Genomic DNA, 57,671 nt, shown 5'->3' with positions numbered 1-57,671 from the left:
TAATCAAGAGGAGAAACCTATTCTATACGACGTAGCAGCTTATTCTTTCAATTTTCACCGTTCAATCTGGCAACCCCCAAAAAGCTGTTAATATTTCCTTTTTGCAGGACATATCGATTTCGTCTTGAACTAACGGCATTACTGTACTATACGCTAGCGTAATCTTATTTAAGGGTACCCGGATGTTTCTTATGGTTCCGTAGTTAATTTCTTACACTGATGTCCTGCTGTGCGTAAAGTTTTATTGTTAACGAGTTTCAGAAAAATTTATGTTGAACAGAATAATTGAGTTTTCCGTGAGGAATAAGCTCGTGGTAGGGTTAATGGTACTAGCCCTGATCGTCGTAGGGGTTTATCAAACTACCCGACTACCGATCGACGCTGTCCCTGATATCACGAATAATCAGGTTCAGGTCATCACTATCGCCCCTTCATTTGGAGCCACAGATATTGAAAGACTGGTGACTTTTCCTATTGAGCAGGCGACCAGTAATATCTCCGGTCTTAAGGAGATCCGTAGCTTTTCACGTTTCGGACTTTCGCTGGTAACTATTGTATTTGATGATGGTATAGATATATATTGGGCAAGACAACAAGTAGCGGAGCGACTGCAACAGGTACAGGGAGAAATTCCAAAAGGAATAGGTACCCCGGTATTGGGCCCTATCTCAACGGGACTAGGCGAAATATATCAATATGTGGTACGTCCGGAAAAAGGCTTTGAAAAAAAATATGACATCACCGAATTGCGTACCATTCAGGACTGGATCGTACGACGCCAACTGTTGGGCGTGAAGGGCGTCGCTGAAGTAAGCAGTTTCGGTGGCAAATTGAAACAATATGAAATAGCGGTAAATGCCGATAAACTGCATGCGCAGGGCATCAGCATCAAAGATGTCTTTAACTCCCTGGAGGCCAACAATCAGAACACTGGAGGTGCTTATATCGAGAAAGGCCCTACAGTTCTGTACATCCGAAGTGAAGGGCTCATCGGCACTATCGAAGATATCCAGAACATTGCCATCATCAACAAGCCGGACCAACCTCCCCTTTTTCTGCGCGATGTCGCGGATGTGAAAATGGGATTTGCCACCCGATATGGCGCAGTCTGCTACAATGATGAAGGTGAAGTAGCTGGTGCTGTAGTCATGATGCTAAAAGGTGAAAACAGCAGTCAGGTTATAAAAAATGTAAAAGAGCGTATCGCGCAGATACAGAAAACCTTGCCAGAGGGGGTGGTAATCGAGCCGTTCCTCGACCGCACGAAGATGGTAAACAATGCGATCGGAACCGTAGAGAAAAACCTTTTGGAGGGTGCACTTATTGTCGTATTTGTCCTGGTCATATTTCTGGGCAATATACGGGCAGGTCTGTTAGTGGCTTCGGTTATTCCGCTAGCTATGCTGTTCGCTATTTGTATGATGAACTTATTCGGGGTAAGCGGCAATCTGATGAGTCTGGGGGCACTGGATTTTGGGCTGATCATAGACGGTGCAGTAATCATTGTAGAAGCTGTGATGCACCAAATGATGCATAATAGACAGTTCAGACAACTCAACGGCATCTCTAAGGAACAAATGAATGGAACTGTCACGACTGCGGCTGGCAAAATGATGAATAGCGCAGTTTTCGGACAGATCATCATCCTGATCGTGTATCTACCTATTCTGTCTCTCCAAGGTGTAGAGGGCAAGATGTTCAAGCCCATGGCACAAACCGTTGCTTTCGCTCTACTAGGCGCCTTTTTATTGTCACTTACCTATATTCCGATGATGAGTGCGTGGATATTGAACAGAAAAGGTAGCACAAAAAGGAATTATTCGGACCAGATGATGGCGGTCCTGGAAGCCGTTTATCAAAAAACGTTGATACGCGCATTGCGGTGGCCAAAACTTATCCTATCATCGGTTGTAGTACTTTTCGTTATAGCAATTTTTACGCTTTCTCGTCTTGGTGGTGAATTTATCCCGTCTCTGGAAGAAGGGGATTTTGCAGTCGATACTCGTGTGCTTACCGGAAGTAACCTGAACACAACCATCGAACATACACAGAAAGCAGCACACCTTTTGAAAACAAGATTTCCAGAGGTCATCAAGGTGGTTACCAAAATCGGTAGTGGCGAAGTACCTACCGATCCTATGCCCATGGAGGCCAGCGATATGATGGTCATTCTTAAAGACAAAAAGGAATGGATATCCGCAAAGACATTTCCCGAACTAGCGGAAAAAATGAGTTTGGCTTTGCAAGAGATTCCCGGTATTACTGCAGGTTTTCAATACCCCGTACAAATGCGGTTTAATGAACTGATGACGGGCGCCAGACAGGATGTGGTCTTGAAAATATATGGCGAAAACCTTGATACTCTGGCGAAGACAGCAACACTGGTAGGGAAAGTGGTAAATACGGTGCAGGGAGCAGAAAACCTCTACATTGAACCCACTACAGGTATGCCGCAGGTGGTCATAACGTATAATAGGCCGCTTATCGCTCAATATCACTTGTCTATTGCCGATATAAACAATATCGTGAACACTGCATTTGCGGGACAAAGTAGCGGAGTGGTGTATGAAGGGGAAAAGCGCTTTGACCTTGTGGTCCGTCTGGATGCAGAGAACCGCGACCGCTTGGAAGATATAAAGCGCTTGCTAATAGCCACTCCTAAGGGAACCCAGTTACCGCTATCGCAGCTAGCTGACGTGCAGATCAAAGATGGTCCGAACCAGATACAGCGTGAGAATGCACAACGGCGCACTATCGTCGGATTTAATGTAAAGGGACGGGATGTACAGGGTATTGTGGAAGAACTGCAGCAAAAAATAAATACCCAGATAGCGCTTCCAGCAGGTTATTACATTACCTATGGAGGCTCTTTTGAGAACCTGAACCAGGCTAAGGCACGATTGATGATCGCCGTACCTTTAGCATTGGCCCTGATATTTATACTGCTTTTCTTTGCTTTCGGATCGGTCAAGGAAAGCCTCCTGATTTATACGGCCATCCCCTTGTCTATTATCGGTGGCGTACTGCTATTGGCTGCCCGTGGTATGCCTTTTAGTATCAGCGCAGGTGTCGGCTTTATTGCGCTATTCGGCGTGGCAGTATTGAATGGAATTGTACTCATTTCGGAGTTCAAGCGGCTTAAAAATACGGGGGCAAATAATATTTGCAGCATCGTAGTTCATGGAACCAGGGTTCGGCTGCGCCCCATCCTGATGACAGCAAGTGTCGCATCATTGGGCTTTTTGCCGATGGCGTTGAGCAATGGAGCAGGGGCTGAAGTACAACGTCCATTGGCGACCGTTGTAATCGGTGGATTATTGATAGCGACGCTGCTTACGCTGTTTGTCCTGCCTTTGTTATATATACTTTTTGAAAAAGGCTTTAAAGTAAAAAAAAGACCGCTCGCTGTAGTATTTGTCGGCTTGCTATTTATCATGACGGCACAGGCCCAGGTGCCGATCACATTGGATGAGGCTATCCATATTGCTGTAGCGAATAATCATCAGATAAAAAATGAAAAAACGGTATCTGAATATAACAAGGCGTTGGTAAAATCGGGCACAGCAATACCACTGACAGCCGTTGCTGCTGATTTTGGTCAGATAAACAGTGTTTATAATGATATGCGCTTCGGTCTTTCGCAAAGCTTTGCTTTTCCGTCTGTTTACAAGAGCCAGAACAGGGTGCTGACAGAAGAATACAGACAGAGTCTGTTGCAGGTGTCACTTAAGTTATATGAGCTGAAAAAAGCGGTCTCGCAGACTTTCTATTCTATCCTTTATTGGAAAAAGAAAGCTGCATTATTGATCGAAGCAGACAGTCTGTACAGTGGATTCTACGAAAAGACAAAACTACGTTTACAGAAGGGCGAGAGCAATGTACTGGAAAAGGCAATGGCGGAAAGTCAAAAAGCAGCCATAGCAATGCAGCTGCAACAGGTGCATCAGGAACTTCATGTGATGGGTGTCCGTTTCAGATTTTTATTGAATACAGACAAGCACTTTCAACCGGTAGAAGTCATGGCTACTCCTGTCCTCTTTACGGATTCCATAACGGAAAATCCATTACTGAAGGTATTGAAACAACAGGAGGTGATTGCGCGTGCCCAGACCAAAGCGGAAAAGTCAAAACTTCTGCCAGATCTCATGCTGGGATATAGTAATAACAGTTTTTATGGTGTCGGTCCCGATGATAAATATTATGACCGATCTAAAAGGTTCCATTCTGTGCAGGTGGGAATAAATATTCCTGTCTTTGCGCAGGCGCAAAAAGCGCGCATAAAGGCTTCGCGTGTTGCGGAAAATATTGCAAAAGGTCGTTTAGAAGCCGAAAATGCTGCACTAAATAGCAGGAATGAAGAACTGTGGATCACGTATAGAACCAACCTCGATATTGTTAAACAGTACGAACAGGCAGAGCTGAAAAATGCAGATGCAATCGTAGCCACGGCGCAACAGCAGTTCCTGGCCGGTGAAGTGAATTACCTGGATTGGGTGGTACTCATGAACCAGGCCATAGCCATAAGGAGCAACTATGCTGATGCAGTACATATGCTCAGCCAATGTATTATATCTATCAATTACCTCACTTCAAATCTATAATTATGTTTTTATCAGCACTAAATATTAAAACACTAACCACGATAAGGCAGCTATTGCTGCTAAGTGTTCTGGTATTTTCCCAATGCAAAAATAAAACTGCAGATACAGAGAAAACCACTACCGCAGATGAAAATAATGTGGTAATTCTTACCGATGCACAGTTAAAAAATGCGCCGATAACCACCACCATGCTATCCGACAGGAAGATCGCTTCTCAATTAAAGCTGAACGGCAAGGTTGACATACCGCCGCAAAGTTTGATTTCGGTAAGCGTGCCGCTGGGCGGCTATCTAAAAAACACAAAGTTGCTACCGGGAATGCAGGTAAAAAAAGGCGAAGTAATTGCCGAACTGGAAGACCCGCAATATATTCGACTGCAACAGGATTATCTTCAGGCAAAATCAAAACTACACTTTGCCCGGTTGGATTATGACCGTCAGAAGGAACTGAACCTGAACAGGGCTGCGAGTGATAAAGTGATGCAGGAGGCTCAGGCCGAAATGAGCGATCAGCAGATAAAGCTCGATGCATTGGCTCAGCAGCTGCATCTCGTTAATATCGACCCCGATAGGCTGACAACGGGTTCCATAGCCAAGGGGATCTATATATACAGTGCGATCACGGGTTTCGTAAGCAAGGTAAACGTTAATAAGGGAAGGTATGTATCTCCTTCGGAAGTATTGTTTGAACTGATCGACCCTAACGCTATATACCTGAGCTTGAAGGTATATGAAAAAGATATTACTTTTTTGATGAACGGACTACAGGTGACAGCCTTCACGAATAACGATCCTGATAAAAAAGTGCCAGCAGAAATCAGTCTGATCGGCAAGGATATCGGGACGGATGGTACAACTGAAGTACGCTGCCGCTTTGGTCAGGATGTAAAAGGATTGTTGCCCGGCATGTACATGAATGCAATCATAGAACTTGAGTCCCTCTTCTCGCAGGCTTTGCCCGAAGAAAGTATTGTGGATTTTGAAGGTCAAAGTTATGTATTTGCGCAAACTGGAAGACAACAATATACCCTATTGCCGGTAACTACGGGTACACAGGAAAACGGTTATATACAGATACTGAACAGTAGTGAGCTGGCAGATAAAGCTATCGTGGTAAAGAATGCCTATACCTTATTGATGAAATTGAAAAATGCAGCAGATGAGGAATAACTGCTGTGATAAATAAAATGAGGACTTAAAGAATTAAAACATATGAAAACTATTTTTGTAGCTACTGTTTTGGCGATATTGTCAAACCTGGCCTACTCTCAGACACGCTTTGAAAAGGCAAAAAAAGAAGCTGCTGAAAAAAGGGAATTGATCGTTCTCAATTTTTCAGGCTCTGACTGGTGCATACCCTGCATTAAATTCCATAAGAATATTATTGAAACGGACGTATTCCAAAAATTGATCTCGGGAAATACGGCTATTTATCTCAATGTTGATTTCCCCCGAAGTAAGAAAAACCAACCCCTAGAGGCCATTAAAAAGGAAAATGCCGAACTGGCAGACCTTTATAACCCTAAAGGTATATTTCCGTATACGCTCGTGTTGGATGCCGATGGCAAAATCATAAAGACCTGGGAAGGCCTGCCGGCTGAAAATGCGGAAGCCTTCGCCAGTCAGATACAGCGTTTGTACAATAAAGGACAATGAGGATGTTAACGGAATTTCGCAGATCGCAAAAGCTGATGGGCAATAGCTTTGAGATCACCGTTGTCGATACAAGTGAAAAGTGTGCATCTGAACATATTGATGCCACGATTGCCGAAATCCAGCGGATCGAACAATTGCTGTCCACGTATAAGGAGGACAGCCAAACCAGTATGATAAATCGTGATGCCGGCTTACGGCCTGTCGTCGTGGATGCGGAGGTATACAACCTTATTGATCGTAGCCTACGTATCAGCCAGATTACAGATGGTTATTTTGATATTTCTTATGGGGGGATAGACAAACGACTATGGAACTTTGACAAAGAAATGAATGCGCTTCCTGATCCCGCGGTTATCAAAGAAAACCTAAAACTCGTCAATTACAGAAACATCGTGTTGGATCCGAAAAAAAAGACCGTATTTCTGAAGGAAAAAGGAATGCGTATTGGCTTTGGAGGAATCGGAAAAGGCTATGCTGCCGAAATGGGGAAAAGACTATTGCAACAACGTGGAGTACGATCTGGTGTTGTGAATGCTTCAGGCGACCTTACTGTATGGGGGTGCCAGGCAGATGGCAAACCATGGACGATCGGTATCGCTAATCCAGACTGTGCAAATCTGCCTTTTTCGTACCTCAGCATGAGCGATATGGCGATTGCCACTTCGGGCAATTATGAAAAGTATGTCCTGATCGGTGGAAAACGCTATTCGCACACGATCGACCCCAAAACCGGGGTGCCGGTATCCGGCATCAAAAGTGTCACCATTATTTGCCCGAATGCGGAAATTGCTGATGCAATGACTACTCCGGTAGCCATTATGGGCATTGATGCAGCGATGGATCTTATTAACCAGATCGCTCAGGTAGAATGTATCATCATTGATGATAATAACAGCATATATACATCAAAAAAAATTAATTTAAAATGAAAACTGCAGTAGATAGAATATGGGGAATAGTACTTGCTTTTGCAGCAATTTTCTTTGTTTCCTCTTGTACATCGGTAAAGGAATACCAGAAGAATAAACTGAACGACGGGGAAATGGTGCTACACAATAGAACGATTGAAAAAACGGAACTAAATTTCCAGTCTTACCGCGAAGGAGCTTCGGGAGCAAATGCCGGAAAATCGGGTGGTGGCTGTGGCTGTAATTAACTAAACCGGAAACGTAATGAAAAGGATATTTTTAACAGCAGCGGGCATTGTCACTCTGCTGCACACATACGCACAGACAGCTCCTACTGATACAAGCCATGTATCCAGGAAATTAAAGGTTGATGAGATCAATCTGGTATCCAGTTACTACCAACAGAACGGCAACAACTCTGCTGTAACGGGTGGTATCGGTTCGGAAAGATTGATGGATATCTCTAATGTTATTGACATTACACTCGTTAAATACGATAAGAAAAATAGAAAAAATAGATTTATGGTAGATATAGGGGTCGACCACTATACTTCTGCCTCTTCAGACAGGATCGACCTGAAGGCTAATTCTTCGGCTTCTTATGCTGATACTCGATTTTATCCGTCTATCGGTTGGACACGCGAAAATGAAAAAAAAGGCAGCACCTTGATGGGGGGGCTCTCCTATTCCGGCGAATTTGATTATCAGTCCATAGGGGCCAATGTGGGCCTGGCGCAAAAAACGGCCAACAGGATGGGAGAATTTACAGCAAAGTTTCAGACGTACATAGATCGAGTTTTATTGATCGCACCGATCGAACTGCGGCCGAATTATATACCTGGGGATACGGAAAGCGAGCACGATCGGTATGGCAGTAGTGGAAGAAATACGTTTGCGCTTTCATTGGCGTACTCGCAGATCATCAATCACAACTTTCAGATGGAATTGCTAGCAGATCTGGTTCAGCAGAATGGCTATCTGAGCCTTCCCTTTCACCGGGTATACTTCACGGACGGAACTGTACATCAGGAAGCCCTGCCGGACAAACGTTTTAAAATCCCTTTGGGAATTCGCGCTAACTATTTTCTAGGGGATAAATTTATTTTACGGAGCTACTACCGCTACTATACGGATGATTGGGGGATAAAATCGCATACCATTAGCCTCGAAACGCCTATCAAACTATCCCCATTTGTCTCGGTAAGCCCTTTCTACCGCTTTTACCGGCAGACGGCAGCAAAATATTTTGCTCCTTACCAGCAGCATACCGCTTCGAATGTATTTTATACCAGTAATTATGATCTCTCGGAATTCAAGAGTGATTTTTTTGGTGCAGGTATCCGATACAACTTGCAAAACGGGCTTTTTGGGGTTAGGCGGATAAGTATGCTAGAGCTGCGATATGGTCATTATACAAAATCGATCGGTATGGTATCCGATATTTTCTCCATAAATATTAACTTTAAATAAATCTTTGACAAACCATTATGAGAAAATCACTTTTTAAAAAAATCGCGTTAGCCACAATAGCTCTACTTATCGTTATCCAATTTTGGGGAACGAAAAAAAACAGCAGTTCTGTTCCTTCAGAAAATGCGATTGAAAAGCATTACACTGTGCCCCCTAAAGTCCTGGGTCTTTTAAAAACGAGTTGTTATGACTGTCATTCAAATAACACTGTCTATCCTTGGTATAATAATATACAGCCGGTAAAATGGTGGTTGGCCAGCCACATCAACGACGGTAAAAAACACCTTAATTTTGACGAGTTTAACGCTTATTCTTCAGACAAAATGTTACATAAACTGGATGAAGTCGCGGAAACTGTTAGCAAGGGGGAAATGCCTCTAAATTCCTATACACTGATTCACGGAAATGCTAAATTGTCCAACAACGATAGAAAGGAAATCGAAGCTTGGGTGAACCTGGTCAAGCAAGAAATTAAATCAAACTCAAATGGCAACGAATAAACAATCAAGCTCGCTAGACAATTATTTGGACAACCATTATATGCACAAAAGCAACTGGCTGCGCGCAGCCGTATTGGGAGCTAATGACGGCATACTGTCTGTCGCTAGTATTGCAATCGGCGTGGCAACGGCCAGCAACAGCAGAGAGCCAATTATCCTTGCCGCACTTGCGGGCCTTGTTGCTGGAGCTTTGTCTATGGCGGCAGGCGAATATGTATCGGTAAGCTCTCAGACTGACTTAGAGAAAGCTGATATAGCAAGAGAACAACAGGAGCTGGATGAAATGCCGGAAGTTGAGTTGCAGAGATTGGCAGAGATCTATGAAAAGCGTGGCCTTAAAAAGGAAACAGCCCAACTTGTCGCAATAGAATTGACTGAACATAATGCGCTTGAAGCGCATCTTAGGGATGAACTTGGTATGAATGAAATCACCCAGGCGAACCCCATACAGGCTGCCTTGGCCTCTGGAGCAGCATTTACAGCCGGTGGTGTTCTGCCACTTGCTATAACCTTATTGGTTCCGGTAAATAATATGGAGTATATACTCTATGTTTTCGCTATTGTATTTCTAGCCATATTAGGTGCATTTGCTGCCCGTGTAGGCGGTTCAAGTATTGTAAAAGCGACGATTAGAATTACCCTTTGGGGGACGATCGCGATGGTACTTACCGCTTTGGTAGGTTATTTTTTTGGCGTAAATGTTTAATGGGAAAAGAAGCCCTGAAAAGAATTTCTTTTTCGGGGCTTTAGCTCTTCTGTGCTCCTGCTCTCATTTTCTTGAGCCATAAAACCACTGTCCATATGACGGTAATACCGAAGATAATAAAAAGTGGGATGTAATAGTTTAAAAAAAAATAATGGAAGTAGCTTCCCAAAATAATATAGATACTTGCGATACAGAGTTTAAAAGGGATAAACTCGCTGTTTGACCAGGTGGTTTTTACTTTCAAGAAGTTCATATGCTATTATTTAGTGCATATAAAGTTATTAAAAAAAGCAAAAACCATATAAAAAATGAGATAGGTTATTTTTTAACTCGTTATGTGTTACTCCTAGCAGGGCTGACTTGCTGAAAGGTTGTGATATTTCATCAAAAAGCTAACAAACAGATGCTTATCGTTTTTTTCAGAGGGATTAACAAACAAAACCGGGATTGAATTGTATAACTTCAAAATCTTACTTTTAAAGGACGATATATTCTTTGATCAAAAATAGTCTTGACCTTTTGATACCGGGAGCTCAACACGGACCAAGAAGCTGCCTAGGAATTGTATCAGCATATCTAAGTAGATCGCTATGAAGCTAGAAAAAATGATACTTCTGTCATTTCTTAACTTTAGTGAACGCATTGCCCATTGCCCGATTCGTAATATTGTAAAAAACCTTAAATAGTATTTGATTCTTTGTTCAAGAAGCAGGACTCTTTTCGGTGAGCAATTTTATATTATTTATATATGCAAAAGATGAAAGCCGTAGTATGCCGGCAATATGGCCCTCCGGAGGTGTTGCAGATTGTGCAAGTAGATAAACCTCTTTGTAGAGATAATGAGGTTCTAGTCAGAGTTATGGCAACCTCTGTCAATTCGGGTGATGTTAAGATTCGCGGACTGGTAGGAAACGTCTTGCTCCAATTGATCATGAGATTGGCTTTAGGCTTTTCCAAACCTCGGAAACCTATATTGGGAACCGTATACGCGGGGGTAATTGAACAAACGGGAAAAAATACGAATCGTTTTAAAAAAGGGGATCGTGTTTTCGGAATCACTGGTTTTAAGTTTGGTACTTACGCGGAGTATGTCAGCGTAAAAGATAAAAGTGTTGTTGATATAATGCCTGCCAATGCCACTTTTGAAGAAGCGGCTGCCCTGCCTTTTGGATGGCATACAGCGCTATACTTCTTTGAAAAGTCACGGATCAAAAAGTGTAAAAAACCTGCTATTCTTGTTTATGGATCGACGGGTTCGGTAGGTGTCGCTGCTGTACAATTGGCGCAACATCTGGATGCGGACCTTACAGTAGTATGCGGTAGTGCTGGAAAGGCGCTAATGGAAAGTTTACATGTTAAAAGCGTTATTTTATACGACCGTGAGGATTTTTCTACATGCCAAAAAAGGTTCGATTTCATTTTTGATGCCGTAGGTAAAGTGAGCTTTGGGGAGTGCAAAAAATTACTAAACCCTAATGGGACTTTTCTAAGCGTAAATGGTTTTGATATCGCAACTGAAACGGTTGGTCATCTCCAGCTTATGAAAGAACTATTTGAGAAAAGAAAATGCAAGGCTGTTATTGACAAAATGTACGCGTTCAAAGAAATCGTATCTGCACACAGATATGTCGATGACGGGAGGAAAAAAGGAAATGTAGTGATAGTAATGGATGATTCGATCGAGATACGTCGCCCTGCTGTACCAGAAACTCATCAATAACTGGAAAATAAATTGCCTATTACGGGAACCCGTAATACACTCTTGAATAGTTTACCTAGCTTTGCTAGAAATAAATATGAATTACTAAATTATTAGTTAGTGCGTGTATTTAGAAAGCTACCTGTCATCGGTAGCTTTCTTTATTTTAAACCCATCTACCCAAGGTATGGGTTTCCTTGTAGAAGACGAACAATATTAAATAAGATTCTGAACCAAGCAAATTTAGGTAAAAGAAAATTATTATGTATGTTTGCTGCAACGATAATAACTTAAACCTAGTTTATCTATGAACTTTTGTTCTTCATCTTTTTTCCTTGTAATCAGCTTAACGGTTTCATTTTCTTCTTTTGCCCAAACAAAAAGTCTGTTCAATGGCAAAGACTTAACGGGGTGGCACATCGATGTTCCGGACATGGACAAAAATACGGCCTTGAAAAGTCCTTTCCTTGTCAGGGATGGTAAGTTGGTAAGTATGGGTACCCCAAATGGTCATATCATAACAGATAACTCGTATAAGAATTATAGCCTGACTGTAGAGTATCGCTTTGCGGGCGAGCCTGGAAACTGTGGGGTATTGGTACACGCTTCTACTCCGCGCGCGCTCTACGGAATGTTTCCAAAATCCATGGAGATACAGATGATGCATGAAAATGCGGGAGATTTTTGGTGTATTGTAGAGGATGTTAATGTCCCCAATATGGTGGAACGACGCGGTGAGGAAGCTACATGGGGGATTACAGAAGGGAAAAAACGTAGAATATTGAATCTTACCGATCACTCGGAGAAGCCGCTCGGAGAATGGAACAACATGAAGATTGAATGCTTGGACCGGATCATAAAAGTGTGGTTAAATGGTGACCTCGTGAACGAAGGTTACGACTGTACTGCAAATAGTGGACAGATTGCCCTTCAAGCTGAGGGAGCTGAAGTTGAGTTTCGTAAGGTTTTACTAACTCCAATTAATCAGCTTTCGAAATAAAGGATAAACCGAATCGTTTATTCTTACTTGTGTCAAGAGAAGCGGTTGAATTAACTATTGGTGCGGGTCACTTAAGATAGAAGAACTTACCCCGAAAGTGGAACACAACTCTTGTAAATCGCGGAAAAAACCAGAATGGATCTTGGTGATTACTTAACTGGCCGTGAAGGAAATAAAAGACGTCCAATCGGTATCAAAGAAAAATAATCATGATAAGTAAAATTACGCTAGTACTCGGAATATCCTTACTTTCTTTAGCTGATGTTTTTGGTCAAAATCGGCCTAATATTATTTATATCTATGCGGATGATCTTGGATACGGTGAGCTGGGAGCATATGGCCAAAAGATAATAAAAACGCCAAATCTCGACCGGATGGCAAAAGAGGGTATGCTGTTTACACAGCACTATACCTCTACTCCTGTCTGTGCACCTGCTAGAGCAATGTTGCTCACCGGAAGGCATGGTGGGCATAGCTATATTCGTGGGAACTATGAAATGGGGGGATTCAGTGACCGCGATGAAGGAGGTCAAATGCCACTACCGGAAGGTACATTCACAATAGCCCGTATGCTAAAGGATAAAGGTTATAGGACTGGTGTCATCGGAAAATGGGGTCTTGGGATGCACTTTACGAGTGGAGATCCTAATAAACAGGGTTTTGACTATGCTTACGGATATTTGGATCAAAAGCAGGCACACAACTACTACCCTACGCATTTGTGGGAAAATGGTAAAAGGGATATTCTGAAAAATAAAGAGACTTTTATTCATGTCCAATTATCAGAAGCTGAAGCTACTGATGCGAATTTTAAGCGTTTTGAGGGCAACGAGAATGCAGTCGATAAAATGACAGAAAAAGCGGTGTCATTTATAAAATCTAATAACAGCGAGCCATTCTTTCTATACCTACCTTACACCTTACCTCATGTGGCATTGCAGGCTCCTGATCGGTGGATAGCTTATTATAATTCGTATTTTGAAAACGAGAAGCCGTATCTGGGTGGGCAGGGCTACAACCCACAAAAGTACCCCTTAGCAACGTATGCTGCTATGATCAGTTATCTGGATGAGCAGGTGGGAATAATACTATCTAACATCAAAGAACTGGGGCTAGATGACAATACCATCATCATGTTTTCCAGCGATAATGGGCCTACTTTTAACGGTGGTGTAAATGCGGAACTGTTTAATAGTACTGGTGGTCTGAGAGGGTTAAAAATGGATGTATACGAAGGAGGAATCCGCGTACCGTTTATCGCCCGCTGGCCTAAGCATATTCCTGCGGATACTAAATCTGACCTTCCTAGTGCACAGTATGATCTTATGGCTACTCTTGCAGAATTAACGGGAGCAAAAGTACCAACTACGGATGGTATTTCGTTCTTGCCGACGCTGATGGGGCAATCGAAGAACCAGTCTGTCCGAGAATTTATCTTTTTTGAATACCCTGAAAAAGGAGGTCAACTGGCTATTAGATTGGGCGATTGGAAAGGGGTCAAAACTGACGTAAAAGCCAACCCGAAGGCTAATTGGTCATTGTTTGACCTTAAGCTGGATCCGAAAGAACAAAATGACGTAGCACTTGAACATCCTGAAGTGCTGAGAAAACTTGATGAAATCGTACGTAACGAACATCAGAATGCACATATCCGAGAGTGGGAATTTTTGAACAGTAAAATGCCTGTTCACAAGTAATCTGGCGCAGTCCTTAACCACAAATCAAACTCCAGTCTCCATATGTTTTTAGATTATGTGAGACTGGAATTTTTATGAATGGAGGTCTAATCTATAAAACGGGACGAATGGGCAATAGGAGTTTAAAAAAATTGTTTATTATCTCAACGCAATTGTATTGTGTATAATACTGAATTTACGTAGGTTTGATAAATCCTAAATTACAATGAAAATTATCGAACCAAAGAAAAGAGACGATCTACAGATCACACCTAAGCTCCACGAAGCATTTGGTCTATTCGAGAAATTAATCTACGAATTAAATAAGAAAAATCTGCCTGAAACAACCGTTGAATTTATTAATCAACGTGTTGAAGAGCTTAACACTATTCCTTCTTCGGATAAGAGTTTAAAAAAGCAACTGCTAAAAAGGCAAGCTCAGATGACGAAATTTCTAGAAAAGGAACACAAACTCGTACCTAAAAATTACTATCGAAATTTATGGATCCCCTTGGGTATGTCAGCTTTTGGGCTACCTTTTGGTGTCGCATTGGGCCTAGTTGTTGATAATATGGGGTTATTAGGGGTTGGTTTGCCCATAGGATTGGCTATCGGAGCGATAGTAGGCACACAAATGGACAAACAGGCATTAAAGGATGGACGTCAATTGGATACCGATCTTAAATATACCTAAAACGACCGTTAATTTTATGGTTTAGAAACTGGTAAAAACTGTTTGTCGTTTGTGGTTGAATCTTTATACTTCAATCGAGTTTCTTCTAGCTTCTGATGCATTCTTTGACGTATTTGGACATAATCCGGGTGATCGTATACATTGTTTAATTCCTGAGGATCTTTTTCTAAATCATAAAGTTCCCATTCGTCTACATCATAATAAAAATGTATCAATTTGTATTGCTGCGTGCGTATACCGTAATGCCGCTTTACGGTGTGTATGGAGGGATACTCGTAATAGGTGTAATAAATGACATCGCGCCAGCTCTCGGTGTTGCCATTAAGGAGGCCGCGAAATGACTCTCCTTGCATATCGTCAGGCGCCTGTACACCAGCATAATCTAACAACGTTGGTGCAAAGTCTAGATTTTGCACCAATGCATCTGAAGATTGTCCAGCTTTGATTTCGGCTGGATAGCGAATGATCAGCGGTGTGCGTAAGGATTCTTCATACATAAAACGCTTGTCGTACCAACCGTGCTCTCCCAAATAGAATCCCTGATCTGAAGTATAGACCACAATAGTATTCTCGTCCAAGCCGTTTTCCTTTAAGAAATCTAAAAGACGTCCTACCCCATCATCGACTGCAGCTACTGTACCCAAATAGTCCTGCATATAACGCTGATAACGCCAACGCATTAGGCTGCTATCCGACATCTGTCTGTAATTCGTTCTGAATTCGGCCATAATCGGGTTGTATACGGCATCCCATTTCGCACGTTCGTCGGGTGTCATACGTCCCAGATTATTGTTAAATGCAGCTTTGTCCCAAGAAAGGTACTCACTGATCCCCAATTCATCCATCATTGCAGGTGGAATCTTATTGTCGCCAGCCCAATTCATATGTTTAAGGATATTCATCTCTGCAGTTTTGGCCGCAGTTCCTCTCCCTTCGTAATTGTCAAACAATGTGGCAGGCTCTTTATAGGTTCGAGATGTATATTCTTGGATGTGCCGCAAGGCGGGCAGCCATTCGCGATGGGGTGCCTTTTGATGATATAATACACAAAATGGTTTAGCTGTATCCCTCTTAGCGATCCAATCTAAGGTCATATCCGTGGTTAGATCCGTAACATACCCTGTAATCTGTTGCTTCTTCCCGTTGACGATGAAATTAGGATTGTAGTACTCGCCCTGATCGATAAGTACAGCGGAATAATCAAACCCCTGCGGTAGTCCATCCATATGAATCTTTCCTATAAGTGCTGTTTGGTAACCATTCTTTTGCAATATCTTAGCAAAATTATCCTGATTCCAATTGAAGGTGGCTTCGTTGTCAATTTTGCCATTTATATAACTGTGTTTTCCGGTCAATAATACTGCTCGACTGGGAGCACATAATGAATTGGTAACTGTAGCCCGTGTAAACAATGCTCCCTCGTCAGCTAATCTATCAATATGTGGCGTATGATTGAGCCCATAGCCGTACGCACTTACTGCCTGATAGCCGTGGTCATCGCTCATAATATAAACTATATTAGGTTTCTTGCGGGGAGATTGAGCAATAACAAAAATGGGTGCTACGGCTAAAATAAACATTGTCAGTATTTTTATATTCATAATCCTTACTGTTATTATAATCAATCTGCACTAATATAAGCATTATCCCCTATTGTACTACTATGAAAGTTGGAATATAGGCACGAAGGTATCTTACTATAAGTAAGAAAAATGAAAAGTAACACAATAAATATAATTATGTTAAATAGATAATCGCCTTATTTTGGAAAGACTAAAATATCTCTTGGATTAATTTACTTATATATACAAGAGCTAATAACGAAAAGCTGTGCAGATCCTATCTGCACAGCCTAAATTGTACTGCTAGCGGACAGTCTGTAATCTATCCAATGCTATTTTCGTTTCCAACGTACCGAAAGCGACTGTAGCACGACGTCCTGATATATCTAAGATGACCCCTATCGCCGTCTGATCTACCATACATACTTTGTCTCCTACACTTAAAGTGACATTCGCGTGCTTGGGTGAATCTACTTGTGCTAGCGGAAGGAGGGTTGGTGAAGCAATTGATTCTTTGTAGGATTTATCTGCTATTAACTCTTTCCGCTTACTCTCCCAGTATAACTTATCCTGTGATATGGCTTGTAAAAATTCGTCCATATTGACAAACTCTTTTCCTATTTTGTTGGAAGCGTCAACGATAATAGTCTCTTCCAAGCCGATCCGTCTAGCTACCTCGATCGCAAATGAACTACCCGGTGTGCCGATCGATAACTTGTACATCGGTCGGTTATTTTCCGAATCGTACAGCATCGCACCATTAACAATACCTGCGGTCCTGTAAGCAAAGTGTTTGAGGTTTTGGAAATGGGTGGTGATCAAACCAAAGCTTTTTTTACTATTGAAACGATCGAGTAATGTTTCGGCTATAGCCCCACCTATCTGTGGCTCGGTACCTCCCCCAAATTCATCGATGAGCATCAGTGTTTTATCGTTATGATTTTCAACAAAAAACTTCATATTACGTAAATGTGAGGTATATGTGCTTAAACTGTTCACTACACTTTGTCCGTCGCCTATATCCATGAAAAGGTGTTGGAATACCCCTGCTTTGGACCTAGGGTCTACGGGAATCAATAAGCCACATTGGAGCATGTACTGTAACAACGCTACGGTCTTCAGACAGAGTGATTTTCCGCCAGCATTCACTCCAGAGACTACCAAAATCCTATCTTCAGGCGTAAGTCGTATATCCAACGGATGGGTCTGCATATTCTGTTGACGTAGGGTGATCTCTAATAAAGGATGAATTGCTCTTGACCAATCAACCTGTTGTTTGTTTTCGATCAGGGGCATTGTTGCTTTGATTCTGCTTGCAAACAACGCTTTGGCACGAATGAAATCAATCATCGCCATAAAGTCATAGGAATTCAAAATATCTGTGATATCCGGTCGTATGAAATTGGCAAATTCGGTCAATATGTGTAAGACTTCACGTCGTTCCTCATTTTCTAACTCTCGGAGTCGAATCGATGCTTGAACAACCGCTTCCGGTTCGATAAAAAATGTGCGACCACTTCCTGAACTGTCGCGGACGATACCTTTAATCTTCTTTTTGTTTGTTGCAGTAACTGGGATAAGGTAATGCCCCCCACGGAAATCAGCCTGAACGTCGCGGTCTACAATTCCCTGTGTCTGGGCTTGCCTTAATGCAGTAGCCATAGCTTTTATGATATCTTTTTCTGCTTCTACCTTACCTTTGCGGATAGTTGATAGCCTTTTGGAGGCGTTATCTTTTATCTGATTGGATTTATCTAAGATAAAATTAGCTTTTTGCACTACAGCAGGAAACGTCTTGATCAACTTTGATAGCTTGTTGAGTGTAGGGTATTTTAATCCTCTTTCTTCATTGTCTTCTTTATTTAAGAAATCTACTATCTGTATTATAGTCTCTAACGAGTCTGCCAAAAGAGGGATTTCTTTTTCGGATAGCCAAGCGGTACTGTCTTTCTCAATCTGCCGCAATGACACGCGAATATCTAGAAAGAAATCTGCAGGGAAGCTCTCCTTGCTAGCGATAATCTCTAATAATTCACTGGTGCATATCAGTGCGTTAGAAATCTCTTTAAAATCTGTGGCAAAGGTCATGGAATCTACTTTCTCCATGCCCAATGGGCTTAAACAGTAGTCTTTGAGGTACTGTCTAATGGTATCGAAATCTATTTTTTGTTCGAAGTTTTCCGGATAAATATTCATTTCAAAAGAATAATGTAAATAGTGTATCCATCGGCTAAAATATACCGATGAAACAATATTGTCGCTTGTAAAAAAGTAAAAAACTGAAACTTAATTTTTCCCATATCCAATCTATGTACTGCCACTTGCTAGCTGTACAAGGCTTCTCTCGGGTAGGAGAAACAAAATTGCGATATGGTATTTATACGGAAAGAAAAGACATTTTATTATGTTTTTCTATTTTTGTCAAATATATGTTTTTATTCTTGAAAACTCAAGATAACAAACAATTTAGACGTGATTTGTTATCCTAAGGTATTGTACCTATAAAAGCTATTTGAAGCTTTGAGTGTAGACTTGGTGGTATTTATCGATGACTTTTTGGCTAATTACAGCGCAGCAATGGGGATATATGATCTAGTGCAAAAGACCGGTGCTCATTTGCCGGGAATGGACTTTATCATTGAAAAATTAGTTCAGCGGGGTCATAAACTTCTACTTGAATTAGGTGTACCGGTTAAATCACTCACACGAACCAGAATCTTAGGCGCCAATAAAATTGAATTTGAGGAAGGTGAAGTTAACTATTAAAAATACTTGATGACTTCGGTATTTCGGTCTAATAAAAATGGGGACTCGTGTTGAGTCCCCAAATGGAATAGTAGTCTGTACTACAACAATTCCTTAAGCTTATTTTCTAGACTATTACCGTGGAGATTCTTGGCGACAATCTTTCCATTGGGGTCTATGAGAAAATTCTGTGGGATTGCCTTGATACCATACAACGCAGCCACCTCCGACTTCCAGCCCGTAAGATCACTGACCTGCTGCCAAGGTAAACCGTCTTTCTCGATCGCATTGAGCCAATCCTGCTTCTTGCCTTCCTTATCCAGTGATACTCCCAGGATAGTGAAATTTTTATCCTTAAATGCATGGTATGCTTTTACCAGATTAGGGTTGTCTGCCCGGCAAGGGCCACACCAAGAGGCCCAAAAATCGACCAATACATACTGACCTTTAAAATCCTCCAACTTCACGATATTGCCTTTCGTATCGGGTTGACTGAATAAGGGGGCTTGTTTGCCCACGCCTACGAGCTTAGCGATAGCAATTTCTGAGGCAAGTAATTGCCCTTCTTGACCTGCCTGCAACTGAGGAGACAAGCTTAAAAACAAAGGCTCTATAAAGTCGGTATCAATATCATACCCAGCTAATTCTTTCAGCGCAAGAAGGCTAAAATAAGAATTGGGGTTTTGTTTGATATACACTTCTTTGGCCTTTGCTTTTTCTTCTTCGATCTGCGCTAAAGCTAGATTCACGTTTTCAAGCTCTACTTTTCCCTCTTCCTTCATTCCAAAGAGTGTAGATCTTTGTGCCATCAGTTTATCTATCTGAACATCTATTGGCTGCATAAAACTCCTGTAATGTGCAAATGCGGTCTGAATTGTAGATCCTTTAATCTGCGCCTGAGCAATCTCCTTTCCAAAACTTATTGTGGTGGTTCCTTTATCGACATATAGATCTACTTTGTCTAATCTTTTGGCCCTGTTGCGACTGAAAAAAGAATCGCCCTCCGGAGAATAGTAGAGATTCACTAGCGTTGCTTCGTTCAACTTGTTGGTATACCGCTGTGCTTTACCATTGAACACCACCGAATCCAAGACCAATTGTCTATCAACAAAGTAACGAACGAATACCTTTGCCGTTTTCGGTACGTCTTTACCTGGTTTTAACTTAATCGTGAAATCAAATTCTTGCGCTTGTATCTGCCCTATGGCTATGCCGCCCAACAATAGAGTCCAAAGGATATTTTTCATTGCTTTCATCTTTTTCATATACGTTACAATGCCTGTGCTCTAGCTAAAAGCGCATCAGCTATCTTTACAATTTTAGAGGTCTCTAGCTCTGCCAAAGCGCGTGCCGCTTCAGCTGCTTTTACAGCTTCTTTTTTCTTTTTCAAGGTGATACAGATCTCTGCAAAAGTACCTTGATTGGAATAAGAATTCTCATTTAGGGCTACGGCTTGCTTTGCCAATACATAAGATTGCTTCAGTACTTTTGCAGAAGGCTCTTTACTTGTTCCATACTTGCCCGAATAGCGTCGAGCGATAAAACTTAACCGCTCGTCTTCCTGCTTAAACAGACCTTTGCGCAAGTGATTTGTGTAATCGATAAATTCCTTATCAGTGCCATGAGCTGCTATCCATTCAACCTTAAACATCGCTGCATCGACTTGACTTGCTTCGTCCGTTTTACTTGAAAAATAAGCTAGACCTTCTTTAAACTGTGCTTCATCCTTAGTACGGATATAATCATACATCGCATATTTCATCAGATGAGCTTCTTTTTTCTCAAATACCTCCGCAGAAAGTAAGCCTTTGAAATATGGACGGTTGTCCATAAAGAATTTGCCATACTTATCCTTTGGACTCTGACCAAATAGCTCAATGATGCTCCAGCCTGCTTCTGACTTTAAGAATGAAGGATCGGCAATTCCATCCAAAGCACTTTTAGCTTCCTCTGTCGAAACGGGATCCACCTTGGTCATAGTAGTAATATAAGCGGCTAAAAAGTTCGGGCTTCGCTCACCAGCCTTATAACGGGCACGAATAGTCGGAATCTGAAAGTTAGGATCTAACGCACGCTTGCCCTCGGCGATAAATTCCTGCATTTCCATTCGGGACTGCGAGCGATACATTAACTCGCCTTCCGTATCCAAAAATAGATAAGTCGGAAAACTACGGATATTGTACTGCTTGGCCACATCAATCCCCTCTCCTACCTCACAGTCAAATTTGATATTGATAAAATTGTCATTGTAAAACTTTGCCGCATCGACCTGATTGAAGACATTGCCTTCCATCCATTTGCAGGGTGCACACCAAGAGGTATAACCATCGACAAATATCAACTTGCCACTTGCCTTCGCTTGTGCTTTAGCCTCAGAAAGGCTTATTTTCTTAAAATGGATAGCTTCTTGGGCCTGTACAAATGTACAAGCCACAAAGAAAACTAAACTAAATATAATACGGTTCATAGGTATTAATTTGCTTTCTAAAATATTTAAAGGCGCATTACCGTTGCTCGATCTGCAAAGTAATACGCCTTTGGATTTATCTTTCGTATTGCGGCATGGTGGGGTTAATATCCAATGCCTTTGGGGCAACAGGAAGGATCATTCGTGCATCACCTGATGACATCCGGAATTCCTTTCCTTCTACATAATGGACTATGTCCTTGGTTAAGTCGCCTGTCTTGTGTAAGCGCTTTAAATCAATCAATCGCGTACTCGCGATTAATGGCATTTCCCTATTACGTTCGTCCAAAACTAGCTGTAAAGTCTGGGCTTTGTTCAAACCGGTAATATGCTTATTGTTTTCAATACGTTTATCTCTTAACGTGTTAATCAAACGCAATGCTTCTGCTGTAGAGCCAATACGAGCTTCTGCTTCCGCTGCGATCAGGTACAGCTCAGGTGTTCCGAACCCAGTGTTGAAATCTATCCATGGGGCCCACAGCACCCGACCAGGAAAGCGGATTACATTTGCTCCAAAGGAAGCACTGTCACGACAGAAGAATAATTCGTACCGCATGTCCTTAGCATCTGCATCCAAGTTACGCTTGTAAGTATCTATCAAGTCATTTGAAGCATAGACCTCTGTATTTAATGATCCGTTTGATGCTGTCCCCATTCGTCCCCAAAGAACCTCATTGTTATCTCTGATTTCTGGAAATTCTTCGTCTACATCTGTTTTTAGATGTACCCTTCCCCAAGTAGACTTTTCCTTGGTCGTATACAGATTATAATCTTCCAAATAATCGTTCAGCTTCAGTGCTTCGCTGGCATTTTCCAAGGCCGCTTTAAAATCCCCCTGATATAGAGCCATTCTACTTAGAAACCCATATCCAACAGACTTTAGGGCTTGGTACTTGTTATTTGAATGGGTTGCAAGGTGAGGTAAAGCGTCTTCTAAATCACGTCGTACCAATTCGTAAATCTTTGCTACTGATACACGCTCATAGCTCTTTGTAATATCTTCAGTAAGTACCAAAGGTACACCTAAATCCGTATCTGCTGTAGCTGTATCATAATGCTTGCTATAGATATTGACTAAAGATAAATACTCAAAAGCTCTACCTACTTTCGCTTCTGCCCACACTCGTTTCTTTTCGGACTCCTTACCATCCTTGGCAGCTAGTACGTTATTGATAATTACATTGAACGTAAAAATATGAGAATATGCAGTTTCCCAATAAATCTCATACTGCCCATCTTCGAATATCGGACCATGTTCAAAAGTGTACAAACGCTTTTGGAATGTCGAATAATAGTCAAAGCTTGCTCCTCTATTCACGTCGACCCTAGTGCCTGACAAAATGTTGTCTGTTATGTAGTTAGAAAATACTGGCGAGGCACGTATCAGACCTTGATCATTCAAAAGTAACTGATAGTCATTGAGCAATTCTGGTATCGTAAACCCTTTAGGCTTCACGTCCAGATAAGAGTTACAACTTGAAAGGAATATAGAAGCTATTAAAGCTATAGAAAATACTTTCTTCATGTTTTTTGATAATTAAATGAATTATAAACCAACCGATACACCGAAACTGTAAGTTATTGGAGCCAAAACACCTCTTGAGGGAGAACTTGGCGGGCGGTATCCCTCCGGAAGGCGAAGATTGCTAGGAGTGCTTCCATAACCGAACCATACTTCTGGATCGATATTGTGCTTATTAGCTGCCCAACGCCACGCATTCATTACTTGACCAGTAACACGAACATAACGCAATGGTGTTTTTTCTACTAACTTGGCCGGTAAATTATAGCTTAACGAGATATCACGTAACTTAATATAGTCTGCACGTTCCACAAATCGATCGCCTGCAGAGTAAATATCTGTTACCGTGTTAGAAGCACCAGCCATGTAACGCGGAGCGATATCGGCATCCACTTCGTCACCAGGGTTTCTCCAGTAGTTCAACCAAAGCCTATCAAAGTTGGCGGTATAATTTAACATCGGGTACTTCGTCAAAGGCTCTGGTCGTACCGAACGCATCACATGACCGCCATTGAAAACAAACATAAAGTTTAAAGAGAAGTCTTTATAGTCAAAACCATTTCGGAAAGCTACACTATACGGAGGAATAGTCGTACCATTGTAAATCAAATCATCCACACTCAACTGCTGTGTTGTCTTGACTAGTGTGCCATCCGCCTTACGGGCTTGCGGCGCTCCAGTAGCATCAAGGCCTTCATAATCAATACTATACAAACTGCCTATTGGCTTACCTACACGCTCCTGTACGGTATTATAGTAGCTGTAAGGCGTACTCTGCTGGGTATAAAGATTTGTTATTTCATTTTGATTGTAGCTAAAATTGAATGTAGAATTCCATCTAAAATTATCATACTGTATTACTTTTGCATTCAAGGCTACCTCGATCCCGCGGTTGCGCATATTACCGTAATTCATGTTCACGACAGACCATCCTAAAGTAGGGTCTACTGCTGTAGGTCCTAACAAATCAGCTGTACTTTTGTTATAGATATCTACTGAGGCTGTCAATCGATTAAATACTGAAACATCTATACCAAAATTGAAAATATCTGTACGCTCCCACCGTAAATAAGGGTTGGGTGGAGATGTAATAGTAGCCTGCATTTCTCCTGTAAAGTAATTCAATCGTGAATTGACCTGAGATATGAGATATGGGCCATTACCTTTAGGTACGTTACCATTTACACCATAAGTCATACGTACTGCCAAGCGGTCCAGCCAATCTTGCTCGAACGTAGGTAATTTATATAAAGCCCCAACTGACCATAATGGTTTATATTGACTCTTGACATCCGTACCAAAGAGGTTGGATTGATCCATTCGTATACTAGCTGACAAGGTTAAATTACGATTGTAGGTATAAGACCCGTTAGCATAGAACGAAACAAAACGATCCAAGAGATCCTCGAAACCTTTTTCCTTTTTCTCTAGTGTGTAATTTCCGAACAAAGACTCTGTATTTTTTAAATTGACTCCAAATAAGTCCTCGTTAATACCTTTGTACACTAAAGAACTCGGGTCATAGCCGTATTTGTAGAGATCGGTAAAGCGACTATTAATCTGACGTCGCTCTGCACCGGCTATCACATTGATGTCGTGCTTATCTCCAAAGGTATTTTCGTAATTCAACTGTCCACGTAAGGTATACGAATTAATGTCATTGCGACGCTCTGACAACTGCGCACCTTGTGGCACGTTACGCTTAATAATTCCATCTTTATCAATCTGCGTAGCATCATTAATTTGCCTAGTAACCGTATTGTTGTCTTTCGCGTAGGTAGTAGCGTTGTAACCTTCTGTGCGCTCTGTCTGGTACATCAAGTCAAAAGTTAAGCCTTTCATTAACTTAAAGTTTGCCCCGACGTTGATATTGAGGTATTTGTTAAAGAAATTGACATGGGTTTTATTAACATGTTCAATAGGCATATAACTCTCATCCTCTAGTCCCAGACTATTTAGCCGGTCTATTTCAAACTGTGACTTATCACCGTACCAATGTGTTGGCGAGCCATCCGCATTGCGAAGCATAAAATAAGATGCTCTACCACCTACATAGTTGTCATAATAATTGAAACCGATATCACCATTTTGTTTCTGATTTTTACCCAATACATTTAGGTTCACATTCATCCAATCGGTCAGTTTTACATTATTTTTGACATTAAAACCGACCCCCTTATTCACTGGACGTCCTTTGTTATAATCACCAGGCTGCGTATAGTTTAACGAATAGCTGTATTTATAACGATCAGTACCACCTGAAAGGGATAGATTGTGCTGTTGGTCCATTATGGTACCGTTCAAAAACTCATCCATATGATTCCAGCGGCTTCTATTACGGTACACATCTAGCTTACTCTCCAATTCTTCATCAGATAGCATACCTGCCTTATGCTCGTGCAATATCAGGTATACATCGTTCATATATCTCTCTTTTTGTATCGACGAATAGTTCGTTGAATTGTACCCAAACATTTGCCTTTGGAAATCTACGAGTTCTGCCGAACTCATTTGGTTCTGGTACTTTTTACTAGGCAATCCTTTAAAAGATAACGTGTTAGCATAATCGATCCTAGCAGGCCCTTCTTTCCCCATTTTTGTCGTAATGACAATAACCCCATTGGAAGAACGTACTCCGTAGATAGAGGCTGCCGAAGCATCTTTTAATACAGTCATCGTTTCGATATCGTTTGGGTTTAGCGCCGTCAGATCTCCTTGATAAGGCATGCCGTCAACAACAATCAAGGGAGCTGCTTCCGCGTTAAGTGTCGCTCTTCCACGAACTTCAATCCCTACGGAATTATTTTTATTCTGAGGATTAAGTAATGAAGTATTCAAATTGAGGCTCATCCCTGGCAATAAACCTTCCGCTCTTTCCAAAAAGCTGGTCTGCAACCTGCCCTCCATATCTTTGGCCGTAACCTGAGAAAATGAACCTGCAGCGCGTTCTTTACTGATTTTTTGGTACCCCGTATTGACAACGACATCTACGGCCTCGACCTCAGCACTCAAATTCTGCAGCACAATCGTCCCCATATTGGTAGATGCTGTTAACTCCATAGGTTTATAGCCTAAACAAGAACACTCTAACTTTTGACCCGCGTCAACCGTCTGCGTAAACTTAAAATAACCTTTTTCATCGGTCACAGTACCCAATTCTGTTCCTTTCACACGGATACTGACACCGCGGACTGGTTTGCCCTGCGCATCTACAATTCGTCCGGATACCTGCTTTTGTTGGACATCGTCCAAAGCCGTAACACGATTTGCGGTATTACTCGAAATCACTCTGGATTTCTCTTTGATTACGATAGTTTTATTATCGATTTCATAACCTAAATCCAAATTGTTCAAAATAGAAACCAAAGCCTGATCTAGTGGCTTTTGTACGATATCGACCGAAATTTTGGTATTCGGATCCACATCACGGGCAGACCATACATAATGGTAGCCTGTCTGTTTGTTGATCGCCATAAAGACCTGACGAACAGATGTTGACTTGGCTTTCAGTGTCACTTGCTGTGCGATGCCACTAGCAGATAGCTGCATCATACAGAAAGTCATAAAAATAGAAGTCAATGACACACGCATAATTTGTCTCCTCCATGTCCTACTACCCCTTATCAGTTGATAGCAGACAAATCGTTTTAATCCAGCAAAATAACCTGTCGAGACACGGTTATCTTGTCCATAATTTTCATACATTTGATTAGGTTTTTAAAAAAAATTGTTGTATTACAGTTTTAGGCCTTCGGGTAGAGGCGCCGCAATCGCTTCTACCCTTCCATTTATTTTTATTTTTCGCTTACATACACCTTTCTGTCATCATATTTAAATTTAATCTTACCAGTCTTACGCAAAAGATCAAGGAGCTCTTCCAACTGCCCAAAACGTGGTACCATCGCTTCAAACCTTTCTCCTTTCAACTTATTATCTTCAATGATAAAGTCAACATCGTACCAACGCCCCACTTGTTTCAGAATTTCATCCAAACGCTCCGAATTGAAAACAAAACTCCCTTCCTTCCATGCCAAAACAGTAGATACATCTACAGGAGTTTTATCTAAGGAATTATTCTGAACTACTCCCTGTTCTCCGGGGATCAACATAAGCTCTTTTTTATCCGTACGTACACGGACAGCCCCTTCAACCAACGTGGTATAGCTTTTCGCATCTTCTTTGTAAGACTTAACATTAAAATGAGTTCCCAATACGGCGATTTCTTGTTTGCTGGTCTTTACGTAAAACGGCTTTAATTCACCATTTGGATTTTTGTCACTTTTCAATTTTCGCTTTACTTCGAAATAGGCTTCTCCATCCATATCAACAACTCTTTCGTAGGTATCTTCCCGATAAGCTAATCTGGTATCCGCATTAAGCCATACCTTGCTGCCATCGGGTAGGGTCATCCGATACTGTCCACCCCGTGGAGTAGTTATCTCAAAGGAAGAAAAATTAATGTTTTCAACACCAGCAACCTTGACACCGTCTTCATAAGTAAGTCCATTGTCCATCAAAACGCCATCCTCTCCGGTGCTTAAAGGAACAACTGTACCATCCGCTAGTTTTAATGTAGCTTGATTCGCTCCAGGGTGAATAGAAGTCATAGAATGTTCTTGATCTGTAACTCTTTTTTGAATGCTAAAAAACACCATGCCTACCACTACAGCTATAGATGCCGCTAAATAGAAGATGAACTTTTTATTATATGTGTTACTTCTGATTTCTGGATGCGAACCTATAGCTATCAAGGCCTTATGCTTGTCCCAAGCATGCGCTGTGTCGAAAGATTGTAGCAATTTTAGATCCTTTGACACATCCTCTTTGCGTAAGACAGCGTCTAATACCTCTTGATTCCGCTCATCCTCGGACAACCAATCTCTTATTAATGCTTTTTCTTGCGCAGTCCACTCCGAAAAATGAGCTGTCACTAAAATCTGGGCAATATGATGAGAGTATCTATCCATAATCAACTATATAACAGAAAGAGGGATTAAAATCTCTAAAGATTCTCTAAAGAAAAACATAAAACACTAGTGATCAACAGCTTTATTTTACAGACGAATGAATTACATCTGCAAAAAGAAGCATAAAAACAAACAATTGATCTTTGTTTAAGATACTCCGAAGTAACTGAACACCACGCATTTTCTGATTGTACACTGTACTCGTGCTAACCTCCAATTGATCCGCGACTTCTTGAGGTGTATACCCTTCCACAAACAACAAGTGTATAACCTTTTGACATTGATCTGGAAGTCTGTCAATGGCAGCATGCAACTCTTGTATAGTCTCTGTGTAAATAATTTGCTGGGTGACCGGAAGATCAACCCACTCTTGGCTATACTTATAGCTTTCTTCCTTGACACGTAGCCGCTTCTCTTTATCCAATAAATTAAGCGCAGCATTTTTACAGCTAACGTAGAGGAACGACCGAAGACTGCCAAGTTCAAAAAAATCGCCACTTTTGTTCCAAAGCTTTAGGAAATTATCGTGAACAATCTCTTCGACAACGAAACTATCTAATCCCATTTTGGTGAGAAATAAACATAACGGCTGGTAGAAAAGATGGAACACAGCCTGGTATGCCTCAGGCTTACCGGCTTGGAAATCCAAAACCATTTGGTCCATCTTATTATTTTCTACAACACTTAACACGTTCAATATTGCTCAAATCTAATAATTATAACGTAATAATAAATAAATACGAGACAAGACTGCTGTAACTATTTTTTAATTTTACTTAAATAAGATGTTATTAAAAAATGTTATTCAGACGTTTATATTTTTTCAATATATCTATTAAGAATGATCGCGTTAGCTCCTGTATACTATGCATAATAGTATACAGGAGTATAAAAATTAAGCGATTAAAACCCAAGTTTAGCAAAGAATCCTGGTTTTCGCCAAGTCCTTTTATAGGTTTGAGCTAATTCTGAATGATCGTCAAATGAACAGATATAATCCAATATAGCATGCGCTTCTTTGATAGCTCCTGCCTCATAGGAGCTTAGCGCTTTGACAAGATAGGCATCCTCTAGTTCTTGGTCGTAAGACCATCCCTGTTCTGTATAAATCGTGTCTAAACGGTTACATAATAGCATAACTTGATCTTTATCTTTCAACTTTCCACTTATTTTTATTCCGTACCCAAGCCAAAGGATATAGTCTTCTGGTTCCATAATACCTTGCAGGTTGGCATCTTCTTGAGCAAATAGTCTTCTTGCTTCGATGAACCGCTCTGTGAAATAATCCGTTTTGACTATCATATATATAGTTTTTGCACGGTCAAAGTCGTTCAACAGAAAATCTCGCTTTTTCTCTAAGTAAGACTTTGCAGCTTGATTAATACGAGCATAATCTTCAATTACATTATAGTATTGCATCAGCACATAATAGGCATGTGCTTCATCTGGATAACGTTCTGCCGTATTCTCGTAATAACGTATGCGATCCTCTATAGGTTCATCTTCCATTAATCTATAGATTATTCCTTCAATAATATTCTTTGCTGCTTCGAAATCCCGAAAGTCATAATCGCTGATTACAGGGCTTTGTAGATGGTGATCATAAATCATATATAACGTCTGCTCAGCCTCGGATTGTATATCCTCGGAAGTTCCTAATTCGTAATCGGCTTCTATCTGACTGGCTAGATGCTGTACGTGCTTGTAAAAAGAAACCTCTTCGGCATTATAATTCGCAAAATAGATGCGCAATGCTTGCTGTAATCCTACAAAATCCTGCCCCCTACGCAAAGCGTCAATCAGGGTATGGTGAAGTTCTTCAAACTCTGAATATACTAAGCCTTCGGCTGCTGTGAGAGCTGCTGCCCCATAGTCTTCGAAGTAAGCTTGGACAATCGCTAGGTTATTACAATTCATTGCCCTATTGTGAATGCCACCGAAATAATCGCTTTTATATTTGTTATCTTCAAAATAACGACGAAAGGCTTCATGTGCTTGTTCATAGAGTGCTAAGCTCAACCTGCGTAATGCTGTCCGATCAGGCTCTAATTCAACTTCCATGATAAAATCATCCAATTCTATCGCATCGTTATATAACTCGCGTGGCAGATCCCTAAATTCTGGTATATCGCTTCGTGTTTGACCATCCGTTAAGTAGGCAGCTATCACTTTTCTGCGCCATGCAGTAGCACTAGCGCCTAGATACACAGCTTGTTCCAATAACGGAAGTGCTTCTTCGTGTCGACCCTGTTCAAAAAGATAGGTGCCCGCAAAATGATATCCAGCGAAGTTCTCCGGAAACAACCCGATGAGAGACAATGCGTGGTTGTAGTAAAAATCAGCAGCAACTCCAACCCTATCGGGATAACTCCGTTCTATAATAAGCTGGTAGTAAAAGACTCTGGGATTATTATATCCATTTTTGATTAAAACATCGAACCTTTGATGCCACAATACAAGCTTCTCCTGAGTTGCTGAACTGGTGTTGTCCCCTTTGATTAACTTCAACAGGATCGTTAACCCAAGATCAATTGCTTCGGCTTCAAATGCCATCTCAGCCAAATCGGTATAGTTATATTCTGTTCTACTCACAAATCGATCTATCCCCTCTTTTATAATGGAAATTAGTTCCTGTTGTGAAATCATTTTGGTATGATCCAATACGTACACTTTCTTCATCCAGAAAATAGAAGTATTTCTATCCCTCAGCTCTCGATTAAAAGCAAATGCCTCCTGACAATAGGTAATAGCGAGATCTATAGTCTCGATTAAAGATGTATAATCCTCTAATGACTCGTAGATCTTAACCTTACTGTCATAGCCGTACACCGCATTTGATGCATCAGCAATCAATCGGTCAGCATAGCCCAGAAACTCTGACTTATTATCCGATGTGATGTGCTGTTTGATACGGCCCACTTGTAACAAATTGAACTGATTTCCTAAGGGATAATCAAGAATGTTGTAAAGCGCTATTTGATGGTCCGGATGTACTTGTAATACCTTTCGAAAATAGGGTATTAAGCGCTCTTGTATTGCGTCGTAAACAGCTTCATGCCCCTTTTCATAAACCCGATCATGATAGGCGACAGCGAGTAGTATAATACTCTCTAGATCGGAAGGATTCGCTTCGATATGCGCCTCGCCCTGTTCTATTAATAAATCGAGTTCTCCCTGATAAAATAACTGTTGTAAATCTTCAAATGTCATCTTCTAAATATTGTTGTACCTCATCTTCTTGTTTAGAGACATTCCCTGTCTCGTGATGGGAGGCCACAAGCTCGGTTTTCGTATGGCTGCAAAATAGAAAGAAAATTAAAAAAACACTTAAAATAAAAAGTCTAGTTTTCAACATCGCTGTACCTTTTTTTTGACCCTACAACTACACTATCTACCTCTAAAATAAATAAATCATACAGATGTTGTTATAAAACTCCCTGTAACTGAATGGAGTCTTTATCGTAACTTTGACTATAACTTGCATGATTCGTTGAGGTCACCAACAAGCATGAGCCAACCCCGCATTTTATCGGAGGAGTGCTTGAATTTCAAAAGTATCATAAAAATTCTGCGAAAGATCTTAATGTATTTTAAGGCTGACACTTTCAGAAAAAAGAACAAAGCATATGGACCATATATCACGTAAAAATTTTATCCGAAACTCCGCTCTAGCAGTAGCAGCTATGTCGCTAGGATCTAACGGCTTGACGGCGGCAGGTTTTCAAAAAAAAGTATTTCAGACCATGAAAAACAAGTTAAGCTTAAAAAACGTCAGACTGGAAACTGGCTTCGAATACGACGGTAACGATGTAATAGCGACAAAAACAGCTCTTTTCTCCGTCGAAATAGAAAACGGTCAAATCACGAAGATAGGTCCGAACCACATAGACTCTGCTGCCATCGACGCCAAAGGTCTTCTTATGCTTCCTTCATTCAAGGATATGCACATTCATCTGGACAAAACGTATTACGGTGAGCGCTGGCAAGCGGTAAGACGGGGCAGTGGTGGTGTTAAAGGCATGATTACTATGGAACAACAGATGCTTCCTGAGCTATTGAAGAATTCAACTTTTAAAGCAGAAAAGTTAATTGAACTACTTCAATCAAAAGGTACCTCCTTCGCACGAAGTCATGTCAATATAGAGCCTACCTCGAAACTAGAGTCGCTAACAAACCTTCAAAAGGCATTAGAAAATAAAAAAATGGGCTTCGGAGCCCAGCTTGTCGCTTTTCCTCAACATGGCGTATTTTATACAGATTCTGTTCCGTACCTAAAAGAAGCGGCTAAAATGGATATCGACTTTATCGGAGGTGTGGATCCATACAGCATTGACGGAGCGATAGAAAGAACAATCGATTTTACAGTACAATTGGCGCTGGACCACGCAAAGGGTATCGATATACACTTGCATGAATCTGGTGAGTCTGGATTGAAAACGGTCGAATACCTTATCGATAAAGTCAATGAAAACCCGGCATTGAAAGGTAAAACTTATTTAAGTCATACCTTCATTTTAGGGCGTATCGACAAAACAAAACAAGAGGAAATGGCTGAAAAACTAGCTGAGTCAAAAATTGGAATTGTGACAACAGTCCCCTTCGGTGGACTGGTAATGCCTATCCCTACCCTACTAAAATATGGTGTTGAAGTCATGTTAGGCAATGACAGTATTGTAGACCACTGGAATACCTTTGGAAGTGGAAGTGTCTTGCAAAAGGCAAATCTAGCCGCGCAGTTGTATGGTTATTCGTCTGAATATGCATTATCCCGAGCATTAAAGCTCGCTACTGTAGGTGTCGTCCCGTTAGATGATAAAGGTCAGCAACAATGGCCAAATGTTGGTGATAAAGCCAATTTCGTCCTGATCGACGCCAGTTGCTCTGCGGAAGCCATATCCCGGATCTCGGAGGTTAAATCGCTCGTGTATAATGGTCATATTGTTTACTAAACAGGAAACAATATGAAAACAGTAATTCTCTTACTCGCATTTGTTATATCGACAGCTTCTTGCCAGTCCAAACAACCCGAGCATCCATTAAATGATAATAAAATGCAACAATCTGATATTCTTACAGCTGTAAATAATGCAGATCTACCCGCTGTACAAGCTGCTTTAACCAAAGGTGCCGATGCAAATTCCAAAGATGAAAGTGGACGATCGCTACTATTAATCGCAACTAACAATAAACAACGGCCTCTAGCAGAGCTACTGCTAAAGTATGGCGCCGATGTCAACCTGCAAGCTTCGAACCTCGATAGTCCTTTTCTTTATGCAGGCGCTACAGGACAAACTGAACTTGTGCAATTATTCCTAGCAAACGGAGCTAAGTTTGATGTTTTCAATAGATACAACGGAACGGCCCTGATCCCTGCCTGCGAAAGAGGCCATGTCGAGACAGTCCGTGTACTGGCGAATACTAAAAACTTTCCTATAGACCATGTCAATCGTCTAGGCTGGACGGCATTGATGGAAGCTGTCATTCTCGGTGATGGCAGCGAGAAATACCAACAAATAGTCCGTATTTTGAAAGAAGCTGGATCAAAACTAAATATTCCCGATAAAGAGGGGCGTACGCCTTTGCAGCACGCTGAAGCGCGAGGCTTTCATTATATAGTCAATCTATTAAGGTAATTAAAACATTAGCCTGAAAATAAGACATTTATTACACACTATATAGCGTCTTTTGCTACCGAGAGAAATATTTCTTTCCTCGGGCAGCAAAAAGGCCGCTAAGTTTTATATTTTTATAAAAACTTTGAAACATGCGTCAAGCCTCAGATTTCTTTCCGGTGTTGGGCCTTCAGGAATTTAGTAAGACTGTCTACACCGGTGATCACCTATTGTACCATGAGTTGCATGGCGAACGTCTGATCGAATCTCCACACAAGCATGATTTTTTTATCATTATGCTGTTTGAAAAAGGTGAAGGGAAACATATTATTGATTTTAAAGAATATGCTATCGGAAACAGGCAAGTACATCTACTATTTCCAGGACAGGTTCACGCATGGCAAATCCAAGAAAAAAGCATGGGATACCAGTTGATGATAAGTCGTCAATGGTTTGAAAACTTTATGCCATCCCTACAGTTTGCGACATCGTATTACTACCAGACACGCCCGGTGTTTGAGATCTCACAGTCTGCCTACCAATCCATGCTTTACGAATTTAAGGCAATACAACAAGAGATCGTCGAAAAAGAGATATCATGGGATATCGTACAGACCCGGATTAAACTCATTTCTTTACTATTGAGTAAGTCTGTCGAGAAAGAGTTTAAAGATTTTGAAAAATACAATGCAACACCCATACTTTCTAGATTCTTAACTTTAATTAATCAACATTTTGCGGCGGAACGATTGGTGTCATTTTATGCTGAAAAACTTAACATTACACCCAACTACCTAAACATTATCTGTAAAAAGACACTAAACAGTCCGGCATCTTCTTTGATAAAGGAAAGGTTAATTCTGGAATCGAAAAGGTTGCTAAAGGTCTCCGATCTTCCTATGAAGGATATCGTATACCGACTGGGATTTTACGATCACGCTGATTTTTCCAAATTTTTTAAAAAGAAAACCGGAATGACCCCGTCACAGTTTAAAGAAGTAGGATAAATAGATTTATTGTTTCTTCAATACCATGCCGTGATCGAAACTCAGGTTGCTTTTATCACTGAAGATCATTTTTCCTTCGCTTTCCTCTATCGCGCCGTATCCCTCGATCAGACCTTCATCGGTAAGCTTGAATACTATCTGGCGCACAGAAGGAACTCCTTCAGAGATGAAATCGTATTCTGCAATAATTACACTATCTTTCAAAGAGCCACTAATCTTACCGATATTTTTATCCTTACCTGAAAAAGCGTATTTTAAATCGCCATATACAGAATCTTTCTCCTGCTTCAATGATAATGAGATGGTATCCTTTTCCGACTGAAACAAATAATCACCAGCTACAGTACTCACATCTGTCGCCGTATTGGAAGAGTTACACGCTACGAGAAAACATAGTGTCATCCCTGTAATAAATGAAAAACATTTAAAAAAACACCACATAGACGTTCTAATTACTTATTATATCCAAACTTAGATAAATTGCATTTTATATACAATATAATTGTGTCACTTGTCCAACAATTTTCACTATTCAAAACAAGGACCTCATGTCTATCCAATATAAGCATATGTTATGCCATCACCTCCCCGATCCGCATGCTCATCCTCAAATCGGCTCACATGATTATATTTTCTAAGGTAGTCCCTAATAAACTTTCGTAAGATGCCATCTCCCTTTCCGTGTACAATCTTCAACGATGGGTAGCCGATCATCACTGCCCGATCCAGAACAAGTTCGATTTTATGAAGCGCATCTTCGGTACGCATGCCTCTGACATCAACCTCTGGGTGAAAGTCTGCAGCAGATCCTGTAGAAACTCCAGAGCTTCTCTTTATGGCCTTAGACTTTTCCTTACTTCTTAGCTTACTTACTCTGCTCATTTTAACCACAGTACGAAGCTCTCCTAAAGCGACAATTAAACTATTGTTTTTCGTGATCTCTATAATTTCTCCCTCAGAACCGGAGTCATCAATACGTATCCAGTCCCCGACAGTAAAAATATCAGCCTCTTTTTTGTCTACTTTGCTTGTTGTAGGTTTCTTTTCTAAAGGAACACTATGCTTATCTAAAGACGCATTGAGCTTAGAACGAATTTCCTTTGTTTTCTCCTTGTCGGCCTTAACAGAACGAATCTCAGAAATGGTATTTTCAACCAAACGATTCGCATCCTTAAGAATCACTTTAGCTTCTTCTTTGGCTTTACGAAGTATCTCTTTCTTATTCTCGTCGATATGTTCTTGGAGGCTCAAATACTTCTCTTTTAGTTCGATCAGTTCCTTCTCTCGTTTATTTACGGCAACTTTCGTATCGAACACCTCCTTTTTATCCCGCTCGAGATCGACCAACAGTGTGTCTACTTTCTTCTGTTGTACACCAATTTTCTGCTTTGCCGACTCTAAAATCTCTTTCGAAAGTCCGATTTTTTCTGCAATCTCGAAAGCATAAGAACTACCTGGTTTGCCCACCTGCAGTATGTATAGCGGTTTCATCTGCTGATTATCGAATAACATGGATGCGTTTTCCAGTCCTGCCGTATGGCTTGCAAAAAGCTTTAAGTTCGAATAGTGTGTCGTAACAACTCCTCTTACCTGCTTTTTATTCAATTGCTCCAATACGGCCTCTGCAATAGGACCACCAAATTGGGGGTCAGTTCCTGTACCAAATTCGTCAATCAAAATTAAAGTACGCGCGTTAGCGAAGGTAGAAAAGTGTTTCATCTTCGAAAGATGTGCACTATAAGTACTTAGATCACTCTCTATAGACTGATCGTCTCCGATATCTGCAAAAATCTGCTTAAATACGCCTAAAGATGAAGTTTCATCGGCTGGAATAAGAAGGCCGGATTGGAGCATCAGCTGCAATAGACCTACAGTCTTCATACAGACCGATTTGCCTCCTGCATTGGGACCTGACACTAAGATAATCCGATCGGTATCGTCGATCTTAATGTTTAAGGGTACCACCGAATGGCTACTATCCTTAAGCGAATTCAAGAATAACAGAGGATGCTTTGCCTGTACTAAGTTGATCCCCGCTTCTTTGGATAGTATAGGCATATTAGCCTGTATATCGAGAGCAAATAGTGCCTTTGCGCGAACAAAATCCAGTTTGGTTAATAACCCATGGTATGCTAATAACAACGGTACATGAGGCCGGAGTTCGGTTGTCAGATCTGTCAAAATACGAATTACCTCTCTCCTACGTTCAAATTCCAGATCTCTTACTTTATTATTAAGGTGAAACACCTCTTCTGGTTCAATATAAGCAGTTTGTCCAGTAGCTGATTCGTCGTGAATTAATCCTTTAACTTTTCTTTTATTCTCCGCAAGAATAGGGATACACATTCGACCGTCCCGAATGGTCAGGTTACCGTCTGCCGTCCATCCTTGAGCCTGCGCTTGTTTGAAGACGCTCTCCAATCGTTTGCGAGCTTCTTGTTCGCTTTTTGCAATCTGTTGTGTCAGATCCAATAGCAATCTAGAGGCGTTGTCTTTCAGTTTACCCCGATCATCCAGTACCTGCTCTATCGATCGGACAATAGATTTTTCTATTGGAAGATGTTCAAATAGCAATTCAAGGTGCGCATACTGTCCAGCTCTATCATTAAAATATTTTATGATCGCATACACCGTCCGTAGAGACAGTAGAATTCGGTAAAACTCTTCTTCGCTTAAAAAGGCACCTTCCAACTTAGCCTTTTCAGCTAATGGTTTAATCGCATAGATATGATCCACCGGCAAAGGTGCGTCATGCAGCAATAAATTTTTGAACTCATTGGTTTGCTTCAAAAAGCGATCAATCTGATCCATCTTCACTTGTGGTTGTATTTTGTCAACCATCAGTCGCCCAGCTTCACTCAGGCATTTTTCTTTTACCAGGTTACGAATTTCCGTAAAGCCTAGTTTTTCTATCGCATTCTCAGGGTAAATCATTAATTAGTAGATTTTCGCAGCACTTTCTTTACATTCGATGTATCGGACATAGCTGCAGGAGCCACCGTTTCCAGTCTTTCTTCGACCGGAATCTGTTCCTGCGGACTATCTAAACGCTGTGGCGTAGTAGGCACTGTCGGAGCTATAGCAGGCACTTGAATGCCGTAAGCATTGAGGTTGAGTTCCGCCTTAGAGAGAAAATCTGTACCGTACTGTGAATAGGTATACGCTGTACTGTCCCTATGTACATTAAGAATCATATTTTTCATCATTTCTGTATGTCGCTGGAGGCGCATGGCATTACGAATGCTATCTTGAACAACGGCATTCTGTACAGAATCTATACGATGATATTCCATATCCTTTGCCGTAAGCGTCTTGCCGATACTGGTATATATCTTCTCCGTTAAAACCGGACTACCCAAATAGTAATCTAAATTTTTTATGAACCCCGCAGAATCTAACTTGAATTTCTTAAATGCATTCTCATAAAATACCGGCATTACCTTGCGGCCGCTATCTATAGGTAATGTATTCAAGTAAGCATCTATCAACGACACTTCTGCCATCAGCTCTGTCATATCCTTTTCGGATAAGACTCCCTTTGGCTTCTGCTTACCACAGCTGGCAAGCAAAAAAAACAATAGAATAATGATGAAATTTACGCGCTGCATTGTTTAAATTTGTACAAATTTACAAAATGCCTTTGTAATAGGTACCTTTGTAAATCATATCTCCAAAAATAATTTTCGAATAATGGACATAACTGCAAATATTCAGGAAGCACAACATGAATTAAATCCGATAGGTGTGACATTGGTAGCGATTTCTAAGACCAAGTCTATAGAAGATATACAAGAAGCATACAATGCCGGCCAGCGGATATTTGGTGAAAATATGGTTCAAGAGCTTGTTGAGAAGCAAGAAAAACTACCCAAGGACATACAATGGCACCTGGTAGGACATCTACAGACAAATAAAGTGAAATATATCGCTCCATTTATTGATATGATCCAAGCCGTAGATTCATTAAAACTACTCGCTGAAATCAATAAGCATGCTGCCAAGCATGCTCGTATTATAGACTGCCTGCTTCAGGTAGATATCGCCCAGGAGGATACCAAGTTCGGTCTGGATCACCCTGAGGTGATTGAACTTCTCGAAAGCAGTGATTTTAAGGCTATGAAAAATGTTCGTATACGCGGCTTAATGGGTATAGCAACCAATACCGACAAAGAGAAAGAGATTAAGGAAGAGTTTTACGAACTTAAAATGCTCTTCGATGGTATCAAAGTGAGCTACTACCGTAAGGATGATAACTTTGACACGTTATCTATGGGAATGTCTTCGGACTATAAACTCGCGATAGAGCAAGGTAGTAATATGGTTAGACTGGGCAGTAGTCTTTTTGGAAAGCGGGTAATCAAACACTTTAAGGCAAAGTAAATGGGAATTGTTGTACGTGTAGCGCACAGAGATGATTGTTCTGCTATGATGGAACTGATCAAGGAGCTAGCTATATTTGAAAAGGAGCCCGATGCTGTTACCGTCAGTATGGAGGAATTTGAAGATGCGGGATTTGGAGCAAATCCGGTATGGGGGGCATTTGTCGCCACAGATCAAGATAAGATTGTCGGATTATCTTTGTATTATATTCGCTACTCTACTTGGAAAGGAAGAAGACTTTACTTGGAAGATCTTATTGTTCACCAGCCGTACCGAGGTCAAGGAATAGGAAAACAGCTTTTGGACCGAACTATCGAGTATGCCAAGACAAATGACTTTTCGGGAATGATGTGGCAAGTTTTAGATTGGAATACTCCAGCTATAAAATTCTACGAGTCGTACAATGCTTCATTAGATGGAGAATGGATCAATGTAAGTTTAAGCTTTAGAGAATAATGCGCAGCGGGATACTGTTTATATTTATTTTTGTCGCACTCTCCTGTGCCAACGAACGAACGAAAAGTAAATCGTCAGTCAATTTGCCTGAACTAGCGACAAAAGATACTGTCAATTATTCGTACCAAACCAAACGGGAAATAAGTTCCTATTTCGTTGGGGATTCAACACATATTGACACGGCATATTATCAGATCACCTACCCTATTTTTGCAGATAAGGAAATCGACAAAGCGCTACAAGAAGCTATCTTTATAGACAGGGAGAATAACGCGGATGATGCTGCTATTTCATTCTTAAATGGATACAACGAATTTGTTGAAGAGAGCAGCACTACGGCTATACATTCAGCATGGTATAAAAAGTTACAGAGTCAGATCATTCTTAATACACCGCTTTTCCTGACATTACAAACATCTATTCAAGAATATACGGGAGGAGCCCATGGTAATCATGTAACTATTTTCACTGTTTTTGATACCGATCGTCTCAAAAAATTGAGCCTGTGGGAAATAATTGTAACGGGCGGTTTGAAAGTGCTGACCAAGAAAGCCGAGGCTAAATTCCGTAAACAGGAAAGCCTTTCTGATACCAGCTCGCTGATTAAAGATTTTTTCTTTGAAGATGGAATATTCGCATTAAATGATAACTTTGGGCTCACAAAAGATAGGTTGATTATCTACTATAATGAATATGAGATCAAACCCTACTCAGAAGGTATTACTGTCATTGAGTTGCCTTATGATGATATTTCGGATATTTTAAATGAACGGGGCAAAAGGTATATAGATAATATTCAACAATAAATAGCTTCAATCAACCGTCACTATTAATATATATAATACATTAATGCAGGTTTTTAAATTTGGTGGCGCATCTGTAAAAAGTGCCGATAACATAAAAAATGTAACTTCCATATTGTCGAGATACAAGTCTTCTGAATTACTTGTCGTAGTCTCCGCTATTAACAAAACGACAAACAAACTGGAAGAACTTACACAGGCCTACTACTATCAGGAAAAGGATACATTTGCATTATTAGCGGAAATAAAAAAAGATCATTTTAATATTCTTAAGGACTTGTTTGAGGATGCAAATCATCCGGCATTTGATGAAATTAATAATTGTTTTGTGGAGATTGAATGGATTTTAGAAGAAGAGCCTCAGGATACCTATGATTATCTTTTTGACCAGATAGTATCTGTCGGAGAATTGGTATCTTCTAAAATACTTGCAGCGTACTGCTTGCATATCGGTATCCCTACAAAATGGATTGATGCACGAAATTATATCCAAACCGACAACACCTATCGCGAAGCTCAAGTTAACTGGGATTTAACGGAAGACAAAATAAGAAGGGATCTACCTGAAATCCTGGACAATAATTTGATTGTGACTCAAGGTTTCATCGGGTCTACTTCTGAAAACTTTACAACAACGTTAGGAAGAGAAGGGTCCGATTATTCAGCTGCAATTTTTGCCTCTTGCCTTAATGCGGAAGATATTACCATATGGAAAGATGTACCTGGAGTTTTAAATGCCGACCCAAAATGGTTTGAAAAAACTGAACTGATTCCGGAATTGTCTTATACTGACGCAATTGAGTTAACCTATTACGGAGCCACGGTAATACATCCCAAGACTATCAAGCCATTACAAAACAAGAAGATCACACTTAATGTAAGATCGTTCTTAGATCCGGAAAGCCCGGGGACGAAGATCAGAACAACAAATCAGACACTTCCTGTTCCTTCGTTTATATTTAAGGTAAATCAGACCTTCATCAGTATACAACCGCGTGACTTCTCCTTTATTGTGGAAGATAACCTGAGTCATATCTTTAATCTTTTTCACCAATATCGTATTAAGGTTAACATGATGCACAACAGTGCGATCAGCTTTTCGGTTGCTATAGACAGTACTGGTCAGAACATCGAAACTTTGCTGGCGGAGTTAGAAAAAAGATACAAAGTCTCTGTAGAACGGGGTCTTGAATTGATCACCATTCGTTATTATAATCAACAGACAATTGACCGCGTACTAGTAAATAAGGAAATAATTCGCGAACTTAAGGACAGTTATACTTGTCAGATGTTAGTGAAAAATATTGATGAATAACCATATACTGGATAAAGAAGTACAGGCCTTTATTAAAGCTAACCGGGAGCAATCACCGAGTAGCATGGCTTTAAAGAAAAGTCCGTTTAATGCAGTGAGTTCTTCGGAAATTGCTGCTCAGATCGATGGCTGGCAGCGTGCAGTACGGAAACTTCCGACTTGGGCTTTCTCTTCTAATATATATTATCCGCACAAGATAAACATCGAACAATGCTCTTCTGAACACACCGCATTGATCAAACAGACGCTCATCAAGAAGGGAAGCAAAGTTGTGGATGTTACTGGCGGTTTCGGTGTCGACAGCTGCTATATGGCACAGGAGGCGGAAATCGTCGTGCATTGCGAACTTAATGAGAGATTATCACAGATCGTCAAGCATAACGCCGCTGTACTAGGAGTTCCCAATTTGGTCTGTATCGCAACCGACGGCGTAGAATTCGTCAGAAATCAGGATAATAATTCATTAGATTATATCATGATCGATCCCTCAAGAAGGATCAATAATTCTAAAGTTTTTCTACTGGAAGATTGCGAGCCTAACATCATCGCCACCCAAGATATGTTCTTTGAGAAGTCAAGGTTCATCATCTGTAAGGTATCTCCGTTACTGGATATCAGCACTGCACTACAAAAATTAAAGCATGTCAAGCTCATCTATATTATAAGTGTAGATGGAGAGTGTAAAGAGTTATTATTTATTCAAGATGCTAATTATACGGGCGAGCCTAGACTTGCAGCGATAAGATTATTTCTAGATCAAATCCAGACGCTTAATTTCACTTTAGAGGAAGAGAGACAGACTTTAATACGGACTTCACAGCCGCTAACTTATCTATATGATCCTGATGTTTGCGTTACGAAGGCCGGCGCTTTCAAAACCGTAGCCAAGCGATTCAACCTTTTCAAAATACATACACACTCCCATCTGTACACTTCTTCCGATTTCCAGGAAGATTTTACGGGAAGGACATTTCTTATAAAATCAGTATTTACCCTATCCGCTTTTAAGAAAAGACAGTCCATTGACAAGGCGAATGTGGCTTCAAAAAACTTCCCGATGAAGGTTGAAGAAATTAAGAAAAAGTTTAAAATCAAAGATGGTGGTATCGAGTATCTTTTCTTTACCACGGACTATTTAGGTAATCCGATTGTCATACATGGACATAAGGTTTAATAAAAGACAAAAGCATTACAGATCCTTTTTTCATTCCTTGTATCTTTAAGTTATGGAAAAACTAAAAATTTCTGTGCTAGAGTTAGCCACCATCTGTAAAAACAGCAATGCATCGGAAGCTATCAAGAGAGCCGTCATCGGTGCCCAACATATAGAACGTTTAGGTTATCATCGCATATGGCTGGCCGAACACCACAACATGCAGCATATTGCCAGTTCGGCCACCGCAGTACTTGTTGGTCATATCGCAGGCAAAACATCACGAATACGGGTGGGGTCGGGAGGTATCATGTTGCCTAATCATACCCCTTTGGTGGTGGCCGAACAGTTTGGCACATTGGAAAGTATCTATCCCGGTAGAATAGATTTAGGTCTGGGGAGAGCACCAGGCACCGATCAACTCACCGCAATGGCGTTACGTCGAAACAACCTTAATACTTCGTTCTACTTTAAAGACGATATCTTAGAACTTCAACGTTATCTGGATGAAAACAATGTTGATGCAAAAGTCCGGGCATTTCCAGGCGAAGGTCTCGATGTGCCAATTTATATCCTCGGTTCTAGCACAGATAGTGCTTACTTAGCAGCTGAACTTGGACTCCCCTACGCATTTGCAGCCCATTTTGCTCCAGCAATGTTAGAGCAGGCTTCTGCAATATACTACAGCAACTTCAAGCCTTCGCCGACCCTAAAAGAACCCTATTTTATTATTTGTGTCAACATTGTGGCTGCATCGACGGAGACTGAGGCGCATGTCTTGTCAACTAGCTTGTTCAATATGTTCGCAGGGATATTGACCAATTTAAGAAAACCTCTATCTCCTCCTACTGACAAACCCATTTATCATGGAATACCTGAAATAGAAGAAGCTGTAAACCGCATGGTTAGCTGCACTTTTATCGGTACAGAATCGATCATCAAAAAGGAGGTGCTTGATTTTGCAAATCAACACAAAGCCCATGAAATAATGACAACAAATTATATCTTTGACGATGCAAAGCGTTTGGAAGCTTTTGACATTATCGCCAGCGCATTACATTAGATATAGGTATATGATAAAATACGGCTATTGCTTTCTGTTCATGGTTCTTATTTCCGCCTGTCAACAAAAGGCGAGCGAGACCCAAAAAACGAGGACAAACGATTCGGTTGGCGTCGGTATAATCGTCCAAAGTGATAGTATTGCAACATCTATAGTGCCCCACAAGATTCCGATCTCCTCAGACTCGATTATCGAAGGGCATGTATTAATGCCTGTTCGTTATCGTGTATGGGGAGATCCCGTATCAAAGATTATCAACAAGAACTGGCTTGAATTACACTTAAAAGACGGTTCTTATGCAGTAACTTCTGCGCTTTACCACATCGAAAATGAAGATGAGGAACCCTGTTCAGGCCTTCCGACGGAGACGATTGTACCCAAAGAAGATGTTTTAGTATTCTTCAATATACCTACCATACAAAAAGGTACTGTAGACAGTATCGCTTTTACAAAGTCGATCATTGAACCAGGAGAGCCATTCCAATTTACGTATCAAGATCAAAAGTATCAGCTACAGGCTTCAGGTATCCGATTCTATAAAGATGAAGAACGGAATAACCCAAATACCAACTATACCCTAAAATTGTATCGCGAGGGCAAACTCATTCGTACGTTAATCAACCAAACATCTTATAACGATACGGCCACCGAATTAAAATTTATTGGAGACCTGGACAGGGATAAACAATTAGACTTTATCTTTTCCAGCCCGAGGGATTATGAAGAGATGCGTCTACTCATCATATTATCTGGTAGTCCACAAGCCTATGAAGGCATTATGCAGTTTGACTGCTAGTGACGGTTAAATGTTCAAAAGGCTATGCTGTGTCGCTGTAAATATATTTCTAAAAATCGTATTTAGCTCTGTGCCGTTTTGTGCCGCACTAATGCCCAACAATGGGAACAAACGTGTCGTTTCTTCCCGAATGTCTTTTACCATCTGTCTAGATGAACAAGCTATATCCTCTAAAAGTGTTGTTGTTATCGTTGATTGCTTAGATCCGCGCCATAATAGATCAGCGAGTAGACTTATTTTATTTCTATCTGATTCAAGCTGAAGCCTAAGGGTGTCTATGTTTCTAAAATACTCTTTTCCATGTTTTGATAGCCAACTCTCTACTTTAGATTTTTCGAAAAAGTACTTTTCGACCAAATCCAGATACCTTCTATACATTCCTAAGTAGTTGACAAGAAGTGTCAACTCTGCAAAAGGCATAAAAGGAATCCGATACAATGCTGTATCTACTGTACGATGCTCAGGTTTGATCTGAAATGCATAATTCGGCTCTATAGCAACATGGTCCAACGAGAAGCTATGGCTTGCGGTGCAAACCAAACCGAACGAATCCCAATCATAATGTAAAAGTACTTTGTCCCGCGGTACTAGGAATGAAAATACAACCTGTTCTCCCAAATCATCCAGTCTTGGCTCTTCACCATCAAAAACAAAGCTATTTAATGTAAAATGGCTTAAATGAGGCGCACCAGTTGCAAAGCGCCAAAACCCAGTAAGTGTAAAGTACTCGCCGTCCCACACAGCTCTTCCCGAAGCACGTCCCGAACCACCAAAACAAACCTTTGGATCTGCAAATATTTTTGTGGTCAGCCCTTTGTTCAAGTACCCCGCAAACATATTTGCTCCAGCACATAGCGTCACCGTCCAAGCCATACCACCATCCCAATAAGCTAGTTCTTCCAATAATGTCAAACCATCTTGCAAATTCAGTTCCAATCCACCCAGGGAAGTAGGCACCCATATATTAAACCAGTTATTTTCGTAGATCAAGCCGAGTTGACCGTCTACCAAAGTCTTCGCTTCTATAGATGCCAACTGATTATCTCTTATCACCTGTATAGCATTTTCACAGATCATCATTTTTTTAAATATTAAATTCGTAGCAGATTCTATTACACTTACGAGTAGCCCTTCGTTTACGAAAACTTTATGAGCTTTCGCCAATTAAAATAGCCGAAGATAGCGACAATAAATAAAAAAGTAGTAAGGGCTGCAAAAAGATAGAGCTCTTTATGTATTAACAACGGTATCGCAAACAGGTTACTAACGTTAAGTAGCAGCCAATTTTCTACCTTTCGTTTGGCCAAAAGCCACATCCCGGCCCAAGCAGTGGCAGATACCCAGGCGTCCCAAGCGGGAACATCGGAGTCTGTAATATGCTCAAGCACTAAAAACAATAAAATAAATCCAAGCACGCTAATTATCGCGACAATACTCCAATCTCTCTTTGTGCAATTAGTGATAGGTTGTTCTCGCGCATCCTTATTATTAGACCAATACCACCATCCATAGATGCTCATAACTAGGTAATACATATTTAAGGCAATCTCAGCATACAATTTAACTCCAAACAGTACATACATACCCGATATAATGCCCATGATTCCGAAGAAATAATTAGACACTTTATTATTTTTAGAAAGCAATACCTGCGCGACACCACAAAGTACCGAGAATCGTTCTAACCAAGAAGTTTGCTGAAATGCACTACTAATATTTTCGATAATATTTTCCATTAAACAATGTAATCAAGAACACTATTTATGGGTATGCTTTGATAGAAGAGCAAAATTAATCCCTACGCCAGCATTATCTGGATCAGGTTCCTCCTACTGAACGCAGGATTGGGTATAATCTCAGCTCGGTTCCGCATGAATACGGAACCTGCACCCCATAATTATTTTATTATCTAATCCAATTTCAATACACGATGTGTGTGCTTACGCATTTCTGCACACAATTCGGCATTGTTGTTAAGAGACTGTCCCCAAGAAGGTATCATCTCTCGAAGCTTCTTTCTGTATTCATCAGATTTTGCACGTTCCGGAAAGCAACGTTTTAATAGTTGAATCATGATTTCTACGGAAGTAGAAGCACCCGGCGAAGCACCAAGCAAGGCTGCAATAGAACCATCTGCACTAGAGACTACTTCAGTTCCGAATTCCAATATACCACCGTGTTTCGGGTCTTTCTTAATCACCTGTACACGTTGTCCAGCCTTCTCTATCCCCCAGTCTTCCATACGGGCTGTAGGCATAAATTGTTTCAAAGCATCCAATTTATCCTTTGGCTTTTTCATGACCTCCGTAATCAGATATTTTGTCAATGGAAGATTGTCTAATCCAGCCGACAACATTGGCTTAATATTAGATAGTTTTATAGAAGCCGGCAAATCAAAATACGAGCCCTGTTTTAGGAACTTTGTTGAAAATCCAGCATAAGGACCAAAAAGTAATGCCTGTTTACCATCAATATAACGCGTATCCAAATGCGGTACTGACATTGGAGGAGCCCCTACAGACGCTTTACCATATACTTTAGCATGATGCTGTTTTATTATCTCTTCATTTTTGCAACGCAGCCATTGTCCTCCGACAGGAAAACCGCCGTATCCTTTTGCTTCTGGAATTCCAGATTTTTCTAAAAGCAACAAGGAATGTCCTCCGGCGCCAATAAATACAAATTTAGCTTTGATCTCCCGCTTCTCACCTGTTTTGAGATCTTTAACTTCAATCTCCCAACGACCATCATCTTCCCGTTCAATGTCTTTAACCTCTTGCTGCAAAGCAAGCCTAATGTTTTCCTTTTTATCCAAGTAAGCAATCAAATCCCGAGTTAGCGCACCAAAGTTTACATCTGTTCCGATATCCATCTTAGTGGCAGCCATAGGTTCATTGGCAGCACGTCCCTCCATCATCAATGGAATCCATTCTTTAAGCACAGATTTGTCTTCGGTGTACTCCATGCCTTTAAAGAGCGTTTCTTTTTCCATAGTCTCAAATCGAGTCTTTAAAAAACGAACATCGTTCTCTCCAAACACAGCACTCATATGAGGCACTTTACGGATAAAGTGGCTCGGATTTTTAACGATTCCTTTCTCTACCAAATATGCCCAGAACTGCTTGGACACCTCAAACTGCTCTGCTATCTTTATTGCTTTGTCTACTTTTACAGATCCATCTGCTTGCTCGGGCGTATAATTCAACTCACACAAGGCAGAGTGACCAGTACCAGCATTATTCCATGCATCCGAACTCTCTGCTGCAACAATATCCAAACGCTCGATGATTTCAATATCGATATCTGGATTTAACTCATTGATTAATGTTCCAAGAGTAGCACTCATGATACCACCACCGATCAGAACGACGTCAACTTCAGTATTTTGTTTTTTCTTGCCCATGACTTGTTTAAATTGTTGCAAAATTAACATTCGTATTCGTTTATCACGAATGAATTTGTCAAAATTCTCTCATTTCCATTACCTTTTATCACATCAAAATTGAATAGTTTCAAAAATTAAAAATTATCGTCAACATTTAATAAACTTAGTACTATCTTAAAATTTACTTATTTTTGTGCCTCAACAGTAAAAAACGAAAAGTTTGTATATGAAATATCGGTGTAATATTTGGTTACGCATCTCGAATAATCATAATTTGCGGATATTCCTTTTGACAGAAAAAATAAACCGAGCTTCCAAGCTCATGAAATAATTATATACATATGAAATTACTTGAAGGAAAAGTAGCTTTAGTCACAGGGGCATCAAAAGGAATAGGACGTAAGATTGCTGAAGTTTTTGCACAGCATGGCGCAAATGTCGCATTTACCTACCTATCTTCTGTAGAAAAGGGTCTAGCACTAGAAAATGAATTACAGGCATTCGGAGCAAAAGTAAAAGGGTACCGGTCGGACGCTTCTAAATTTGATGAGGCGGAAAACCTGATCAATGATATCGTGAGCGAATTTGGGACGTTGGACATCGTGGTTAATAACGCAGGGATTACCAAAGACGGTTTGTTAATGCGTATGACCGAAGAAAGCTGGGACGATGTTATAAACATCAACCTTAAGTCTATCTTTAATATCACGAAGGCGGCCTCTAAAGTAATGATGAAGAATAGAAAAGGGTCGTTTATTAATATGTCTTCGGTAGTTGGCGTACAGGGTAATGCCGGACAAGCAAATTATGCGGCTTCAAAAGCTGGTATTATTGGATTTACAAAGTCTGTTGCTAAAGAACTTGGCTCTAGAAACATCCGCGCAAATGTAATAGCGCCGGGATTTATCCGTACAGAGATGACAGAGATCTTAGACCCAAAAGTGGTTGCGGGTTGGGAAGCTGGTATTCCATTAAAACGTGGGGGCGAACCTGAAGATGTTGCTAATGCTTGTCTTTTTCTGGCATCCGACTTATCGTCTTATGTCACAGGACAGGTATTACCTGTAGATGGTGGTATGTTATAGCTATTTTTAAGAGTTTTCCTTGATTAGAACCAAGGAAAACTCTTAAAAACTTCATTTTTTTGCTTTAAGTTTGTACCTATGATAAATAGGGATCAGGTTTTCAATATACAGACAGCGTTAGAGTTCAACAGAGCCGCTTTAGAAATCTTTCGTTATCAGGCACAGCATACACCTGTTTACCGGGACTACCTAAAAGCACTAAGAATTGATACACACAGTATAACTGAATACAGGCAGATCCCTTTCTTACCAATACAATTTTTCAAAACACAATCGGTATTGGCAGACGGCCTATCTCCAGAGCTAACATTCATCAGCTCCGGTACTACAGGGATGACCAGCAGTAAGCACCATGTACCCGACTTAAAATGGTACGTTGAAAGTTACAGAAATACCTTTAAACTTTTCTATGGTGACATACAAAATATGACTATTCTGGCCCTACTACCCTCCTATTTAGAGCGTGACGGGTCTTCGTTAATCTACATGGTAGATGACCTGATCCAGTCCTCCGAAAAACCGGAAAGCGGCTATTTTCTATACAATCATCAAGAACTGTACTATACGTTAGAAAATCTACAGCATAAAGGCAAAAAAACGATACTTATAGGTGTGACTTATGCCCTACTCGACTTTATAGATAACTACAGCATCAATTTTCCTGAACTGATTGTCATGGAGACCGGCGGGATGAAAGGCAAGCGCAAAGAGATGGTACGGGAAGAATTGCATCAATTGTTAAAAAAAGGATTTGGTGTTCAGGCTATACACTCAGAGTATGGGATGACCGAGTTGTTGTCCCAAGGCTATTCTTATGGAGATGGTTTATTTTATACTCCCCCTTGGATGAAGATCCTAATCCGGGATACCAACGACCCCTTAAGTCTCTTGGAAAACAAAAAAACCGGCGCAATAAATGTCATTGATCTGGCAAATTATTACTCCTGTTCTTTTGTTGCTACCCAAGATCTTGGAAAGATCCACGTCGATCAATCTTTTGAAATCTTAGGTCGTTTTGACAATTCTGATATCCGCGGCTGTAATCTTTTAGTACAATAAACTACTTCAAACTAGGGGCATTAAACGTGTCTCCGGCTTTTAGGTCTCCGGTGTCATAACCTTTCTTAAACCAATAGGCTCTTTGTTCAGAGGTACCGTGTGTAAACGACTCTGGATTAGCATGTCCTTGGGCTTGTTTTTGTATGTGGTCATCTCCTACTGCTGCTGCTGCACGCATTCCATCGACAATATCTTCGTAGGTCAATTTAACATCTGAGTTTTCATTGACATAGTGCGCCCATACACCAGCATAAAAATCAGCTTGTAGTTCTGTCATTACAGAAATCTTATTGTACTCCTGCTCACTTATCTTCGCGCGCAAGGCATTTGTCTTTTGCAGTACACCTAGAATATTCTGTATATGGTGCCCGACTTCATGTGCAATCACGTAAGCCAGTGCAAATTCTCCTTTAGCACCAAATCGTTCTCGAAGTTCGTCATTAAATGTCAGGTCGATATAGATACTCTGATCTGTGGGACAATAAAATGGTCCGTAAGCAGACTGCCCCACACCACAACCGTCAGTATCTGTCGTTTTATCATACACCCTCAAAGTGGTTGGAAGGTATTCACTATTCGCTTGCTCTCTAAATAGTTTCCCCCAAACGTCTTCCGTACTTTGCAGCACTATCCTCGAAAATTCCGTCAATTCTTGCTCTTCAACACTCAGTTCTCGAGGTTCACCACTTGTGGTCTCCTGTTGCGTCGCTATCTGTTGCAATAGCTGGCCTGGATCACCTCCCATAAAAAGTCCGATTAACAGAATGATAACGCCTCCTATGCCACCTATTGCCACTTTACCTCTTGAGGACATACCTCTTCTATCCTCAAAATTGTCACTTTGTTTACCGCCTTGCCATTTCATAGCTTTATTAATTTAAGTCAATAATTTCTTGTTAATAGTACAAAATCTCTGCCAAAAGAAACCAATGAAATCTGTCTTTTTGATAAGTCATTCCCCGACCTCCTTGGTCTTGCTTTAACTATTCCCGTTCAATCTAACAAAAAAACAAAAGCGAAAAATTGTGTATCTTTGCAGTATGACTTTAGAGAACTTATTAGCCGAAAGAAGCGGAAACCAATGTGAGCTTTGTACAAGCAATTCAGACCTTTCTAAATACGAGGTCCCCCCTACTTCAAACGCAAGCTTAGAAAACTGTATCTGGATCTGTGAACTATGTAAATCACAAATAGAAAAAAGAGAACAATTAGACGCCCATCACTGGAAAATTTTATCAGACACGATGTGGTCCGAACACGCACCCGTACAGGTTGTTGCCTGGCGCATGCTTAGCAGATTAAGAAACGAAGGTTGGGCGGCTGATAATCTGGATATTCTTTATCTTGATGATAAAAATCTGGAATGGGCAAAAAAAACGGGAGACCACGAACAAGATGGTACAGTCGATTTTCACCAAGATTCCAACGGCACACGTCTGTATGAAGGTGATACCGTTGTATTGATCAAAACATTGGATGTCAAGGGCTCTTCCTTAAATGCAAAACTCGGAACTGTTGTCAAAAACATCCGATTAGTACCTGATAATACGGAACAAATTGAAGGTAAAATTGAAGGTCAAACTATCGTAATTCTAACAAAATACCTACGTAAAGGATAAAATAAAAAAGGAACTGATGTTCCTTTTTTATTGAATTATTGCCGCATTTCTGTCTAGGAGAAAAAAATCTTCTTTCTTCACCATTAAATTCTAAAAAAAACGACATCTTTAATTCGTTTGCAAAATCCATTTTATATGTAAAAAATATTTCATATTTGCACAAATACAATCAGTAACATTAAATTCTTTGGTTAATTTTCTTACATTTGCACAAACAAAAAAAAGGAATTAACACACAGTATATTAATGTTTTAATCACAACACATTAATATACTGCAAAAAATACTAGGTTCGTGCCAGATAAATCAAATTTAACTTTAAGGAGAATAGTATTATTCAGCCTTGTTCTATCATTTGCAATATTAAGTTCGATATTTTTCTATCAGTATCTACAATACAAGAAGGTTGAAAATAGATTAAATGCGGCATATTCTTCAGGACAACTACAATCTCCTGCACTGTATAAATTGTTTTCTACATTTACCGAAGCTGACAATCTATTCCGCCTATACACAATAAATTTTGATGAGAATGATTTCCAAGGCTACCGTAGTAAACTGGACACAATTAAAATAGTAGTTGACTCTTTGGCTGCCCTACCTATGGAAAGCAACCCCGTCAAAGTCGACCCAAATGGTGTGACACAAAGTAATCTAGCATTGCAATACGCCTACTTGAAAAAACAGGTAGATGATATCGTATATTATGCCCAAGACTCTTTGCTCGCACTGACAGCACAAAAAAAAAGGATCTCGCAGAAGCCGCGTATCACGCAGTCTGATTCCGTCATTAGCCAAATCCTTCGAGACACGTTAAAAATAAAGCAAGAGAAGGATACTGTTGTACGAAAAAAAGAAGGACTTTTCAACAGAATATTTAAAGCAAAAAACGACACACTAGTCAATCAAAGTACCAATGAGGTGTTGAATTTAAATCAGGTAGACCTCGTACAACGCAACATCGACCACCTGATTTCAACCAATGAGAGGATATATAGGAATAATCTTCGCGATCTACGTGCTATATTACTAAAACTTCAAAGTGCAGAAAAAGACCTTATACTTTCGAACTACACGCTCTTGAATAATTTAAAAGCCGGAATAGAGAATTTAAGACAGATAGAACTCGACGAAATTCGAAAAGCAGAAGAAGAGGATTTCATATTATACAAAGAAAATTCCGAAAACTTTAGAAGCCAATTAATTATCTCATTATCTATTATGTTATTGATGATTTTCTTTCTAATATATTATCAATATGAAGTCGCTTCATACGAACGAAAGTTACTTAAGGAAAAAGAGTATGCTTCAAAAATAGCAGAAGAGAAGACTAATATACTTGCAAACATCAGTCATGAGATACGTTCGCCCCTGGTATCGTTACAGGGAATCGTGAATCTTCTGAAAAATAATAACACCGCTAAAACAATAGATAAAGAAATAATTCAGACTGTAGATAACGATATTGCGGTTATCAATACGACCATAAATGATATTTTAAGCCTTAGTAAGTTAGAGTCGGGGGCCTTGGAAATCAAGTTTGATTACTTCTCGCCACACAAACTAGTGGGAGACACAGTTAGTCTACATCAATATCAAGCCGAAGTTAAAAATCTAGAACTTCGCTTAGAAAATAATATCAACCCTTCGTTGCTTATCTGGAGCAATGCATTCCGTTTCAAGCAGGTGCTATCCAATTTGTTATCTAACGCCATAAAATACACCCAAAAGGGAACCATTCGCATCATTACCAGTGTAAAAAAAAGCAACGATAAGCAAAAGGTTGTTATACAGGTCATAGACACCGGGGTAGGCATTCCTGACGGCAAAAAAGATCAAATATTTAGAAAATATTATGTTGCGGATAATAAAAATAAAGCCGGAGGTTTTGGATTAGGTTTGTATATATCCAAATTATTATGTGAACAGATAAAAGGTTCAATTTCCTTTACAAGCGAAGCTGGCAAAGGAACGCAGTTCACTTTCACATTACCAATCGAAAAGAGTCGGGTTCAAGAGAAAGAGAGCCGAGTTCTATCTATTTCCGATCTCCCTTCCGATCTTAAAATCGTATTTATAGATGATAGTCGTATTGGGCTTTTCTTTGTACAGCAACTGTTCAAATCGAGCCAAAATGTTCATTTATTTGATAACAGCATCCAAGCTTGGAATTATATCAGATCCAACTCAGTAGATATTGTTATCACCGATCTACTCATGCCGGGACTCAATGGTTGGGATATCCTAAACCATGTCAAATCTGATGATACCAAGGTCGCAACAAAAGTTTTGGCCTGTACAGCGGAGAATATGCTCTTAGAAGCTAAATCGAATCAAAAATATCATTTTGACGGCATCATAAATAAGCCTATTAATGAAACCAATTTAGTCTCCACCTTACTGAGAATAATACAATAACGAATTGACTTACTAGCACGAAAGATCTACAGGGTAGTATACTTTGCCCATCTCACTCAGCTCATCAAGGTTCACCTGTTCTGGAAAAATGCCATACACCGCTGATCCAGAGCCGGACATAGCTGCGTAAATAGCTCCCCTCTGGTACAACTCATACTTGATTAGTGCTACTTGTGGGTACCTTTCAAATATGCCGAGTTCAAAATCATTGACCAGATGAAACTTCCACTCCTGCATCGGCAACTGGATTGCTCTTCTTAAATCTACTTTGGGCAATTGTGGTATGACATGCCCATAGGCCTCTGCCGTCGATATGTGTATTTCCGGCTTTACTACGGCAATAAAGTGATTAGAAAGATCTAATTCTATGGGCTCAAATGTAGTTCCGATCCCAGAAGCATACACGGGTTTGTTCGCCAAAAAGAAAGGGCAATCTGCCCCCAATCTTTCGGCATAATGTGCTAACTGTTCTGTAGTTAGCCCCAACGCATTATAATCATTTAGCATTTTCAGAACCTGCGCCGCATCCGATGAACCACCACCTAACCCGGCGCCTATTGGGATGTTTTTTAAGAGCTGAATATGAACTGGCTTCAGTTCGTAGTCCTGTTGCAATATACGATACGCTTTTTCACAAAGATTGTCTCCCTGCTCAGGGATAGTCAATCCACTCGACTGAAAAACTGTGCTTTCAGACGGTGTAAGCTCTAACACATCATAGAGTTTAATAGGGAAAAACACCGTTTCGATATTGTGATAACCGTCTGCTCTTTTTTCGGTAACCAATAGTCCCAAGTTGATCTTGGCGTTAGCAAATGAGATCATTACGACGAAGCCTTTTTTTGTTGATTAAATTTTTTGTTTCTATTAAATGGTTTTCGCTTATTTCTGTTATTGCTCTTCAATTTCGGGGTATACTCAGGTCCTGCAGCAAACCCTTCTGGCAAAGGCACTTTGGCAATTTCGTATTCGACCAATTTTTCAATCAATGCAAATTTACCTTGATCCTTCACATTAATAAAGGTAATAGCAGTACCGGTAGTTGCCGCGCGAGCGGTACGTCCCACACGGTGCACGTAGTCTTCTGGATCCGGAGGTACATCATAATTGACAACCAAACTAATACCTACGATATCTATACCCCGAGAAATAACATCTGTACCAACCAGTACATTTAGCTTTTTGGCGCGAAAACGACTCATAATATCTTCACGTTCCGACTGCTCAAGATCCGAGTGAAAGCCTTCGGCCGCAACTCCGCTTTTTATCAATTCTTTCGTGAGTGTTTTCACGATCTCCTTCTTAGAAGCGAAAACAATCACACTGGAATACTTAGGATCTTTGAGGATATAGCGGATCAGATCGATTTTATACTCATCGTACACCAGGTAGGCGTGCTGGTCAATCCCTTCTGATGGTTTCGAAATAGCAATATTTATCTCTATAGGGTTGTGCAATATCTTTTTAGCTAGTCCTCTGATTTTAGGAGGCATTGTAGCAGAAAATAAAAGCGTTTGTCGTTTCTGAGGTAAATAACTGATAATACGTACAATATCGTCATAAAATCCCATATCTAACATAGTGTCTGCTTCATCGAGCACTAAATGTTTCAACCCGCTGAAATCAAATTTGCCAGAGGCCATATGACTAATTAACCGGCCTGGTGTAGCAACGATAATATTAACACCTTCACGTATTGCTCTTTTTTGTTGCTCGTAGCCCATACCATCACCTCCACCATATATAGAAATTGATGTAGTCCCCGTAAAATATCCCAGACCCATCACCTGTTGATCGATCTGCAAAGCTAATTCCCGCGTAGGAACCAGTACGATCGTATCTACACGCTCTTGAGGCTCCTGTCCATTTTTATGCAAAATAGGCAATAAGTAAGCCGCGGTTTTGCCCGTTCCAGTCTGAGCACAGGCGATTAAATCTTCGTCGCGTAATATGACCGGTATGGTCTGTTCTTGAATGGGTGTAGCTTCTACAAACCCCATAGTATCAAGCCCCTCTTCCAATGTAGGAATGAAGCCAAATTCATCAAATCTCAATGTATTGAAATATCTATATTGTTAAATTACTCGAAGTTACTAATTTTTACGCAATAATCCGATGCCTCTTTACCGACTCATTTTATACTTTCACCGAGCATCCGCCCAAACTAACCTATTTATGCTATACCAATCCGGCCAGCCATACTACCTTTGGACTATACAAACAAGTAAAACAACAAATAACATGGCAACTAAAACAACATTCGACTTCAATAACGAAAACATCACAAGCGGTTTTCAAAAAGTATTCACCACAATACAGGATTCCAAGATCAGCGTATCCTCCAAGTCTGGAAAGCAATGGATAAATATCCCTTTGATTTTCGCATTGGTTATCGCAATTATTTTTCCTTTTATTGCTATTCTTGCAGTGGCTTTGGTTTTACTTTCGATTATTAAAATCACTGTTGAGCGTGAGATTAAAGAGACAAAAGATCCAAATAAAATGATCGAAATAAAATAAAACTGTGTAGCCCATGTATCTATAAATGGAGATGTGGGCTGCAACTAATTTTAAAGGTAAGCTCCTTTTACAATCCAGCTTCCTATCCGTTTATTATACCGCAGTGATTATGTGATCAGCGTGACTTTAATAAAGATCCGCAACAGTTTTATACTCGTCAATAGAGGTGCCTTCCTACTAGATTTTAGGCCTTTTCTTCCTGATATTATAGGTGTCTCGTCTTCCCAGCCGTACGCCCCAAAAACAGTCATTAATCGCGAAGTTCCATTTCTACTATTCCTCCACTTATACCACTAAGTCCAAGAGTCCCACTTTGCGGTAAGATGAATTCAGATAAACTATACGATATCGAATTACAATAAAATCTCGTTAATTTTTGTTAACAAAGTATCGAAGCTGACGATTGGCATCGCTATTGTCATATTTCAATGACATATTTTTATAAAACTAAAATTTATTTGTATGAAAACAACTTTTAAAATCTTGAGCTTATTCTTTGTCACAATCACATTGTTCACATTCTCTGCCTGCAGCAAAGATGATGATCCTGCAGACAACGATCTTTTTGTAGGAAAATATGAAGGTACTGTTTCATTTAACAGCACCAATGATAGTGACACTGATGTGGCGCGTACCAACGGTTCAGTAACCGTCACAAAAATCGGTGACAAGTACGCTTTCAACTTTTCCAATGGAATACCTACGTTGGGAAACATCATAATGGAAAAAGGAGACAACAACACAATTCTTTTCAGTGACAATGGGATTGGAACGATAACAGTTACCGCTTCGGATCTGGATATTATATATACCAAAGACGGTAAAGCTT

48 protein-coding genes and 1 riboswitch (2 of these 49 cut by a window edge) are annotated in these 57,671 nt (G+C 40.4%); of the genes, 30 read left to right on the top strand and 18 right to left on the bottom strand.

Annotated elements, in window-relative coordinates:
- From G7B20_RS14620 to G7B20_RS14560, 13 genes are all read left to right on the top strand, one after another.
- On the top strand, positions 1-91 hold the final stretch of the coding sequence (locus tag G7B20_RS14620; protein ID WP_164112162.1) for a hypothetical protein. Its footprint begins 284 nt before the window's first position; the window shows 91 of its 375 coding nt (coding positions 285-375); its start codon lies beyond the left edge, outside the window; it ends in the stop codon at positions 89-91.
- Positions 92-269: 178 nt separating this feature from the next.
- Positions 270-4,601: a CusA/CzcA family heavy metal efflux RND transporter gene (locus tag G7B20_RS14615; protein WP_164112161.1), complete on the top strand. Its 4,332-nt coding sequence runs from the start codon at positions 270-272 to the stop codon at positions 4,599-4,601.
- Between the two features lie 2 nt (positions 4,602-4,603).
- The gene (locus G7B20_RS14610) at positions 4,604-5,770 is read left to right on the top strand and encodes an efflux RND transporter periplasmic adaptor subunit (RefSeq protein WP_164112160.1); all 1,167 of its coding nucleotides are present in this window, start codon (positions 4,604-4,606) and stop codon (positions 5,768-5,770) included.
- A 42-nt stretch (positions 5,771-5,812) separates the two neighbouring features.
- Positions 5,813-6,256 (top strand): thioredoxin family protein, encoded by a 444-nt coding sequence (locus G7B20_RS14605; protein WP_164112159.1) that lies wholly within the window; start codon positions 5,813-5,815, stop codon positions 6,254-6,256.
- Between the two features lie 2 nt (positions 6,257-6,258).
- Complete coding sequence (locus tag G7B20_RS14600; protein ID WP_164112158.1) at positions 6,259-7,185, top strand: FAD:protein FMN transferase; 927 nt, start codon at positions 6,259-6,261, stop codon at positions 7,183-7,185.
- Positions 7,182-7,412 carry a DUF4266 domain-containing protein gene (locus tag G7B20_RS14595; RefSeq protein WP_164112157.1) on the top strand — a complete coding sequence of 77 codons (231 nt, stop codon included), beginning with the start codon at positions 7,182-7,184 and terminating at the stop codon, positions 7,410-7,412. The genes G7B20_RS14600 and G7B20_RS14595 overlap by 4 nt, the downstream gene beginning before the upstream one ends.
- A gap of 16 nt (positions 7,413-7,428) precedes the next feature.
- Positions 7,429-8,634: a DUF3570 domain-containing protein gene (locus tag G7B20_RS14590; RefSeq protein ID WP_164112156.1), complete on the top strand. Its 1,206-nt coding sequence runs from the start codon at positions 7,429-7,431 to the stop codon at positions 8,632-8,634.
- A gap of 17 nt (positions 8,635-8,651) precedes the next feature.
- The gene (locus G7B20_RS14585) at positions 8,652-9,134 is read left to right on the top strand and encodes a heme-binding domain-containing protein (RefSeq protein WP_164112155.1); all 483 of its coding nucleotides are present in this window, start codon (positions 8,652-8,654) and stop codon (positions 9,132-9,134) included.
- Positions 9,121-9,840 carry a VIT family protein gene (locus G7B20_RS14580; protein WP_164112154.1) on the top strand — a complete coding sequence of 240 codons (720 nt, stop codon included), beginning with the start codon at positions 9,121-9,123 and terminating at the stop codon, positions 9,838-9,840. Before G7B20_RS14585 ends, G7B20_RS14580 begins: the two co-directional genes overlap by 14 nt.
- Positions 9,841-10,588: 748 nt before the next feature.
- Positions 10,589-11,560, top strand: a complete 972-nt coding sequence (locus tag G7B20_RS14575; RefSeq protein ID WP_205600237.1) for an NAD(P)-dependent alcohol dehydrogenase — start codon at positions 10,589-10,591, stop codon at positions 11,558-11,560.
- Between the two features lie 286 nt (positions 11,561-11,846).
- Positions 11,847-12,539: a DUF1080 domain-containing protein gene (locus G7B20_RS14570; protein ID WP_164112153.1), complete on the top strand. Its 693-nt coding sequence runs from the start codon at positions 11,847-11,849 to the stop codon at positions 12,537-12,539.
- A 209-nt stretch (positions 12,540-12,748) separates the two neighbouring features.
- Positions 12,749-14,236 (top strand): arylsulfatase, encoded by a 1,488-nt coding sequence (locus tag G7B20_RS14565; protein ID WP_164112152.1) that lies wholly within the window; start codon positions 12,749-12,751, stop codon positions 14,234-14,236.
- 205 nt (positions 14,237-14,441) lie between these two features.
- Positions 14,442-14,909, top strand: coding sequence for a hypothetical protein (locus tag G7B20_RS14560; RefSeq protein WP_205600238.1), 468 nt, complete (start codon positions 14,442-14,444; stop codon positions 14,907-14,909).
- 14 nt (positions 14,910-14,923) lie between these two features.
- Here G7B20_RS14560 and G7B20_RS14555 read toward each other — a convergent pair whose 3' ends face one another.
- Together G7B20_RS14555 and G7B20_RS14550 are read right to left on the bottom strand one after the other, a co-directional pair.
- Entirely contained in the window at positions 14,924-16,510 is a 1,587-nt protein-coding gene (locus tag G7B20_RS14555) for a sulfatase (RefSeq protein ID WP_164112151.1), read from the bottom strand.
- Positions 16,511-16,774: 264 nt separating this feature from the next.
- Positions 16,775-18,667 carry an endonuclease MutS2 gene (locus tag G7B20_RS14550; protein WP_164112150.1) on the bottom strand — a complete coding sequence of 631 codons (1,893 nt, stop codon included), beginning with the start codon at positions 18,665-18,667 and terminating at the stop codon, positions 16,775-16,777.
- Between the two features lie 324 nt (positions 18,668-18,991).
- Between G7B20_RS14550 and G7B20_RS14545 the strand changes: the two genes are divergently transcribed.
- On the top strand, positions 18,992-19,237 hold the full coding sequence (locus tag G7B20_RS14545) for a hypothetical protein (protein ID WP_164112149.1): 246 nt from the start codon (positions 18,992-18,994) through the stop codon (positions 19,235-19,237).
- Between the two features lie 80 nt (positions 19,238-19,317).
- Here the strand turns inward: G7B20_RS14545 and G7B20_RS19515 are convergent, their stop codons facing one another.
- The 7 genes from G7B20_RS19515 to G7B20_RS14510 form a co-directional block, all read right to left on the bottom strand.
- A complete protein-coding gene (locus G7B20_RS19515; protein WP_164112148.1) occupies positions 19,318-20,463 on the bottom strand; it encodes a TlpA disulfide reductase family protein in 1,146 nt (381 codons plus the stop codon).
- 23 nt (positions 20,464-20,486) lie between these two features.
- A complete protein-coding gene (locus tag G7B20_RS14535; RefSeq protein WP_164112147.1) occupies positions 20,487-21,683 on the bottom strand; it encodes a thioredoxin family protein in 1,197 nt (398 codons plus the stop codon).
- 76 nt (positions 21,684-21,759) lie between these two features.
- Positions 21,760-23,208 carry a RagB/SusD family nutrient uptake outer membrane protein gene (locus G7B20_RS14530; protein ID WP_164112146.1) on the bottom strand — a complete coding sequence of 483 codons (1,449 nt, stop codon included), beginning with the start codon at positions 23,206-23,208 and terminating at the stop codon, positions 21,760-21,762.
- A 21-nt stretch (positions 23,209-23,229) separates the two neighbouring features.
- Complete coding sequence (locus G7B20_RS14525) at positions 23,230-26,910, bottom strand: SusC/RagA family TonB-linked outer membrane protein (protein ID WP_164112145.1); 3,681 nt, start codon at positions 26,908-26,910, stop codon at positions 23,230-23,232.
- 89 nt (positions 26,911-26,999) lie between these two features.
- Positions 27,000-28,172, bottom strand: coding sequence for a FecR family protein (locus G7B20_RS14520; RefSeq protein WP_164112144.1), 1,173 nt, complete (start codon positions 28,170-28,172; stop codon positions 27,000-27,002).
- Positions 28,173-28,254: 82 nt separating this feature from the next.
- A complete protein-coding gene (locus tag G7B20_RS14515; RefSeq protein WP_164112143.1) occupies positions 28,255-28,836 on the bottom strand; it encodes an RNA polymerase sigma factor in 582 nt (193 codons plus the stop codon).
- A gap of 239 nt (positions 28,837-29,075) precedes the next feature.
- Positions 29,076-31,382, bottom strand: a complete 2,307-nt coding sequence (locus G7B20_RS14510) for a hypothetical protein (protein ID WP_164112142.1) — start codon at positions 31,380-31,382, stop codon at positions 29,076-29,078.
- A gap of 416 nt (positions 31,383-31,798) precedes the next feature.
- Between G7B20_RS14510 and G7B20_RS14505 the strand changes: the two genes are divergently transcribed.
- The 3 genes from G7B20_RS14505 to G7B20_RS14495 all read left to right on the top strand — a co-directional run bounded on the left by G7B20_RS14505 (position 31,799) and on the right by G7B20_RS14495 (position 34,791).
- On the top strand, positions 31,799-33,121 hold the full coding sequence (locus G7B20_RS14505) for an amidohydrolase (RefSeq protein WP_164112141.1): 1,323 nt from the start codon (positions 31,799-31,801) through the stop codon (positions 33,119-33,121).
- A 12-nt stretch (positions 33,122-33,133) separates the two neighbouring features.
- The gene (locus G7B20_RS14500) at positions 33,134-33,805 is read left to right on the top strand and encodes an ankyrin repeat domain-containing protein (protein WP_164112140.1); all 672 of its coding nucleotides are present in this window, start codon (positions 33,134-33,136) and stop codon (positions 33,803-33,805) included.
- Between the two features lie 131 nt (positions 33,806-33,936).
- Positions 33,937-34,791 carry a helix-turn-helix domain-containing protein gene (locus tag G7B20_RS14495; RefSeq protein WP_164112139.1) on the top strand — a complete coding sequence of 285 codons (855 nt, stop codon included), beginning with the start codon at positions 33,937-33,939 and terminating at the stop codon, positions 34,789-34,791.
- 6 nt (positions 34,792-34,797) lie between these two features.
- Here G7B20_RS14495 and G7B20_RS14490 read toward each other — a convergent pair whose 3' ends face one another.
- From G7B20_RS14490 to G7B20_RS14480, 3 genes are all read right to left on the bottom strand, one after another.
- On the bottom strand, positions 34,798-35,193 hold the full coding sequence (locus G7B20_RS14490) for a hypothetical protein (RefSeq protein ID WP_164112138.1): 396 nt from the start codon (positions 35,191-35,193) through the stop codon (positions 34,798-34,800).
- Positions 35,194-35,343: 150 nt separating this feature from the next.
- Positions 35,344-37,725, bottom strand: a complete 2,382-nt coding sequence (locus G7B20_RS14485) for an endonuclease MutS2 (RefSeq protein WP_164112137.1) — start codon at positions 37,723-37,725, stop codon at positions 35,344-35,346.
- Positions 37,725-38,399, bottom strand: a complete 675-nt coding sequence (locus G7B20_RS14480) for a DUF4296 domain-containing protein (protein WP_164112136.1) — start codon at positions 38,397-38,399, stop codon at positions 37,725-37,727. The genes G7B20_RS14485 and G7B20_RS14480 overlap by 1 nt, the downstream gene beginning before the upstream one ends.
- An 82-nt stretch (positions 38,400-38,481) precedes the next feature.
- Between G7B20_RS14480 and G7B20_RS14475 the strand changes: the two genes are divergently transcribed.
- Genes G7B20_RS14475 through G7B20_RS14445 form a run of 7 tightly spaced genes read left to right on the top strand, consistent with a single transcriptional unit; the run spans position 38,482 to position 44,757 of the window.
- Entirely contained in the window at positions 38,482-39,171 is a 690-nt protein-coding gene (locus G7B20_RS14475; RefSeq protein WP_164112135.1) for a YggS family pyridoxal phosphate-dependent enzyme, read from the top strand.
- Positions 39,172-39,627 carry a GNAT family N-acetyltransferase gene (locus G7B20_RS14470; protein WP_164112134.1) on the top strand — a complete coding sequence of 152 codons (456 nt, stop codon included), beginning with the start codon at positions 39,172-39,174 and terminating at the stop codon, positions 39,625-39,627.
- Positions 39,627-40,433, top strand: coding sequence for a DUF3298 and DUF4163 domain-containing protein (locus G7B20_RS14465; protein ID WP_164112133.1), 807 nt, complete (start codon positions 39,627-39,629; stop codon positions 40,431-40,433). The genes G7B20_RS14470 and G7B20_RS14465 overlap by 1 nt, the downstream gene beginning before the upstream one ends.
- Before the next feature lie 43 nt (positions 40,434-40,476).
- Positions 40,477-41,745 carry an aspartate kinase gene (locus tag G7B20_RS14460; RefSeq protein WP_164112132.1) on the top strand — a complete coding sequence of 423 codons (1,269 nt, stop codon included), beginning with the start codon at positions 40,477-40,479 and terminating at the stop codon, positions 41,743-41,745.
- Complete coding sequence (locus tag G7B20_RS14455; RefSeq protein ID WP_164112131.1) at positions 41,738-42,919, top strand: THUMP-like domain-containing protein; 1,182 nt, start codon at positions 41,738-41,740, stop codon at positions 42,917-42,919. The genes G7B20_RS14460 and G7B20_RS14455 overlap by 8 nt, the downstream gene beginning before the upstream one ends.
- Before the next feature lie 52 nt (positions 42,920-42,971).
- Entirely contained in the window at positions 42,972-43,961 is a 990-nt protein-coding gene (locus tag G7B20_RS14450; protein WP_164112130.1) for an LLM class flavin-dependent oxidoreductase, read from the top strand.
- 10 nt (positions 43,962-43,971) lie between these two features.
- Entirely contained in the window at positions 43,972-44,757 is a 786-nt protein-coding gene (locus G7B20_RS14445) for a hypothetical protein (protein ID WP_164112129.1), read from the top strand.
- Positions 44,758-44,763: 6 nt separating this feature from the next.
- On the opposite strand, the gene G7B20_RS14440 is transcribed toward G7B20_RS14445, so the two are convergent.
- From G7B20_RS14440 to G7B20_RS14430, 3 genes are all read right to left on the bottom strand, one after another.
- On the bottom strand, positions 44,764-45,837 hold the full coding sequence (locus G7B20_RS14440; protein ID WP_164112128.1) for an acyl-CoA dehydrogenase: 1,074 nt from the start codon (positions 45,835-45,837) through the stop codon (positions 44,764-44,766).
- Between the two features lie 56 nt (positions 45,838-45,893).
- Complete coding sequence (gene pnuC / locus G7B20_RS14435; RefSeq protein WP_164112127.1) at positions 45,894-46,493, bottom strand: nicotinamide riboside transporter PnuC; 600 nt, start codon at positions 46,491-46,493, stop codon at positions 45,894-45,896.
- Between the two features lie 41 nt (positions 46,494-46,534).
- A riboswitch (TPP riboswitch) is annotated at positions 46,535-46,661 on the bottom strand.
- Between the two features lie 5 nt (positions 46,662-46,666).
- A complete protein-coding gene (locus G7B20_RS14430; protein WP_164112126.1) occupies positions 46,667-48,190 on the bottom strand; it encodes a malate:quinone oxidoreductase in 1,524 nt (507 codons plus the stop codon).
- A 293-nt stretch (positions 48,191-48,483) separates the two neighbouring features.
- On the opposite strand from G7B20_RS14430, the gene fabG reads away from it, so the two are divergent.
- Both fabG and G7B20_RS14420 read left to right on the top strand, forming a co-directional pair.
- Entirely contained in the window at positions 48,484-49,227 is a 744-nt protein-coding gene (gene fabG, locus G7B20_RS14425) for a 3-oxoacyl-[acyl-carrier-protein] reductase (protein WP_164112125.1), read from the top strand.
- Between the two features lie 78 nt (positions 49,228-49,305).
- Positions 49,306-50,286 (top strand): acyl transferase, encoded by a 981-nt coding sequence (locus tag G7B20_RS14420; RefSeq protein ID WP_164112124.1) that lies wholly within the window; start codon positions 49,306-49,308, stop codon positions 50,284-50,286.
- Between the two features lies 1 nt (position 50,287).
- On the opposite strand, the gene G7B20_RS14415 is transcribed toward G7B20_RS14420, so the two are convergent.
- On the bottom strand, positions 50,288-51,151 hold the full coding sequence (locus tag G7B20_RS14415) for a neutral zinc metallopeptidase (protein WP_164112123.1): 864 nt from the start codon (positions 51,149-51,151) through the stop codon (positions 50,288-50,290).
- Between the two features lie 175 nt (positions 51,152-51,326).
- Here G7B20_RS14415 and G7B20_RS14410 point away from each other — a divergent pair, with 175 nt between their 5' ends.
- The gene (locus tag G7B20_RS14410) at positions 51,327-51,905 is read left to right on the top strand and encodes a PhnA domain-containing protein (RefSeq protein ID WP_164112122.1); all 579 of its coding nucleotides are present in this window, start codon (positions 51,327-51,329) and stop codon (positions 51,903-51,905) included.
- A gap of 293 nt (positions 51,906-52,198) precedes the next feature.
- A complete protein-coding gene (locus G7B20_RS14405) occupies positions 52,199-54,322 on the top strand; it encodes a hybrid sensor histidine kinase/response regulator (RefSeq protein ID WP_164112121.1) in 2,124 nt (707 codons plus the stop codon).
- Between the two features lie 12 nt (positions 54,323-54,334).
- Here G7B20_RS14405 and ispE read toward each other — a convergent pair whose 3' ends face one another.
- Together ispE and G7B20_RS14395 are read right to left on the bottom strand one after the other, a co-directional pair.
- A complete protein-coding gene (gene ispE, locus G7B20_RS14400) occupies positions 54,335-55,147 on the bottom strand; it encodes a 4-(cytidine 5'-diphospho)-2-C-methyl-D-erythritol kinase (protein WP_164112120.1) in 813 nt (270 codons plus the stop codon).
- Positions 55,147-56,376, bottom strand: a complete 1,230-nt coding sequence (locus tag G7B20_RS14395) for a DEAD/DEAH box helicase (protein ID WP_164112119.1) — start codon at positions 56,374-56,376, stop codon at positions 55,147-55,149. Before G7B20_RS14395 ends, ispE begins: the two co-directional genes overlap by 1 nt.
- 187 nt (positions 56,377-56,563) lie before the next feature.
- Here G7B20_RS14395 and G7B20_RS14390 point away from each other — a divergent pair, with 187 nt between their 5' ends.
- Complete coding sequence (locus G7B20_RS14390) at positions 56,564-56,842, top strand: DUF4342 domain-containing protein (protein ID WP_164112118.1); 279 nt, start codon at positions 56,564-56,566, stop codon at positions 56,840-56,842.
- A gap of 462 nt (positions 56,843-57,304) precedes the next feature.
- Positions 57,305-57,671, top strand: the 5' portion of a protein-coding gene (locus G7B20_RS14385; RefSeq protein WP_164112117.1) for a hypothetical protein. Its footprint extends 23 nt past the window's final position; only the first 367 of its 390 coding nucleotides appear in the window; its start codon is at positions 57,305-57,307; its stop codon lies beyond the right edge, outside the window.

The sequence above is a fragment of the Sphingobacterium sp. xlx-96 genome, assembly GCF_011007365.1.
GTDB lineage: Bacteria > Bacteroidota > Bacteroidia > Sphingobacteriales > Sphingobacteriaceae > Sphingobacterium > Sphingobacterium luzhongxinii.
Note: the sequence above shows the minus strand (reverse complement) of the source record. Positions and strands in the feature narration are given on the sequence as shown.

Excerpts from the sequence above, each read along its gene's own strand:
- G7B20_RS14615 (WP_164112161.1), top strand. The coding sequence starts at position 270 with ATGTTGAACAGAATAATTGAGTTTTCCGTGAGGAATAAGCTCGTGGTA.
- G7B20_RS14610 (WP_164112160.1), top strand. The coding sequence starts at position 4,604 with ATGTTTTTATCAGCACTAAATATTAAAACACTAACCACGATAAGGCAG.
- G7B20_RS14605 (WP_164112159.1), top strand. The coding sequence starts at position 5,813 with ATGAAAACTATTTTTGTAGCTACTGTTTTGGCGATATTGTCAAACCTG.
- G7B20_RS14600 (WP_164112158.1), top strand. The coding sequence starts at position 6,259 with ATGTTAACGGAATTTCGCAGATCGCAAAAGCTGATGGGCAATAGCTTT.
- G7B20_RS14595 (WP_164112157.1), top strand. The coding sequence starts at position 7,182 with ATGAAAACTGCAGTAGATAGAATATGGGGAATAGTACTTGCTTTTGCA.
- G7B20_RS14590 (WP_164112156.1), top strand. The coding sequence starts at position 7,429 with ATGAAAAGGATATTTTTAACAGCAGCGGGCATTGTCACTCTGCTGCAC.
- G7B20_RS14585 (WP_164112155.1), top strand. The coding sequence starts at position 8,652 with ATGAGAAAATCACTTTTTAAAAAAATCGCGTTAGCCACAATAGCTCTA.
- G7B20_RS14580 (WP_164112154.1), top strand. The coding sequence starts at position 9,121 with ATGGCAACGAATAAACAATCAAGCTCGCTAGACAATTATTTGGACAAC.
- G7B20_RS14575 (WP_205600237.1), top strand. The coding sequence starts at position 10,589 with ATGCAAAAGATGAAAGCCGTAGTATGCCGGCAATATGGCCCTCCGGAG.
- G7B20_RS14570 (WP_164112153.1), top strand. The coding sequence starts at position 11,847 with ATGAACTTTTGTTCTTCATCTTTTTTCCTTGTAATCAGCTTAACGGTT.
- G7B20_RS14565 (WP_164112152.1), top strand. The coding sequence starts at position 12,749 with ATGATAAGTAAAATTACGCTAGTACTCGGAATATCCTTACTTTCTTTA.
- G7B20_RS14560 (WP_205600238.1), top strand. The coding sequence starts at position 14,442 with ATGAAAATTATCGAACCAAAGAAAAGAGACGATCTACAGATCACACCT.
- G7B20_RS14555 (WP_164112151.1), bottom strand. The coding sequence starts at position 16,510 with ATGAATATAAAAATACTGACAATGTTTATTTTAGCCGTAGCACCCATT.
- G7B20_RS14550 (WP_164112150.1), bottom strand. The coding sequence starts at position 18,667 with ATGAATATTTATCCGGAAAACTTCGAACAAAAAATAGATTTCGATACC.
- G7B20_RS19515 (WP_164112148.1), bottom strand. The coding sequence starts at position 20,463 with ATGAAAAATATCCTTTGGACTCTATTGTTGGGCGGCATAGCCATAGGG.
- G7B20_RS14535 (WP_164112147.1), bottom strand. The coding sequence starts at position 21,683 with ATGAACCGTATTATATTTAGTTTAGTTTTCTTTGTGGCTTGTACATTT.
- G7B20_RS14530 (WP_164112146.1), bottom strand. The coding sequence starts at position 23,208 with ATGAAGAAAGTATTTTCTATAGCTTTAATAGCTTCTATATTCCTTTCA.
- G7B20_RS14525 (WP_164112145.1), bottom strand. The coding sequence starts at position 26,910 with ATGTATGAAAATTATGGACAAGATAACCGTGTCTCGACAGGTTATTTT.
- G7B20_RS14520 (WP_164112144.1), bottom strand. The coding sequence starts at position 28,172 with ATGGATAGATACTCTCATCATATTGCCCAGATTTTAGTGACAGCTCAT.
- G7B20_RS14515 (WP_164112143.1), bottom strand. The coding sequence starts at position 28,836 with ATGGACCAAATGGTTTTGGATTTCCAAGCCGGTAAGCCTGAGGCATAC.
- G7B20_RS14510 (WP_164112142.1), bottom strand. The coding sequence starts at position 31,382 with ATGACATTTGAAGATTTACAACAGTTATTTTATCAGGGAGAACTCGAT.
- G7B20_RS14505 (WP_164112141.1), top strand. The coding sequence starts at position 31,799 with ATGGACCATATATCACGTAAAAATTTTATCCGAAACTCCGCTCTAGCA.
- G7B20_RS14500 (WP_164112140.1), top strand. The coding sequence starts at position 33,134 with ATGAAAACAGTAATTCTCTTACTCGCATTTGTTATATCGACAGCTTCT.
- G7B20_RS14495 (WP_164112139.1), top strand. The coding sequence starts at position 33,937 with ATGCGTCAAGCCTCAGATTTCTTTCCGGTGTTGGGCCTTCAGGAATTT.
- G7B20_RS14490 (WP_164112138.1), bottom strand. The coding sequence starts at position 35,193 with ATGACACTATGTTTTCTCGTAGCGTGTAACTCTTCCAATACGGCGACA.
- G7B20_RS14485 (WP_164112137.1), bottom strand. The coding sequence starts at position 37,725 with ATGATTTACCCTGAGAATGCGATAGAAAAACTAGGCTTTACGGAAATT.
- G7B20_RS14480 (WP_164112136.1), bottom strand. The coding sequence starts at position 38,399 with ATGCAGCGCGTAAATTTCATCATTATTCTATTGTTTTTTTTGCTTGCC.
- G7B20_RS14475 (WP_164112135.1), top strand. The coding sequence starts at position 38,482 with ATGGACATAACTGCAAATATTCAGGAAGCACAACATGAATTAAATCCG.
- G7B20_RS14470 (WP_164112134.1), top strand. The coding sequence starts at position 39,172 with ATGGGAATTGTTGTACGTGTAGCGCACAGAGATGATTGTTCTGCTATG.
- G7B20_RS14465 (WP_164112133.1), top strand. The coding sequence starts at position 39,627 with ATGCGCAGCGGGATACTGTTTATATTTATTTTTGTCGCACTCTCCTGT.
- G7B20_RS14460 (WP_164112132.1), top strand. The coding sequence starts at position 40,477 with ATGCAGGTTTTTAAATTTGGTGGCGCATCTGTAAAAAGTGCCGATAAC.
- G7B20_RS14455 (WP_164112131.1), top strand. The coding sequence starts at position 41,738 with ATGAATAACCATATACTGGATAAAGAAGTACAGGCCTTTATTAAAGCT.
- G7B20_RS14450 (WP_164112130.1), top strand. The coding sequence starts at position 42,972 with ATGGAAAAACTAAAAATTTCTGTGCTAGAGTTAGCCACCATCTGTAAA.
- G7B20_RS14445 (WP_164112129.1), top strand. The coding sequence starts at position 43,972 with ATGATAAAATACGGCTATTGCTTTCTGTTCATGGTTCTTATTTCCGCC.
- G7B20_RS14440 (WP_164112128.1), bottom strand. The coding sequence starts at position 45,837 with ATGATGATCTGTGAAAATGCTATACAGGTGATAAGAGATAATCAGTTG.
- pnuC (WP_164112127.1), bottom strand. The coding sequence starts at position 46,493 with ATGGAAAATATTATCGAAAATATTAGTAGTGCATTTCAGCAAACTTCT.
- G7B20_RS14430 (WP_164112126.1), bottom strand. The coding sequence starts at position 48,190 with ATGTTAATTTTGCAACAATTTAAACAAGTCATGGGCAAGAAAAAACAA.
- fabG (WP_164112125.1), top strand. The coding sequence starts at position 48,484 with ATGAAATTACTTGAAGGAAAAGTAGCTTTAGTCACAGGGGCATCAAAA.
- G7B20_RS14420 (WP_164112124.1), top strand. The coding sequence starts at position 49,306 with ATGATAAATAGGGATCAGGTTTTCAATATACAGACAGCGTTAGAGTTC.
- G7B20_RS14415 (WP_164112123.1), bottom strand. The coding sequence starts at position 51,151 with ATGAAATGGCAAGGCGGTAAACAAAGTGACAATTTTGAGGATAGAAGA.
- G7B20_RS14410 (WP_164112122.1), top strand. The coding sequence starts at position 51,327 with ATGACTTTAGAGAACTTATTAGCCGAAAGAAGCGGAAACCAATGTGAG.
- ispE (WP_164112120.1), bottom strand. The coding sequence starts at position 55,147 with ATGATCTCATTTGCTAACGCCAAGATCAACTTGGGACTATTGGTTACC.
- G7B20_RS14390 (WP_164112118.1), top strand. The coding sequence starts at position 56,564 with ATGGCAACTAAAACAACATTCGACTTCAATAACGAAAACATCACAAGC.